Below are 57,671 nucleotides of genomic sequence, written 5' to 3'. Positions count from 1 at the left end.
CGTCGGACCGTCTGTACCATTTCCCAAGGCGGTCATAGAATCCCCGTCGTTATTGTTGTGGCGAACGAATAAGTCCGGCGCCGAAAAGGCGAAGAATACACTGGCAAGGATGTGACTGCCAGACACAAACCGTCCACACAACAAACCAGACTACAAAGGTCACCCGCAGTATTTTGGGCTTTGCGCAGAATGCCTCAAGTATTCACGCACTCATAACAAAGCCCCGGCGCCCGCTCAACTGGGCAACCGAGGCAAAGCATTTGGAGCATTCTTCCGGTCAGAAGCTGAATTTGTAACCCACACCAAGATTGAAAATCCAGGAGTCAAATTCCAGATTATCTTTGTAGCGCACGCTGTCCAGTATGATGCCATTACTGAGGATCACATCGTCGACACCAATTTCGATTTCCGGATCAGCATCTACATACATGGCTGAAGCGTTGAACAACCAGTTGGCGCCCCGACCGAATTCGATATCCACGCCGACCTGCGCCGTCCATCCAAAGGAGCTACCAAAATTGATCAGGCCGTAGCGACCGGTGTTATCGGTAAATACCGGACGCAGGAAATCCTGATCAATGTCGGTGTAGTTCACACCGATACCGATGTACGGCTGAATCCACGACTCGATACACACCGGATACCAGTCGACATAGAGGCTGGTGACATAGGTTTCAAAGTCACCCAAGCCATCAGAACTGCGCACGTCAATATCTTCACCAATCACGTAGGTGTTATAACTGGCATCCAGGTCTGCGCTGTTCAAATGATAGAGTTCAATGGCCCAGTGGTCTGCCACAAAGTAGGTACCATTGATAAACCAAGTCGTGTCGTCGTCCAGGTCCAGGGAATCACCCACTTCCACCCGAATCGTTTCGTTCGGGTCATTTGGGTCTTCCACGTCTACCCGCGTCGCGTCTGAAAATACAGAGTCGTCGCTCTCCATATAGCCCGCGCCCACGCGCAGGATAAAGTCGCCGCCTTTGAAATCAGCGAATGCCGGCGATGTCGCACTCGCGGCCGCGATCGCAAGGGGCAGAAGAATAGACTTGGTTCGCATCGTTAACTCCTTTTAACTCTGAAATGCTCCATGGCCGCCCCGAGCCAATGAATAAAAAATGACCCGTGCGTGCGGTTAGTTTCAGTATAGGTTGAGATCAAGAAACAACAGCAAATAATGCCTGGGCTTTAGCCGACAAATGGGAAGAAATTTCTGCTAATTATTTTTTTCCAAAAAAAATGCCCGCCATGGAGGCGGGCCAGTTTTTCGAACACACTTTCAGGAGGAGAGTTTGCGACGCCCTGTGAATGCAAGTGCACAGGTGTCTGTATTTAGGTATAGCAGAGCATCAGCCGCTGCCACTCATACTGACATCAAACACGTTACGTTGTGGACGTAAGCTACGCCGGAAAAACATTCGGCGGAAACTCACACTCTTTGTAGATAGCTCTGGTACTCGACGTCGGTTACCCGGGCGGCGATCTCTGCCTGCTCCTGCCGTTTCAACAATACGAACAGCTCGACAAATGCGGGGTCGAAATATTCCTGCCACAACGGGCTTTCGGCGAAGCGATTGAGCGCATCAGCCCAACTGTTGATCAGCTGCTCGCTTTCCACCTGGTAAGCATCCCCTTCCACCGGCGCCGGTGGCTGCAGGCGATTTTCGAGACCGTGACACACTCCCGTCAAAATGGCAGCCAACACCAGATAGGCGTTTACGTCGGCACCGGCAATACGGTGTTCGATACGCCGCGCCTTGGGCTCACTGGCGGGAATGCGGAACGTCACGGTGCGGTTGTCGTAGCCCCAGCAGAGGTTCAGTGGCGCGTGACTGCTCTCCTGAAAGCGGCGATAGGAATTGGCGTGTGGCGCAAAAATCGCCATCGCGTCATTGGCACTCGCCATCATACCCGCGACGGCGTGGCGCAGCAGGTCACTCCCTTCATCGGTGCCGTTATCAAAGACGTTGTTGCCCTCGCCATCCACCAGACTCAGATGCACATGCATTCCATTCCCGGCGCGATCCCCGAAGGGTTTGGCCATGGCGCTCACCCGCAAGCCGTGGCTGCGGGCAACCCCTTTCAGCAGACGCTTGAACAGCAGGGTCTGGTCGGCAACTTTTACCGGATCATCACAGTGCAGCAGGTTGATCTCAAACTGCCCCGGTGCGCACTCGGAGAGAATGGAATCTGCCGGGACCCCCTGGGCCTCACAGGCAGCACGCACATCCGCAAAAAAGTGGCGCTGGGCGTCCAGCTCGGAAAGATCATATACGTCGGTGGAAGGCACCAGTTCAGAGTCATTGTCACTGACAGGCCGGGGGTGACCTAAATCGTCAGCTTCTTCCTGCAACAGATAAAATTCCAGTTCGGTAGCACACACAGCCTTGTAGCCGAGCTGCCCAAGTCGTCGAACCACTTTCTGTAGCTGCGCCCGCGGGTCCGCATACAACACTGAGCCATCCGCCTCAAACAATTGCATGTGCAGTTGGGCAGTCTGTTCGCGATGCCAGGGCGCCATACAAATCGGCGATACCGGCTGGCAGACGCCGTCGCTATCACCACTGGCGAATACCAGCGGACTGTTTTCTATATCCCTGCCCCAGATATCCAGGCTCACCGCGCTGCGCGGCATCTGCAATCCGCCGCCGAGTAATTTGTGAGCGGAGTCGGCCGGCAGCCACTTACCCCGCGGCACCCCATTGATGTCAAAGGCAAAGCCTTCAATCCACTTGAGGTCGGGGTGGTCCTGAAGGAAGCTTTCCGAAACCCGCAGAAGTTCCGGGGACGGCTGATATTCTTGTTCTACTGCCATAAATCCGATTCACATTAAATTAGGTGGGTACGCCCCGACAACAATAATGACGGCCGCGGGGCGTAACACCGAGTTTACGCCAAGGCTCTGGCGGTATCATCCAGAGCGCGATGCGCTTTTTCCACCAGCTCATCAACCTGCGCCGTGGTGATAATCAGCGGCGGTGCGATGATCATGGTGTCGCCGGTAGCGCGCATCACCAGACCATTCTTGATACTGAGGTCCCGACATACGCCGCCAGCGGTGCACTTATCGTCGAAACGGGCACGGCTACCCTTGTCCTTCACCAGTTCCAGAGCCCCCACCAATCCGAGACTGCGCGCCTCGCCGACGATCGGGTGGTCGGCCAGCTCTGCCCAGCGCTTGGCCAGATATGGCGCGGTGACTTCACGTACGTTATCGATGATTTTTTCATCGCGCAGGATATTCAGCGTGGCGAGGCCCGCAGCGCAGGCCGCCGGGTGCGCGGAATAGGTATATCCGTGAGTGAACTCTCCACCCTTGGATTTGATCACTTCCGCCACGCGATCGCTGACCATGGTTCCCCCAAGTGGGAAATAACCATTGGTGACCGCTTTGGCGAAGGTCATCAGGTCCGGCTTCACCCCATAGTAATCCGCACCAAACCACTGTCCGGTGCGACCGAAACCAAAAATCACCTCGTCCATCACAAACAGAATGTCGTAGTGATCCAGTATTTTCTTCACTTCCGGCCAGTAGGTTTCCGGAGGGATGATCACACCGCCGGCGCCCTGAATGGGCTCGGCGATAAAGGCAGCGACATTTTCCGGGCCCAGCTGCAGGATTTTTTCCTCCAGACAGCGGGCGGCGTAGACACCGAACTCCTCCGGCGACATATCGCCGCCCTCACCAAACCAGTAGGGCTGCTGAATATGCTCAATGTAATCCAGTTTCTGGAACTGCTTGTGCATACCGCTCATTCCACCCAGGCTGGCGCCACCGATGGTGGAACCGTGATAGCCGTTCAGGCGGGAGATCACGATGCGTTTTTCCGGCTGCTCCTTGAGATCCCAGTAGCGGCGGATAATACGCAGATTGGTATCGTTGGCTTCACTGCCAGAACCGGTAAAGAACACATTGTTCATGTGTGCAGGCGTCACTTCCGAGAGAAGATCGGCCAGTTCGATGGCAGGCACCGTGGTGCATTGGAAAAAGCTGTTGTAGAACGGCAGTTTGTTCAGCTGCTCGTAGATGGCTTCAGTGATTTCCCGGCGGCTGTACCCCAGGTTGCAACACCACAGACCAGACATACCATCGAGCATTTGATGGCCGTCGATATCGGTGATGTAGGCGCCTTCGGCACTGGTAATCACCCGCGTACCCTGCTGCCCCAGGTCGTGAAAATCGGTAAACGGGTGTAGCAGGTGCTCGCGGTCATGTTGTTGTAGCTGATTCTTGTTCATGAACTGACTCCTGATTCTGAATTCGCCTGCTGAAGCGCCAATGGAGCGGCACCCCAAAATGTGATCACATTCTAGAGTGATCCCCAGCAATAACGCAACTGCCTTCCTCGATACGATCAACGTCTTCCAGGCAATCATCCAGCGGGAGACGATAGCCCTATGGGGAACCTCGAGCCCTAGAACATGGAGTAAGGCGCGATAACACTATGAACAATGACGAACAATATAGTCACGAACGGACTGCCACCCTGCTAGCAACCTGAGGTAAAGCAGACGACATTCAAAAATTGGGAAAAGCCAGCGATGGCAAAAAAGCGGATTTGAGATGGGGGACGCGCCCCCGGGTGAACGCATTCACCCCGGAGAAGCTTATCCACAAAGCGCGGGCCCACCGTCAGGCCCGGGATAACAGCGGTCAAAAACCGCAATCGATCGCGTCCAGCAGCATATGACTGACCAGACCAATACCGAGCCAGCGTACCGGCTTCCAGGGCAGGAACATCATGGCGCCGTAAAAAGAAATGGGAAACATGGTGTGCAGCGGGTGGAAATTGATGCTGCAGCGGTTGGGGTCGTATACCGGCGAAGCCAGCAGGTGGTCCAGGTCCACCAGATTGGCGGCCAGCATAAACAACGCGGCCTTTTTCCACTCGCTGCGAAAGAAAAACCAGGCAATCGCCAGCGGAACCAGCAGATGCAAAACAATATGGATATAACTGAACATCAGGTCGGCAACAACTCTTCTGCGGAAATGGACCCCAGGCCCTCTTCGATATCCTGGCGGATAGCAGCGCGCACCCCCAGCTCATCCTTGCTGGCGATGGCCTCGATAAGATCGCGATGGCGATCCGGCAGTTCCTGCACCCCGAAGCGCTGGAACACCAAATGCTGTAATGGCGCTGTCTGCAGCCACAGGCTCTCGATCAGTGACAGGATGATATGGGGACGGCCGAGGCGGTAGAGGGTGAAATGAAACTCCAGGTTAGCGGCGACATATTCCTGGATATCCTTGCGTTCCAGTGCAACGGTGACTCGATCATCCAGCCCCTGCAGGGCCGCCAATTCGTCATCCCCGACAAACGGTAACGCCTGCACAGCCGCCTGACACTCCAGAGCCACCCGCGCCGCGCAGATTTCGTCCAGTTTTTCCCGGGTCATACTGGGCACGGTTACCCGCCGTGTATCCGAGAGTTCCAGCGCGCGTTCCGACGTCAGCCGGCGCAGAGCCTCGCGCACAGGCATCGGACTGCAATCCAGCTCTGCCGCCAGGCCGCGGATCGTGATGGCTCGCCCCGGCAAAAACTGGCCCCGCAGGATGGCGTCGCGCACCTGGTAGTACACCCGCTCCTGGGTAGTGCGGAACTCCTCCTGCGGCTCGATAAACTCGGCGTCTTTCATAAGCTTGTATGGCCGGATGCTACGTATAATTCTGTCCGCTCGGGGCTCTCTTGGGGCTCGCTAAAGGACCCTCCCCCCATCAGGCAGACATCGCCAGGGCCAATTTATGTGGCGCCTGATTGCCATTGACGGTAATTAGTTCGTCGGCAATTGCGCCAGTTTGCCACATTTCGAAGAAATCCTCCGCTACCTGTTTACCCGCTTCGGTCACCCCGTTCCAGTAGCGCAACCGCTCTTCTGCAGAAAGCTTGATAAAGTCGTCGCGGTCCGGGATCTTGCCGTAGGGCAGCCTGGCAACCCAGGCAGGCGACGGCGCGACCAGAATCACATTCTCCATGGCGCCACCGCGTACCCAGCGCCAGCGGAAGCTCTTGTCGAACCAGCCAGGCACCATATAAGGGAAGAAATGGGGATACAGGACCAGTCCCTCCGGGTGTTCAAAGCCCAGATCAAAGTGGTAGTCGGTGATGCCCCCGTCCCGGTAATTCCCCTGCGGCGCCCCGGCGGGGGTCGGCACCCCGGCCATCACCAGCGGGATGGAACCGCTGGCCAGCACCGCCGGGCAGACATTGTCAGCGCACAGCGGCGTGTTGACGGTTGAGAGATTGCGAAAAGACACGGATGGCGCATTGCCAGCGTGGAACACCACCCGATCCCAGAATGCCCGTAGGCTGCGGCGGCTGACCGCGTTGGCCAGTGCCGATGCCAACAGCGCCGGCGCCAACAGCGCCTTTTTCTCACTGGCAAGCGGACCGCGCCCGCGCACCGTGACGAAGTGACTGCGCCACACCGGATTTTCGGCAACCTCCTCCGCCCCACGCTCTCCCAAAACTTGCAGCAGAATCTGCTCGCCTTTGGCAGTTATTTCCGCAGGTGTGGGCTTATCCGTCGCGTAGGTCTGATTGATATAGCCGTATTCCAGGGTTTCCAGCGCCGCCATGGGATTGGCTGTGGCATAACACATATTACGGAAGCTGCCGATAGACGATCCCAGGGTTGCGATGGGACTGGTTCGACCGCGGAAGAACTCACCAATCAACACCCGGTCCAGCTGGCTGATGGCCAGCCATTTCGGCCCACCGGACGCGCCGACCAGAGTGGAAATCATCTCCTGACGGAGGCCTTCCTCCCTCACCCGGCGCGCGGCATTGGCGCCGGCGAGAATCACACAACTTCTGTTTTTTTTCACAGCCACAGCTTCACTCACCCGTCTTTTACCACTCGCCCGTGTTTTCCATTGACGCCCAGGGTTCCTGCGGCGCGAGTGCATCACCCTTCTGCAACAATTCGATGGAGATATTATCCGGAGAGCGTACAAACGCCATATGTCCGTCCCGCGGCGGGCGGTTGATGATTACCCCCATGTCCATCAGGCGCTGACAGGTTTCATAGATATTGTCCACCCGATACGCGAGATGGCCGAAGTTACGGCCGCCGGTGTAGGCCTCGGGATCCCAGTTATAGGTCAATTCCAGGCACGGCCGCGCGTCGCTGTCGGCACTACCGGAATCGCCCGGAGCGGCGAGGAAGACCAGCGTGAAACGACCTTTCTCATAGTCGTTGCGACGGACCTCGTACAGGCCCAGCTTGTCACAATAAAACGCCAGAGATTCCTCAAGATCGGTGACTCGCACCATCGTGTGCAAATATTCCACTGCAACGCCTCCTTAGCGGGATTACAATCCCGGTACACCAATAATTCGATGACCACTTTAGTCATCTCAGAAAAAGTTACCAGAGCGAAATGTATCAAAAATACTATCGACAATTTTTACAGGCTGCTCAAAAAGCGGCCTCTGTGGGCTGCGACCTGCCGGTTCTGCACATGGCCTGCCACTCCCATCACTACTGGGCTGACGTAACCCGGGATGCAATAAACGAATACTGGCTGGACGCCGCGCAACTCGCAGACAACAAATGGGACAAAATTTTCGCGGAAAAGATACCCGCCTTCCAGCGCTCTATCGCCCGAGCCCTCAGTTTACCCGCACCAGAACAAATCGCCCTCGCCCCCAATACCCATGAGCTGGTATATCGACTGATCAGCAGCTTCGACCTGTGCCAGCCCCTGCGCATTCTGACCACGGATGGCGAATTTTACAGTGCTGCCCGCCAACTGCTGCGACTGGAAGAGCTTGAGACCGTTGAAGTAACCCGCATCCCTACCCAACCTTTCGACACCCTGGCGCAACGATTCGAGCAGCAGCTGCAAACCGGGCACTATCAGCTGGCCTACGCCAGCCAGGTCTTCTTCGACTCCGGTGTCGCCTTCCCGGGACTACTCGAGCTGGCCGCTCGCAAACCAGAGCATACCCAGATGGTGATCGACGGCTATCACGCCTTCTTCGCCCGCCCCACCGACCTGAGCGCCATCGCCGACAAGGTGTTTTACACGGCGGGCAGCTACAAGTATCTGGGTGCTGGCGAGGGCATGTGCTTTATGTCCATTCCCCGAGGCTGCAAGCTGCGCCCTCTGAACACCGGCTGGTTTGCGGAGATGGCAGAGCTGGAAAACCGCGCGGAAGGTGTGGGTTTTGGCAACGACTGGCTGCGCTTCGCCGGCGCTACCATGGACTTCTCCCCCCTGTATAAAGCGCTGGCGGTCTTGTCACTGTATGAGCGTGAAGGCATTACCGTGGAGACAATTCACGAATACGTGCAGGACAACCAGCAGCGCTTCCTCGCCGCCATGGATTCCGCTCAGCATCCACTGCTGAACAGAGACAACCTGATTTACCACGATCTCCGCGATGGTCACGGCCACTTTTTCACCTTCCGTTGTGGTAGCGCTGAAAACGCAGAAAAACTGCAGGTCGAACTGCGCAACAAAAATGTCCTGTGCGATCGCCGTCAGCAACTACTGCGTCTGGGCTTTTCCCTGTACCACCCACAACAGCAAACCTTCAGCCGCCTGTTCACCTGAAGTTCATGTTCAACCGTCAACAATGACTACAGATGTACCACTGGCAATATAAGGATTCGCCATGCATAAATCACTGAAACTATTTTCTGCCAGCCTGCTCGCAGGTCTGCTTGCCTTTACCAGCGGCTGCGGAAACGACGCAGATACGCATTCATCCGGCACACTGATTTCCATCTCGGCCCAGGGCGAGGCCAGTCAGGCACCGGATATTGCCAATATATCCGCAGGTGTAGTCACCGAAGCCAGCGAGAGCAATGCCGCCATGCAAGCCAATGCGGTACAGATGGAAAAATTGATGAAGGCCATCAAGCGCGCCGGAATCGATGATAAGGATGTACAGACCAGCGGCATCAACCTGATGCCCCGCTATGAGTACCAGCCAAATCGAGCTCGAGAGATCACTGGCTATCAAGCGCATAACACCGTGAATATCACTGTGCGCAAGCTGGATGAACTGAGCAACGTCATCGATGCTCTCGCGGCAGAAGGCGCAAACCAGATACACGGCCCCAGTTTTTCCATTGGTGAGCCAGAACCGCTATTGGCAGAAGCCCGTCAGAAAGCGCTGAAAATGGCGCAGGCACGTGCAGAATCCTATGCGGATGCCCTCGGCACAAAGGTGCTCAGAATCGTCAGTATTTCCGAAGGTAGTCACGGCGGCATGCCGCGACCGATGATGCGCGCAGAAATGTCTGCGGCCAAAGACAGTGCCAGTACCCCGGTCGCGCCCGGTGAAACATCGGTTTCGGTCAATCTCGAGCTGGTTTTCGAGCTGGCAAAATAAACCCCAAAGGCGTATCACCGCAGAACCCGCGCACTGCGCCGACTCTGCGGTGATACAACAATCACAACCCTCACTAATCCCCATCCGATACGATGTGCCACAGGATCGAATCTAGTTCGGTTGCTTGTACACCTTGCCGCCCTTCATCACAAACCGCACCCTTTCCAACGCGGTAATATCCTCCAGTGGATTGCCTATCACCGCCACCAGGTCCGCCCATTTACCCGGTGAGACACTACCCAGCTCATCCTGGGCATTTAGCAGTTGTGCCGCATTCCAGGTTGCGGAGCGGATAGCATCAGCCGGCGTCATACCACCCTGCACCATCAGCGAAAACTCTTTCCCGTTATCACCGTGGCGACTGACTCCGGTATCGGTACCGAAAGCAATCTTTACCCCCTTGCGATGCGCCCGACTAAAGGTGTCCTGAATCAACGGCCCAATTTTGGCTGCTTTGGTGCGCACCATGTCCGGGAAAAAACCATCCACCGTGGCCTTCTGGGTAACCCAGTCCCCGGCCATCAGGGTCGGGACATACCAGGTACCATGCTCCAGCATCAGCGCCATGGTTTTCTCATCCATATAGGTACCGTGCTCAATGGAATTTACTCCCGCACGAATCGCCCGCTCCATACCCTCCTTGCCGTGGGCGTGAACCGCCACGGTAAAACCGTAGTCTTTTGCGGTGGCCACGATAGCCTCCAGCTCGTCCGCCATAAACTGAGGATTCTCGCCACTTTTTGCCACACTCAATACACCGCCAGTCGCCGTGATTTTGATGAGGTCAACGCCGTCCTTATAGCGCTGCCGCACCGCCTCGCGCGCACTGGCCGCACCGTTGACCACACCCTCTGCCGGACCCGGGCTGCCCATCAGTGCATGGCGGTAGCCGTTAGTAGGGTCTGCGTGGCCGCCAGTGGTGGCAATGGACTTACCCGCGGTAAATACGCGCGGTCCGACAATGTCCCCACGGTTGATGGCATTGCGCAGACTCACGGTCACATTCGCGTTATCGCCGAGATCACGCACAGTGGTAAACCCGGCCAGTAGGGTACGCTCGGCAGTATTGACTGCGCGCAGCGTGTAATCCGCCGGGTTCCAGGTAAAGGTTTCGGTGTAGGTACGCGGACCGTATTCGTACGCCAGGTGGGTATGCATATCCATCAGCCCCGGCAACACCGAAAAAGCACTTAGATCAATAACCCGCTCGCCAGCACGCCGGGTAAACCCGCGCTCCACGGATTCCACCTTGCCATCAACGATATGTACAGTGCGCTTTTCCAGCAGTCGACCGTTTTCGCTATCGAACAACCAGCCGGCGTGTACGGCGATATCCTCTGCCGCAACCCTGGCAGAGGTCACAAGCAGAAAAATTGTCAGTAAGGCGTGGGCGAGAACCACGCTTCGTGAAGTGAGCTTCGGTAATGCAAACATGACAGATCCAGCGTATTGGCCCGGCGAAAGCGCGCAGCCCTTGTTATTGATAGTTTTTTGACCACGTCAATTTACCCTAATCCCGGCCCATAAAAAAAGCCCGGTTACAGAACCAGGCTTTTTCAGGTTGAGCTAGCGCGGTTTATTGCTTGCTGGGCAAGACCTCCACCGGACCAATATCCAGTGCTTCTATTTCTTTCTGTATCTGCTCGAGATCACCGACCACCAACCAGGTAAATTGGTCGGGAGCGAGATATTCCTTCGCTGCCGCCTCCACGGCATCTCGGGTCAGGGCACTTACCCGTTGCGGATAATCGGCAATGTATTCCGCTGGCAACCCCTTCTCCACTTGCCAGCTGATACTTGAAAGCAACTGTCCTTTGGTCTGAAAACGTGCACTTTGCTTCAGTATTTCGTCGTCCTTGTAGTCTGCAAGCTCCACCTCCTCGATGGGGCGGCTGCCGAGATATGCCCGGTACTCTTTTAACAATTCGGCCATAGAAGCGGCGGTTTTGTCGGTCTGTACCGGTGCAAACACGATATACGGGCGTTGTGCTTCAGTATCCATCGAGACTGCGCGGGCACCATAGGACCAGTGTTTTTCTTCCCGCAAATTCATATTGATGCGGGAAGTGAATTTGCCGGCGATGGCCGAAGCCATCGCATCGAAGGCCTCCGCCCCTTCTGGCTTCCAGGGCGGCATAACCAGTCCCGCCATGATATAGCTCTGCTCGGCACCGGGACGATCCAGCAGATAGATCCGCGCTTTTTGCGGACGCTCTACCGTGGGTATCGCCAATTCGGGCAAAGACTCTTTCGGTGCATGCCAGTGACCCAGAGTTTGATTCAACAGCGGCTGGATTTCCTCTTTGGTCACATCCCCAACCACGACGAGCTCGGCATTGTCCGGGCGCAGCCAGGTCTTGTGAAAATTCACCAGGTGATCGCGGGTGATCGATTCAATGGCCTCTGGTGTACCTGAGCCGGTGAGTGGCGCACCGTAAGGGTGATCCTTGCCAAACAGCAGTGGCGGCAATTCTCGAAGAGCCAGCCCCTGGGGCTGGGCCTCTTCCTGCTTGATTGAGTCAAGCCAGTTGGACTTGACCCGTTTCAGATCTTCTTCGGAAAACAGCGGGTCGGAAATGACATCGCGGAAAAGTTCCAGGGAGGGTTCCAATTGTGTTTTCAGCGCGGAGAAACTGAGGGAATTGAAATCAAGTCCACTGCCGGCACTAATGCTCGCACCCAGCTCCTCCTCGCGGGCACTGAACGCCAGGCTGTCATATCGCCCCGCCCCCTCGCTCAGCATACGTGCTACCACCGAAGCCAAACCGGGCAGGTCGCCGTCCGCAGAAGCCCCGCTTCGGTATTGCAGAGTCATAAATACTGCCGGTGTATCGTGCCGTTCCGCCAGTACCACTTTGAGTCCATTTCCCAGTGTAAATGTCTGCTGCTTCGGCAACTCCAGTTCTACTGTTTTATCCACTGCCGGTAGCTTGTTGCGATCAACGGGTTTCCCGCTCACCTCAAACTTTTCTTTGGGGCGGATGACCAGGGTAAAATGCTCAGGCTTCAGCCACTTGCCCGCCACTTCCTGCACATCCCTTTCCGACACATCGGCATATTCGTCGAGCGACTTGAGTAATGCCCCTGGATCACCGTAATAGAATTCGGAACGCGCCAGGAGATCGGTTTTCCCACCAAAGCCACCGATTTTCTCCAACCCTTTTACCAAACTGGCAAACTCGCTTTGCTTGATCCTGCGCAGTTCATCGGCACTGACACCGGTGTGGGCAAACTCGCGCAACTCTTCATCCAGCAGTTTTTCGACCTTTTCAACGGAATGTCCCGGTTTGACATCCACCATCACAAATAACTGCCCGGCAAGCTGGCGACCGTAGTAGAAAGCGCTCACGCTGGTAGCGACCTGTTCATCACGTACCAACCGCCGGTATAGCAGTGAATTTTTGCGATTGGCCAGCAGTGAAGTCATTAAATCCAGGGCATTTTCTTCCTCACCGCCAACCGCCGGTACATTCCACACCTTGTAGATCCGGGTTTGCGGCACCTGGTCGGTCATTTCCACACGCTTGTTGACTTGCGTGGGCAGCTCCCAGTTTTTCAGTTCTTCAGGTACTGAGGTACTGGGTATATCACCGAAATACTGCCGCGCCTTGGCCATAGCCTTTTTTACGGAAATATCACCGGCGATGACCAGAATTGCATTGGCGGGTTGGTAATAATCGGTGAACCACTGTTTTACATCCTCCAGACTGGCCTGATCCAGATCGTCCATGGAGCCGATAGTGGTCCAGGAATAGGGATGGTCTGAAGGAAAGGTACTGGTGGCGATCACATCAAAGGCTTTACCGTACGGCGCATTCTCCCCCTGGCGCTTTTCGTTTTTTACCACATCGCGCTGCTCATCCAGTTTTTCCTGGCTGATGGCGCCCTTGAAATGCCCCATCCGGTCAGACTCCATCCACAGCGCCATATCCAGCGCTCCGACAGGGACTGTCTCAAAATAATTGGTGCGGTCATTATTCGTAGTGCCGTTCATGTCCGTGGCACCGGAACGCTGGAACGGTTCGAAATATTCTCCCGGGAAGTTTTCCGACCCATTGAACATCAGGTGTTCAAACAAATGCGCAAACCCGGTCTTGCCTCGACTCTCATCCTTGGAGCCCACCTTGTACCAGATATTAATCGCCACCACCGGCGCTTTGTGGTCTTCATGAACGATTACGGTAAGGCCATTTTTGAGTGTTTCTTTGTGAAATGGCAGCCCAATTTTTGGCGCCTCTACATAGGCCTCGTTGCCGTGTGCCGCCTCTTTACTACTGGCGGCAGCTTCTTTGTCAACCATGAGTGCTTTGTGGTGCTCTTCGTGCCCCACCTGGTTGTCATTTTTTTCACAGCCCGCTAAAAATCCGGAAAATATCAGGGCCGCCAGGGCCAAGCGTCCCGACGCCAGTTTCAAATCCATTTTCACTAATCCTGATCTTTTGTTTGTTCACCCGCCTGCCTGGCGGATTGCGCGTACATATCTGCTTCGCGGAGAAAATTTGTTCACAATTTTCACGGCCGTAATGAGCGATGAAATACCCAGATAAAATACACTGCAGCTCCTGCCGGCTTAGTTTAGGCAAAAAAAACGGGCGCCGTAGCGCCCGAGGTAATTGGCTTGCTCTCCACTGTATTAGGCAGCGGCAGAGTTCGTCGAATTCAGCGTATCTTTGTGGCCAAAACGCTCTTCGGCAATACGGTCCGCCACGAGAGCGGTGGTTTCGCCAGATTGGTCCGCGCGCTCAAAAACTTCCTGCAGCGTAGTGCCGATGGTTTCAATATGGGCCTTCACCTGATCCGCGTTGTATTCGCCCAGCTGCTGATAATACACATCGATGATACCGCCGGCATTGATCACATAGTCAGGCGCATAAAGAATGCCCTTGTCTTTCAACATCTGCGCGTGGCGCGCCTCCGCCAGCTGGTTGTTGGCGGCACCGGCAATCGCACCCACTTTCAGGCGGCTGATCGTGTCATCGTTGAGGATGGCGCCCATAGCACAGGGCGCAAAGAGGTCAACGTCCAGGTCAAAGATCTCGTCCGCAGAAACCGCGGTAGCGCCCAGCTCGTTGACTACGCGATCCACGTTGTCCTGAAAAATATCGGTTACAAACAGTTCTGCACCGGCGTGTTTGAGCAGTTTTGCCAGGCGGAAACCGACGTTGCCCACCCCCTGTATGGAAACTTTGAGGCCATTCAGGTCAGTGCGTCCCCAGCGGTGCGCTACCGCGGCCTTCAGCCCCACAAATACACCATATGCGGTGGAGGGAGACGGATCACCGCCATGCTCCTGGCCGGCAATGACGCCGGAAACATATTCACTGCGCTCGCCGATGATTTTCATATCGGCAACGCTGGTACCCGAATCCTCCGCAGTGATATAGCGTCCTCCCAACGTATTGAGAAAGTCGCCCATGGCGCGCAGCAGCTCCGGAGTCTTCTGCTTGCGGGGATCGCCGATTATGACCGACTTGCCGCCACCCAGCTTCAGACCGGCCATAGCTGACTTGTAAGTCATACCTCGCGATAAACGCAGCACGTCATTTAGAGCCTCGGCATCATCCGCGTAGGGCCACATGCGGCAACCGCCGAGGGATGGCCCCAGATTGGTATTGTGTACCGCGATAATCGCTTTCAAGCCGCTTTTGGCGTCGTGATAGAAAGCAACTTCTTCGTGATTATCGTAAGCGGGATGGGAAAAAACACTCATAAACATTCCTCTCCGGAGGCCGGTTGTTCCTCGGTGCCAGACGCGGCCGATTTTGTCGGCTCTATCCGCGACCGTGCTTTATTCTAGATCCCGTAGCATATAGCCACTCGTGACATATGAACATTGCGTTCTTTGCGCAGACCCGCAACACAACAACCATTTTATCCCATCTAAAATAAAATATTAGGATAAAACAACCAACGAACCCCGCTTCCCTTCCTGATCCCCCATAGCCGCCCTCTTTGCCCATCCCAATTTCTGGCGCCTGCCAGCCCCGCAGGCAGTTTCAAACTGGTCTGTAATCTGACGTCTGGTAGAATCCGCGCCCAAATCGATCTCCACCCGTGTTTCTCAGAGAACCCTTCATGCTTAATGCCGATGCCCTCAAACAGCTTTCCCAGCTGAAATCCGATATCCGCTCCACCAAAGAATTTGCCGAAGGCCGCGTGCGCGGCAGCAGCGGAAAATTCGGATTCGTGGTGCTGGATGACGGCCGCGAGGCATTCCTGCCACCGGCAGAGATGGATCGGGTATTCCCCGGCGACCGGGTGCGCGCAAGCCTGACGGAAGAGGAAAACGGCAAGCTGTCCGCGGAGCTGGATTCGCTGATTGAATCAGACCTCAAGTACCTGGTAGGTCAGTACATTCAGCGCGGCCAGGGTCACTTTATCCAGCCCAGTGACAACGCCCTGTCTCGCTGGATTTTTTTGCCACCCAAAGCCCGTAGCTCCGCTCAACCCGGCGATTTCATCGCCTGCAGTGTGACCCGCCACCCGTTCAAGGACGGCAAATCCCAGGCAAAGGTCGAGAGCGTTATCGGCAAACCGGACCTGGCGGGCATCGAGCACGCCTTTGTGGTCGCCCAGTACCGTTTGCCCAACCAGTTCAGCAAGGCCGCCCTGGAACAGGCGCAACAGATTCCCGAACAACTGGAAAGCCTGTGTGGCGACCGCAAAGACCTGTCCTCCCTGGGCTTTGTGACCATTGATGCGGAATCCACCCGGGATATGGACGATGCGCTGGCAGTTAGCGAGTCCGAAAATGGCTGGACCCTGCATATTGCGGTCGCCGACCCTTCGAGCCTGATCGCCACCGGCACTGCCCTCGATAAAGACGCCTACCAGCGAGCCAACAGCGTTTACCTGGCCGGCGAAACCCTGCCCATGTTGCCTGCGAATCTGTGCGAAAACAGCTTTTCCCTGCTGCCCGGAGAACTGCGCCCGGCACTGGTGATGCATGTTGCGGTGGGCAAAGACGGCGCCCTGAATGGTTTCGAGTACGAGTTCGCCGCGATCCGCTCGCAACATAAACTGAGCTACCAGCAGGTAGCCGCATTTATCGAAGGTAACGACAGCGCCGTGCCAGCAGAGCAGCAGGAACAGCTCCGCAGCCTGGGTGCACTCAGCAAAGCGCGCGCCGAGTACCGCGCCGGTCACTCCCTGATCATGGAGGACCGACCGGATTACGAGCTGATCCTCAACACACAGCGCAAAATCGAGCGCATTGAAAAGCAACCCCGCACCGCGGCCCAGCGGATGGTGGAAGAAGCCATGCTGGCGGCCAATTTCAGTGCCGGCGAAAAACTCGCGCAACTCGGCGCTGGCTGCTTTTCCGTACACCTGGGGTTCCGCGACGAGCGTATGGCCGAGATCCGCGCGCTGCTGAAAGAGGTGCTGCCAGAGTTCGCCGAGCAGGATCTGCACCAACTTGATGTTTACCTGAAACTGGTAAAACAGCTGGAGTCCCACAGCGATACTGCCATGCACAATGTGCTCGCTGTACTTAAGCGCATGTTGCGCCCGGGAGAGTTGAGTCACAGTGCCGCGGCCCACCTGGGACTGGGCATTGCACATTACGCTACCGTCACCTCCCCGATCCGCAAATTCAACGATCTGCACAACCATCGCGTTTTGCGCGCAGCACTGGAAGGTAATGATCTCCCGGCGCTGAATGAATCTGCCAGCGGCGAACTGCAACAGAGTGTCAGCACTGGTCGCCAGGCGGACAGAGCACTACAGCAATGGCTGTATTGCCAGTACCTGGAAAGCAAGGTGGGTGAAATATTCAGCGGCCAGATCACCCTGGTGAACGGTGCCGGTATCGGCGTGCGCCTGGAAGACAATGGCATCAACGGTTTTGTGCGCTTCAACAGCAAAAAGCAGCCGTTCGAGTTCGACGGCAAACACCTGCGCATTACTCGCGGTGAAGAGTCCTTCCAGCTGGAGCAGCAGGTACAGGTAAAGCTCAGTGCCGTGGATACCGAAAAACGTCGCATTGCTTTTGAGCTGGTGACGGATGAACTGGCAACTGAAGCTGCACCTGCCACCAACGAATAAACGAATAAAAGCTCAGGCGCGGAACCTCCGCGCCGAACTATTTCCAGACTAAACTTCCAGCCGCAGCGCCAAAAGCCTGCGGCCGTTTCCGGCCCTGACCCTAGGCCCTGTTGCAAGGAAAAACCATGTCAAGTATTGCTGAACTGAACCCTGCCCCGCTGTGGAAACACTTCGCCAAACTGTGTGAAATCCCTCGCCCGTCCAAGCACGAAGACAAGGTGGTGGCTTACATTGTCGACTTCGCCCAAAAGCGCGGGCTCGACGCCAAGCTGGACCAGATCGGCAATATCATCATCAAAAAGCCCGCAACCCCGGGTATGGAAAATCGCAAAACCCTGGCCATGCAAAGTCATGTGGACATGGTGCCGCAGAAAAATGCCGACACCGAGCACGACTTCCTGACCGATTCCATCAAGCCCTACATCGACGGCGAATGGGTCACCGCTGAAGGCACCACCTTGGGGGCGGACAACGGCATCGGTGTTGCGGCCATCCTGGCGCTGCTGGAATCCACAGATATTCCCCACCCCGCCCTCGAAGCCCTGCTGACGATCGACGAAGAGGCCGGCATGACCGGCGCCAAACACCTGCAACCGGGCCACTTTGAAGCGGACCTGCTGCTAAACCTGGACACCGAGGACGAAGGTGAACTCTACGTGGGCTGTGCTGGCGGCGTGGACGTGAACGCCGCCCTGCCCTATGTCCCGGAACCGGTGCCCGCCGACCACCGAGCGTTCAAGCTGAGCGTGCGCGGCCTGCGTGGTGGCCACTCCGGTCTGGATATCGACAAGGGCCGCGGCAACGCCAACAAGATTGCCAACCGTATTATCGACACAGCCCTCGATGAAATTCCCGAATTGCGTATCGCAAGCCTCGACGGCGGCAGCCTGCGCAATGCCATTCCCCGCGAGTCATTCACCGTGATCACGGTACCCGCGGACACGACGACACACCTGCTGGAAATTGCCACTCAGGCCATCGGCGCGGTCAAAGCTGAACTGGATAACGAAGAGCGACTGGATATTGCCCTGGAAGAAACAGAGGCGCCGTCGACAGCTATCGACCGGGACAGCCAGCTGAAACTGATTCGGGTCATTCGCTGCTGCCCGAACGGCGTGGAACGTATGAGCAGCGCACTGGAAGGAATCGCCGATACGTCCAACAACCTGGCACGGGTGGTAACCGAAGAGGTAGATGGCAAACACCAGATTCGTATTCAGTGCCTGGTACGCAGCCTCTCCGACAGTGCCCGCGATCAGCACGGACGCAACGTGGCCGCTGCCTTCCAGCTGGCAGGCGCAGAAGCTTCGCTGGACAATGCCTACCCCGGCTGGACGCCCAATATGCAGTCGCCGCTGCTGGCACTGATGAAGGACGTATACCGCGAAATGGAGGGCGTTGAGCCCGAAGTCAAAGTGATCCATGCGGGCCTGGAGTGCGGCCTGCTGGCGAAACCCTACCCCAACTGGGATATGGTCTCCTTCGGCCCCACCATCCGCCGGGCGCATTCGCCGGAAGAGCGGGTGCACATACAGAGCGTGGCGAATTTCTGGGACTATTTCATCAGGGTGGTTGCGGCAATTCCCTGACGACTAACCGCTGTTACGCGTTTTCATATCGAAAAGGCCCGACAGTATTGTCAGGCCTTTTTTGTAATTCCGTCACAATCGGGGGAGAATATCTGAAACCTGACAGGAACATTGGGCATGACTCCCGCCATCAATTGCGCCAGCAAAGCGAAAATTACCTATCGCATCCACGAATACGCCCACGATCCGTCGGCGGAGTCCTACGGATTGGAAGCGGCAGAAAAACTTGGGCTGGATCCCCAAAAGGTATTCAAGACGTTGGTAGTCACACTGGATGGAAAATCCCTGGTGGTGGCCATCCTGCCAGTAGAAAGCCAGCTCAACATGAAACTTATCGCCCGGGCTGCAGGTGCAAAAAAAGCGGCCATGGCGGACAAAAATGAGGTCATGCGCTCGTCCGGCTATGTACTCGGGGGTGTAAGCCCTCTGGGGCAAAAAAAACTTCTGCCAACATTTCTGCACATTTCCGCAGAAGCGGAGCGGACAGTCTTTGTCAGCGCCGGTCGGCGTGGGCTGGAAATTGAACTGGCTCCCCGGGACCTGCTGCAACTGACCCGGGGCCAGTTTGCAGAGCTGGTGCTTTAACGCATTTTCATCAAGGATTTGCAGGCGAAATCGAGGAGAAAAATATTGGCCGACTACGAATGGCTGCTGTTTGACCTGGACGGCACACTGAGCGACCCCGCCGAGGGTTTCATCAACTCCATGAACCACGCCCTCGAGTTTCACGAATTTGCCCCTCGCCCCGCCCGTGAACTCACGCCTCACATTGGCCCACCATTGGAAGATTCCATGGCCCACCTGAGCGGCAGTAGTAACCAGGTGCTGATTCGCTCGATGGTGGACAAATACCGTGAACGCTACGGCGAGACCGGTTACGCAGAAAATGCGCTCTACCCCGGCATCACCGAAATGCTGGAGCACCTGAGCCGCAACGACAGTATTCGCCTCGGTGTCTGCACATCCAAGCGTGCGGATTTTGCCAGCAGAATTCTCAAGCAGTTCAATCTGCACCACTATTTCGAGTTTGTCAGTGGTGGCGACGTGGGCATCACCAAGGGGCAGCAGCTGGCACAGCTACTCGCGGAAAGTCGCATCAGCACCCAGGCCCTGATGGTTGGCGACCGCCACTTCGACCTGAGCGCTGCACACACAAATGGCCTCCACGCCGCGGGGGTGCTCTGGGGGTACGGCTCCCGGCAGGAACTGGAGGCACATAAGCCCGCCTACCTGTTTTCCGATCCCTCGGAGATCAGCGCACAGTTTTGAGGGGGCACCGGACAGAGCGGGAACAGCGAAGATGACTACCTGTTCCCATTCGACTGCTCCGTCACTGGCCCATCCCCGGCGGTTGCCGCATAATGCGCGCCCGCTTCAACGATCCCGATAAATCCGACAACAAACGGCCTGCTGTATGTGGTTTAAAAACCTGCGCGTCTATCGCCTCACTCGCGAATTCACTCTCTCTGCTGAAGAACTGAACGAACTGCTGGAACCCGATACCTTCGTCCCCTGCGGCAGCCAGGATATGGCCCGTTACGGCTGGGTAGCGCCACTGGGCCGACACGGCAGTGCGCTGGTGCACGCGGCCAATGGCTACCTGATGGTGTGCGCGAAAAAGCAGGAAAAGGTCATTCCCGCAGCGGTGGTGAACGAAAAGGTCGAGGAAATGGCCCTGGCCATCGCCGACAAAGAGGCTCGCAGTGTGGGTCGCAAGGAGCGGCAGAACCTGAAGGACGAAGTACTGCTGGAAATGCGCCCCAAAGCCTTCGCCCGCTCGCGCCTGCAGTACGCCTACATCGACCCCAAAGACGGCTGGATTGTGGTCAACGCCTCATCTGCGAAGGCTGCGGAGGAACTGCTGGAAAACCTGCGCGAAGCGATCAGCAGCCTGTCAGTGGTACCGCTCACCGCGAAAAATATTCCCCAGCAATCCATGACCCACTGGCTCACCGCACCGGAAGCGCCGGCCAATTTCGAGTTCGGCCACGAGTGTGAACTGAAAGACCCGCAGGAGTCCGGCAGTGTCATCCGTTGCAAGAACCAAGACCTGTGCGCGGAAGAAATTCACAATCACCTGGTCGCCGGCATGCAGGTGCACAAGTTGGGGCTGGTCTGGCGCGATGGCGTTGAACTGATGGTTGACGACCAGTTGTCGATCAAGCGCCTCAAGTTCAGCGATGCGGTGACAGAGAAAGCCGATAACGTGGACGCTGACAGTGCGGCGCAACGCTTTGATATCGAATTTTCGGTGATGACCCTGGAAATTGCCGCACTGCTGAAAGACCTGTTGCAGGCTTTCGGCGGGCTGAATACCGACACTGCCAGCGTCGACGAAATTGTCGCCCGCGCAACGCAGAGCGAGCGCGATCAACAGCTGGCAGCGGAAGTCGAGGAAATTTGATGGACATTGGGAGCCTGCTCCCCTGATCACAAAAAAGGCCGCGATTTCGCGGCCTTTTTATTTTTACATTTCTCAGACCTTCTTAATTGGTCGCGCGGCTTCGCCCCAGAGCACGTGGTACTTCTCCTGCTCCGGTCGATCCACCCGTGAGAAGGTGTGCGCGCCGAAGAAATCCCGCTGCGCCTGCAGTAGATTGGCCGGCAGTGATTCACGGCGGAAGGCGTCGTAGTAGCTGAGTGCCGAAGACAGCGCCGGTACCGGGATACCACCGATGCTGGCATCCGCTACCGCTCGGCGCCAGTTACCCTGATGGCTGGCAATCTGCTCCACAAAAAAATCATCCAGCAGCAGATTGGATAGTTTTGTATCACGCTCATAAGCGTCGCTAATGGACTGCAGGAACACCGCGCGGATAATACAGCCCGCACGCCAGATACGCGCGATTTCCGCAAATTTCAGTTCCCAACCCTGCTCGCGGGCGGCGAGCTTCATCAGGTCAAAGCCCTGCGCGTACACACAGATTTTTGCGCAGTAGAGCGCATCGTGCAGTTGCGCAATGACTTCGTCGCGTTTGTCTTTGGCCACTGGTACCACGTCAGGTCCCACCAGTTTTTGCGCCGCACGGGTACGCAACACCTTGCGCGTCGACAGAGCGCGGGCAAACACCGCCTCGGCAATACTCGGCGCCGGACAGCCCAGTTTCAGGGCGTCCACGGCGGTCCACAAACCAGTACCTTTCTGGCCGGCGCGATCGAGAATCATATCCACCAGCGGTTTGCCGGTGACAGAATCCGGGGTATCCAGCACTTCCGCACTGATGTCGATCAGGTAGCTGTTGAGAACCCCCTTGTTCCACTCGCGGAATACTGACGCAATTTCCGTTGGCGTCATTTCCAGGGCGCTGCGCATCACGTCGTACACTTCGCAGATCATCTGCATATCCGCGTATTCGATACCGTTGTGCACCATTTTCACGAAATGACCGGATCCTATCGGGCCGATATACGCGGCACAGGGCTCACCTTCGGTAACCGGATTGCCAGGTTCAAAACGCTCGATGGGCTGACCACTGACCGGGTCCACCTTGGCGGCAATGGCGTGCCACACAGGCTCGATTCGCGCCCACGCATAGCGGTCCCCGCTGGGCATGAGCGACGGTCCGAAACGGGCCCCCACTTCACCGCCAGATACCGCAGTGGTGAAGAAGATCAGCTTGCCTTCGTAGCGCTTGCAGCGCTCCACGGAATCGGTCCACAGACTGTTGCCGGTATCGATCACGATGTCGTCGGCCTGCAGGCCTGCGTCCAGCAGTTTGTTGCACACGTCATCCACCGGCGCGCCTGCGGGTACCGAGAGAATCACCAGATGCGGCGCCTTCACTCGCGACAGCAGCTCGGTGTATGAATTGCACACTTCCACCCGCGCCGGCTGCTCGCCCCGCTCTTTGGCGTCCTGCTCCAGCAGCGCGTCGAGGCGCGCGCAATCCAGGTCAAACGCGCATACGCGGTATCCGTTGTCCGCAAGGTTGAGGATCAGGTTTTTCCCCATGACACCCGCGCCGATAAACCCGATATCGCATAGTGAACTGGACATGTATTTCTCCGAAAGCTGGCACATCTGAAAGCGCGCGGAGTATAGCAACCTACGCCCTTTCCCGGGAGCAAAATGGACAAATTGGCTGGCACAAACCGCGCACATTACCATCCATACACTTACCTGTTTTGTGCCGGGGTGCGGACGCGATATGGCTTCGAAACAACGAAAAATAGCGGATATCACCGACGAACCCCACCGTGGAGCCATTGGAGACCTCAGGGTGCTGCAGCAGCCGGGGCTGGAGACCTTCAGAAAATTCACGCACCAGGAATTACCCGCACCCCCGGTGTGGCGCCTTACCGGTATCCAGGCCACCGAAGTCGGTCTCGGCTCAGCGACCTTTTCGATGCCAGTTACCCCCTGGCTCGAGGATTTTGTCGGTGTCTACTGGGGCGGGCTCTACGCACTGTTTGCGGATTCACCACTGGCGGCGGCCATCTGGACCACCCTTCCCCAGGGAAAAGCACTCTCCACCTCCGAACTTACCCTCTGCTATGTGCGGCCCATGAGCGCTGAAACACCAAACATCATCGGCCGTGCGAAAACCGTACATTCGGGCAGCCAGGTCGGACTGTCCAGCGTGGAAATTCTCGATCATCAGGGACGGATGCTGGCGTTTGGTAGCTCGCGCTGCCTGATCAGCGACTTTCCCGTCGACAAAGATGCGACGTTTCCAGAGCCTGACCTGGGGCCCACCAACGGTCCCGACCCCTATCAGCGCCCGCCGCCAGAGGCGCATGTGGAGGACCTGGCAGGGTTTGGTACCGTCACCCCGATCCAGTGTCAGCGGGACACCATTCAGGGAGGCGGCACGCACCCGGTGTGGCATTTCACTGGCTACCGGGTACGGGCCGTCGAAGATGGCTACTGTGAGGCCGCACTGCCCTCTTCACCCTGGTTTTCCAACGGTAATATCGTGATTTACGGAGGAATGCTGGCCTGGGCCGCGGATTTCACCATGGGCGCCGCGGTGTACTCGACGCTGCCTGCCGGTGATATTTTCGCCACCCTGGACCTGCATATCCGCTTTATGCGACCAGCGGCGTTAGACGATGGCGATATCATACTCATCGGTCGCGTACATCATCGCGGCAAACAGCTGCGAGTAGCCTCCTGCGATATTGTGAATGCACAGGGAAAACGCCTCGCCATGGCTACCGCCTCGGCCCTGTTGATCCCCGATGGTGCAAGGCAGATCAGTCAGGGGCTGCCAGCGGAACGCATCATTGCCCACGCCACGGAATCCATGGTGCGACAATACGGCCAGCGAACGAGCAGTCATTAATTCTGCCGTCTGGGTTACAATCTACGCAATCAATCCCTGCAAACAATGTCACCGAAAAATAACTCCAGAAACTCCGGTTACCCACTCAGAAACCATGCCGAACAATCCGTCCAAGCAACCGTCCAAGCCATCATCCCACGCACCGAATGTTGTTCCCGCCGTCAGGTTTTCCGCGCCCTGGGGCCGGCAGCTCAAACTAATCACGCTGCTGGTCAGTATGGTGCTGTTTGGGGTCAGCGCACTGCTGATTGCCAAGGCACCGGAGCACCCGCCAACCATGTATCAAATCGGGATTTTGATACCGCCGCTTACTTTTATTTTGTCCGCCCTGTTTACCGTGCGGGGGTATGAGCTGCAGAACGACCGACTGCGAATACGCCGGCTGGGTTGGAGCAACCGTATCTCACTTCAGGATTTTTCCAGCGCGACCTATGAACCAGAGGCCACAGCGGGATCCATCCGCCTGTTCGGAAATGGCGGCCTGTTCAGTGTTACCGGGCTGTTTCGAAACCAGAAGCTCGGGCGCTATCAGGCCTTCGTGACTGACCCGGCGCAGTCTGTTGTCATTCGCCTCAAAACCAGAACCCTGGTGGTAACGCCTGACCGGCCACAGCAATTTGTGAGCGCGCTCGCGCCTTACACCGATACTGACCGGTAACCAGCAGGCCACCTAAAGGAAATAAAAAGGAATTTGCCCCAATGGAAATTCATTCTGTGCGGATTCATCCCCGCAGCATCCGGAAGCTCGCTGCCGCCTTATTGTCCGCGGCCTTTTTGTCTGTATTCACCATTCCGACCATTGCCGCCGACTGCGTGATCCTGCTGCATGGGCTGGCGAAATCCGACGACTCCATGAAAAATCTGGCAAGGGCCATCGGCGATGCGAAGTTCACCACAGTCAATGTCGATTACCCCTCTACGGAGCTGCCCATCGAAAAGCTCGCGGGCCCTGCAATTGCACCGGCGCTGGATCGCTGCGCGACACTGCGAACAGAAGAAACGGACCAGGTGCATTTCGTCACCCATTCCATGGGTGGCATTCTGGTGCGCCAGTATCTGAGCAAGGTGAGCATCCCGAACCTCGGGAGAGTGGTGATGTTGGGTCCGCCCAATCAGGGTAGCGAAGTGGTGGACAAGTTGGGGCAATTCCCCGGCTTCCACTTTATTTTCGGCGATGCCGGGATGCAGCTGGGCACCGGTAACCTGAGCATCCCCAACCAACTGGGCGCCGCCACTTTTGACGTGGGGATCATCGCTGGCACCAGGAGTATTAACCCCCTGCTTTCAACCCTGCTACCGAGCACCGATGATGGCAAGGTCACGGTCGCTCGTACCCGCCTCGAAGGAATGAACGACCATTTGGAAATGCCGGTGACCCACGTATTCATGATGAAAAACCCGGGGGTCATTGAGCAGGCGATTCACTATCTGCACCACGGCTATTTCAAGCGAAAAGTGGACGAGACTGCCGAATGACGGATCTGGTGCACTCGAGCCTACACTGGAAAGCCGGTTCAATCAGGTTTCCAGAGAGTTTCCCGTGCAGACGCCCTATTGGCTGATATTCTCACTATTGTGGCTCCTCGCCATCGGCTGGCAGACAGCGGTTCACAGCGCTGAATTGGAGGCACAGGTACGCGTCCAAAACCCCGACAATCACCACGGCGTGCGGGTAACCGCTACCATTAGTGGCCAGCAGACCATCGAATATCTGATCGACGCAAAAACCGGGCAATCCCTGGCTCTGGACATACTTAGTAACAATGCCCGGGCGGCCTACCGGATTACCGCTCCAGCCGCGCCCCGCGCGCTCCACAAAGGCCACGGCCAACAATCCAGCTATTCCGTTACCCTGCCCCGGGACGGAACATATCGTGTGTTGATTTATTTGCAGGACAGTGCCGCGTCGGCAGGGGAAAGTGCGGAGTTTGCGTTGAGTTTTCAACTACGCAACCCAGGGTGAGAAAAAAACGCCTGGGTCGCGCCGCTTTAACAAGCAGGGGGTGATCAGCCGATCTTGCGAATGCCAACGGCCTCGCGCAGCTTGGCCAGGAAAGGCCTGGAATAAGTCCGCGCCTTCTCCGCACCTTTTTCCAGTTCTACCTCGATCTGGGCGGGATTCGCCAGCAGTTCGTTGTAGCGCTCGCGAGCCTCACCAATCTGGCCGTTGATCAATTCAAACAACTGCTTCTTGGCTTCGCCCCAGGCGATTCCCTGTTCAAAGGCGGTGCGCATTTCTGCGGTCTGCGCTGGAGTAGCAAAGGCCTGCCAGATCTGGAATACGGTTGAGGTATCCGGATCTTTCGGCTCACCGGGTTCCAGCAGGTTAGTCTTGATCTTGTTGATATGCTTTTTCAGCTGCTTTTCCGGCAGGAACAACGGAATGGTATTGCCGTAGCTCTTGCTCATCTTGCGGCCGTCCAGTCCCTGCAGCACCGACACATGCTCGTCAACCACGGCTTCCGGCAGTGCGAAATGCTCTCCGTAGTGATGGTTGAAACGCTGGGCGATATCCCTGGCCATTTCGATGTGCTGTACCTGGTCCCGTCCGACCGGCACCTTGTTGGCATTAAACATCAGGATGTCCGCCGCCATCAGGATAGGGTAACTGTACAAGCCCATGGTCACACCAAAGTCCGAATCCTCACCGTCGGCACGGTTGGCATCCACCGCCGCCTTGTAGGCGTGGGCGCGATTCATCAGCCCCTTGGCGGTTTGACAGGTCAACAGCCAGGTCAGCTCCGGAATTTCCACAATATCGGACTGACGATAGAACACGACATTGTCCGTGTTCAGCCCCAGAGCGAGCCAGGTCGCGGCAATTTCGAGCGTTGACTGGTGCACCAGAGCAGGGTCCTGACACTTGATCAGCGCGTGATAATCCGCCAGAAAATAAAAAGAAAGATTGTTCTCTTCCTGACTGGCCGCGATGGCCGGGCGGATAGCGCCCACATAGTTACCCAGGTGGGGAGTGCCGGTGGTGGTAATACCGGTAAGTACGCGCTGCTTGCTCATAAATCCTTGCTGTTCCGTTCTTGGCTAATTTGGCGATCTACTTGCAGTTGCTGAACAGGTTCGACCACCCGTTTCAGCACCCTGCCTGGACCCCGGAGATGTTCGGGGCGAATGATACCTTGTTCCCGCCAGAGGTTGTACGTTCAGGCCGGGGTGGCGCACTGTACCAGTGCATCGCGGTACTCCGTGCGCATCCGCGACCAGGTCATATGAGATACATCCGGTAGCGGACGTTCGCTACCCGCCTGTACCCGCTTCGCACACTGCACCATTGCCGCGCTCAGGTTGGCCGCACAGGACTCCACATCGTCGGAGTAGCGCCAGCCGGTGCGTCCGAACCATTCCGGATAGGCCAGGTTATCCGGCACCAGCGGCTGACACCCTGCGGCTACGGCCTCCAGCACTGCCAGTCCCTGAAAATCATGACGCGCGGTAGAAATCACCCCATGGCTCTGGCCCAAAAGACGTCGGTAGTCCGCCAGACTTTCCTGATATCCCCAGGCACCCATTGCCCCCAGTTTTCCGAGCAACTTGCGGATATGGGCGAATTCCGAAGGTTGACGGCGAAACTGCTGGCCCACCATGTGTACCGTAAAGGGAATACCCTGCTTGCCAAAACGCCGTAGCGCCGCCAGTAAAATGTCCGGCCCCTTGTCATATTCCCAGCGATGGTTCCAGATAAAGGTCGGATGGGAACTTCTTTCCTGGGACACATCGAACGCCGCATTTTCCAATGGCACCGGCAGTACCCGGGATTTGTGCGCAATCTCCGCACAAATCCCCTTCGGCACAAAGTCCGGCAGGCGATGCAGCAAATCCGCGGCCCCCTCCAACAAGCTGGTGCGGTTGTACTCGGAGTTGAACAGCAAAAGGTCACCACACAGTGCGGTATAGATGTTCAGCAACTGAGGTTCTACCGAATCCACCGCTTCTTCACTGCGCGGGTAATCAAACTGGTTTTCGTGAAAATAGACAACCGTCGGTACCCGTGCCAGCTCCGGTACCAGGCCGCGCAGGGATGACAGGTCCGTCATTGAGGTAGTAACGACCAGATCCCAGGACTGACGTAGTACCGAGGCCGATTCGCCCCGCCCCCAGCTGAGGCTATTGCCGCGCACCCGCCAGCTGAAATAGCGGGGCGGCAGCGTCAAGACGGTCCATTGCCATTCAGGAATAGCGGCCACCAGGCCGCGCCGCCAGCGCTTGTGGCTGTCGGCATCGTAAGCGGAAAGCAAAAGCACTTTCACGGAAATTTACCTGCAAAAGTTATTTGCCCGGCCCAAGCGGAAAGTTCGGGTGGGAAATAAAGCACATAAGTGACGGGTTGTTGGTGATGAGCTTACGGACCTACGCCGTAAACCCAAGTGACAAGAAAATTGCGAATTACGTGAAATCCCTGACGTTGGTAAGCCGGGCAAACAGACTGGAGGTATCCCAGCGCCCACCACCCAGCGCCTGTACTTCACTGTAAAACTGGTCTACCAGTGCAGTCACTGGCAGCAGTGCGCCATTGCGCTGGGCCTCATCGAGAACGATAGCCAGGTCCTTGCGCATCCAGTCCACCGCAAAACCGTGGTTGTATTCGCCGGCAAGCATGGTTTGGTAGCGGTTTTCCATCTGCCAGCTTTGCGCCGCTCCTTTGGAAACCACCTCAACGACCTGCTCCGGATCAAGCCCTGCGGCACGGGCAAAATGCAGGCCTTCTGCGAGCCCCTGCACCACCCCGGCAATACAAATCTGGTTGACCATTTTGCACAGCTGACCACTTCCCACTGGCCCCAGCAGGTTAACGGCGCGGGCGTAACACGCCAGCAATGGACGGGCACGGTCGTAAACCGCCTGCTCGCCGCCGACCATAACGGTCAGCATTCCTTTCTCGGCACCGGCTTGCCCGCCAGAAACCGGTGCATCCAGAAAACCGCAGCCGCGCTCCGCGGCGACACCTGCCAGTTCCCGGGCAACGTCCGCAGACGCGGTAGTGTGGTCCACGAACAGGCTGCCCGCCGCCATGCCTTCGAAGGCGCCGTCACTTCCCAGCGTCACCTGGCGCAGGTCGTCGTCGTTACCGACACAGGCAAACACGAAGTCCGCCCCGCTGGCGGCTTCTGCAGGAGTCCCAAACGCTTCTCCGGCGTATTGCTGCAGCCACTCGGTGGCGCGGCTGGCGGTGCGGTTATAGACCCGCACCTCATGGCCTGCACGGGAAAGGTATCCTGCCATCGGAAAGCCCATCACGCCAAGACCGATAAATGCCACTGTGCTCGCCATGATCAAACCTCATCAAACCGTTTCAAGTTTCGCCACTTCAGGCAGTTTTGGATATTACCTGGCAAATATCATCCAGATCAGGGCACCACCCAACAGCAGGCGGTAGATGGCGAACGGGGCCATGCCAATGCGGCTGATAAACTGCAGGAAAAAATGGATACACAAATAAGCGCTGATACCAGACAGAACAACGCCGAGAATAATATCGCCCCAAACAACCGAGTCAGTACCCAGCAATTCCAGGGTCAGCAGCAGAGCGCTGAGGGCAATGACCGGGATCGACATCAAAAACGAAAAACGGGCCGCCGCCTCACGCTTCATGCCCAGCATCAACGCGGCGGTCATGGTTATACCGGAACGCGAAGTGCCAGGAATCAGCGCCAACGCCTGAGCGCCACCAATCATCAGGGCCTTTTTCCAGTTGAGCTTGCCAAGTTCATCCCGGCGCTTCCCGCCGACATCCGCCCACCAGAGCAACACGCCGAAAACTATCGTGGTTGTTGCGATGACTGCCGATGATCGCAGGTGTGTCTCGACAAAATCCTTGAACACCAATCCCGCGAGCCCCGCCGGTATCGTTGCCAGCACAATCAGCCACGCCAGTCGGCCCTCGTCGCTGAACTGGCCGGTTTTGAAGCCGCCGAGACCATCTCGTATCAAGTGCCAGACATCCTTGCGGAAATACAGAATCACTGCGATCAGGGATCCAAAGTGGACGGCCACATCGAATGCCAGTCCCTGATCCGGCCATCCCAGTACCTGAGTAGGTAGAATCAGGTGGGCGGAGCTGGAGATCGGCAGGAACTCGGTGATTCCCTGAATCAGGGACAGAAAAACAATCTGAAGAATATCCATACTGCGTACTATCTAATGGTCAGGCGGCACTATCGGAGCTTGTCCGGACCGCCAATAGTTATCGTTTTTTATTAGCCCTGGCGAATGCGCTGGCGCTTCTTCCAGGTAATTTCGTTGCGCAGATAGGCCGGCTCGAGATCCTGAGCACTGACGCATTCACCCGCTTGCCACAAGTCTGCGGCCAGAACTGCGATATCCTGCGCGTGCACCGCCAGCTCAAGGTCCAAATCCAGGGGGTTCAGTCCCGCCAACTGCGGGTAGTGCCAGCCGGGGCCAGCCGCATATACTCCCGCTCCCACTCCTTTGGCGGGGGCACTCAGGCTGCTGACGTAGCCCGCATTCTCAAGCGCGGACACTACCTGCTCCGGCGCAGAAACCGCATCGTCGAGCAGCGCGCGTCCGGGCTGGTCAGCAGTATAAAGCCCCCAATAGACCTCCTGCATCCGCGCGTCCAGTGCCGCGAGCACCGGTGCCCCCCGCCACTGCGGGTGGATACGTACCGCGCCGGCCGCCATGGCAGCGAGACTGGAAACCGGTACCACGGGTTTGTCCGCCGCGAATGCCAACCCTTGCACACAGCTGATTGCAATACGCAGGCCAGTAAAGGAACCGGGGCCGGAACTGACCGCCAGCGTATCCAGTTGCGCCAATGTGCACTGCCCTTTCGCCAGCACCGCATCCACCATGGGGAGCAGGCGACGGGTGTGATCCCGTTCCGCGCGCACAAACTCCTCATGCACCCGCCCATGGTCATAGAGCGCGACAGAGCAGGCACCGGAAGTCGTATCAATAGCGAGAAGTTTCAACGATCAGGATCCTTGAAAAGAAAACGAGGCGGCCAAACTGGCCCCGGACCGGGTGGGATCTGGAGTGACCTGGAGAGACCTGGAGAAATCGGGGCGAATTGTCGCATGCCCAGCGGCAAACGCAACCGGACCAACCGGGAATACGCCCGAATTTCAGACAAACAAAAGCCCCGGCAAACTGCCGGGGCTCGGTCAAATCCGATCGGGAAGACGCCTGGAGCTTTCCGCTCAGGCCTTTTTCGGTGGCCGACCGCGGCGGGCGCTGGCCTTGCTGGTCACCGCCTTTGGCGGACGCCCTCGGCGTGCGGACTTCTTGGGCGCTGCTTTCTTGGCTGCTGCTTTCTTGGCTGTTGTTTTCTTCGGCGTTGCTTTCTCGGCCTTGGTGGCTGCTTTTTTGGCTGGGGCTTTTTTTACTACTGATTTCTTGACCGCGGCCTTCTTGGGGCGACCCGGGGACTTCTTCGTCGCGGCCTTCTTCACGGCTTTTTTCTTCGCCGCCTGTTTCGCAGCTTTTTTGGCTTCTGCCTTGGCCTTGGCTACGGCTTTCTTTTCCAGGGATTTGGCGTTGGCAGCGGCTTTCTTCGCCGCAGCCTTCACTTTCGCACTGGCCTTTTTCTCCGCGGCTTTTACTTTTTTGGTATCCACCTTGGCGCGAGCTTTTTTCCAGCGGCTTTCAAAAGCCTTCAGGGCGCTGGCAAGATCCTTGTCCGCTTTGTTAGACAGCTTGGCCGCCATATCCGCCACGGTTTTTTTGGCGACCTCTTCTGCATTGCGCACCGCGTCCATGGCACTGGCCTTGGCCAATCCCAATTTTGCTTCCGCTAATTTAACCCGTAGCTCCCTGAGCTTGGCATTCGCTCCGGTCAATGACTGTTTGGCGGCTGCGCTACCGGTTTTCTGAACCCTGGCGCGGGCTTTACCTACCCGATCCAGCTGCGCATCCAGGGCCTTCGCCGCCGAATCAACCGCTTTTTGGGCCTTGCCAACAATTGGCGAAGCTCCGCTTTCAACTTTGGCTGCAGGCGCAGTTTTCACAACGCGCTTGGCCTTTACCTTGGCCTTTACCTTGGCTTTTTTCTTTGCCACTCGTGCCATCCCTTGTCTCCTCTTTCTCTATAAAAGAAGTCACCCTGATACTGTACCCACCAACAATCCGGCAATACCGGTTTGAATGCTGCCGGGAATTGCGACAGTCCTGAATTCTCGCACTTCAGATTGCATGTCAGAAAGGGTCCGGGCCAGCATGATTCCGCGACCCGGACCCCCAACTCTATCTGCATATCCATCGAAAGCGATCGCTATCAAATTAGAGAATCAGGAACAGCCCAGCCATAAAAAATGACACGGCTGTATCAAAGTTAATAAAAAAAGGAGGGTTTGCAAGAAAAACGGGTAAAAAAACACAATTTTTTTAAAAAACATCCATATTTTTATACCCGCAGTAATTTTCCCGTGGAATTTAACCAGAAGCAGCAATCAATTCGGCGATTTTTCGCATCCCTGTTCTGTCCGCATATATGAGCGGGCAATAGCTTCAATCGCCGCGATATGATCTTCACGCGCATTCAACGCGGGGATATATCGATATTCCTTCCCCCCCGCCTCAATAAAATTAGCGCGATTCTCCACCGCGATTTCTTCCAGGGTTTCCAGGCAGTCGGCGGCAAAAGCCGGGCAAATCACATCGACACTGGAAACCCCACTCTGCCCCCACTCCACCAGAGTTTTATCTGTGTAGGGCTGTAGCCACTCCGCCTTGCCGAACCGGGACTGAAAGGTGAGCTCCCACTTGTCCCGCGACAACTTCAGAGCCTCAGCCAAACGTTCAGCCGTTCCAACACACTGCTGGTAATAGGGATCCCCTTTACGGATATTGGCCTTGGGAATACCGTGAAATGACATTAATAGCTTTTCCGCCGCACCGCTTTTCTGCCAGTGTTCCCGCACTGAGTTTGCCAGCGCTTCAATATATAGCGGGTGCTGCCAGTAATCATGCACCACATTGATCTCGGGCACATCGCGTTCTTTCAGGAAAACTTTTGCCACCTGGCTGTAGATAGCGCCGGTAGTTGTCGCTGAATATTGGGGATAAAGCGGCAACACCGTAAAGTGCATTGCACCCTCGGTACGCAAACGCGCCACAGTATCCTCAAGACTTGGAGCACCATAAGTCATGGCGTAAGTGACGACCACATTTTCGCCCACAGCGGGATCCCCTGCGCTTTGTAACCGCTGCCGGAGCCGTTCCACCTGACGCTGGGTATAGTAGGTGATAGGTGAACCGGTAACGGCTTCACCATCCAGCCCATGGTTCCAGATTTCGGCATATGCGGGCGCGATTCGCTTTGGCCGCATCGGCAGTACAAACAGGTTGAGAATCAGTTGCCACAGCGGCCGGGGAATTTCCACTACTCGAGGATCAGATAAAAACTCCCTGAGAAAGCTACGCACGGCGCGCGGCGTTGGCTCTGCAGGTGTTCCCAGATTCATCAGAATAACTGCATGAGACATAGTGCAACTGACTCCTACTGAACTAAAGAAAGGATCACATATGTTGGCATCGCTCGTGCCAATTTGAAAATCAGCCCATCCGGACACCGAACAGAGTATTTCAGATACTTCGCTAAAAGTATCTAAAGGCGTTTCTATACGGAGAGATAGACCAGATCAATGACAAAAATCGCAGTGTGCATCACGGCGCCCCGTTATTGATCCAACCGACATTCACTCAACGCTCAATCTACCTATATCCCGGCAAAAAAAATGGCTCCAACAGGAGCCATTTTTCAAAAGGTCTTTTGAGCGCTGCGATCAGCTCAGGGCTGCCAGCACCTTCGCCCGGATATCATCCATGGAACCCACGCCCTCTACCTTGCTGTAGCTAGGCGCTGTTTCCGGCGCACGCTGCCCCAGCTCGCGGTAAAAGCCAACCAGCGGCTCAGTCTGCTCGTGATAAACGGACAGGCGGTTGCGCACGGTTTCCTCGCTGTCATCCGTGCGCTGCACCAGCGCTTCGCCGGTAACATCGTCCACACCTTCGACCTTCGGGGGATTGTAAATCACATGGTACACACGGCCGGATCCCTCATGTACCCGGCGGCCAGACAGGCGCTTAACGATTTCTTCATCATCAACCGCAATTTCCAGCACGTGATCGATACCAACATCCGCATCCAGCAGTGCCTGGGCCTGTGGAATGGTACGGGGAAAGCCATCAAACAGGAAACCATTGGCGCAATCGGCCTGAGCAATACGCTCTTTTACCAGGGCGATAATCAGATCGTCGGATACCAGCTGGCCAGCGGCCATGACGTCTTTTGCCTGCAATCCCAGAGGAGTGCCGGCCTTGACCGCCGCACGCAGCATGTCACCGGTGGAAATCTGGGGAATTCCGAACTTTTCTGTGATGAACTGGGCCTGGGTGCCCTTACCGGCGCCAGGTGCGCCCAGAAGAATTATTCGCATAGACAGAAAGTCTCCAGATCATGCCGACGCGGCACCGGGGAATGGCCCGCCGCTAAAAAGAGCGCTACCTTACACTTTGCCCATGAACAGGACAAGTCCGAGGCCAACGGCCGGGGGTTTTCTCGTAATAAATCCGGAGAAAACAGCCGGGGTACGTATGCTTGGTCATCCAGAGGTTACAACTTTTGGTAATCCAAAGTGGTAATACCAAGCGGTCACCAAAATTAAATTCCGCTCGAAGCGATCTACACTTCCCCCAGCGATTCCCAATACAGCCAGCAATACCACATACAGCCAAATACCACCCGCTCAACCAAAGGATCTGCCAATCCAATACTGGCAGTGCGCCATCTATGCTTGCGCGCGAGCGGTATCAGTCCCGGATTTTCTCGTCTGCCTTGGCAGCATCCCATAACCGGTCCAACTCATCCAAAGAAGCATCTGCCAGCTTCTTGCCTGTGGCCTCAAGCCTGGATTCTACCGCCCCAAAACGACGCTCGAATTTGCGATTGCACTGCCGCAAAGCAACTTCGGGGTCCACTTGCAGGTGCCTGGCCCCGTTGACACAGGCAAAGAACAAATCGCCCAACTCTTCCCGAGCATGCTCCATATTGCCGGACGCTACCGCCTCCCGCAGCTCCTGCACTTCCTCTGCAATTTTATCCAGCACCCCTTCGATATCGGGCCAGTCGAACCCCACCTGGGCGGCCCTTTTTTGCAATTTCATTGCCCGCGTCAGCGCCGGAAGACCGACCGCTACACCACCGAGGGTCCCTACCTCGCCTTTCGCTGCGCGTTCGGAAGCTTTTATCGTTTCCCAATTCTGCTTGATTTGCGCTTCATCTATGCCGGTATTGACGTTTTCAGCATAGAGGTCCCCGGATGGGAATACGTGAGGATGCCGGCGCACCAGTTTGCGCACCAGGGCATCGACAATCTGGGAGAAGTCGAAATGACCCTCCTCCCGCCCCAGCTGCGCATAGAAGATTACTTGAAACAACAGGTCACCCAGCTCTTCACTCAAATGCCCGAAGTCTGCCCGCTCAATGGCTTCAGCCACTTCGTAAGCTTCTTCAATGGTAGACGGGACAATAGACGCAAAGCTCTGCTTCAAATCCCACGGGCAGCCCCCATCGGGGTTGCGTAGCTGCGACATCAAGTATTGCAGGTCATCTACGGTGTAGCGCTCTTTCATACTTTTTCCTTAATGCATTTGTTGAAAAACGGTTTCAACAAACGGCCACTGCACAGGGTGTCAATGCAGGACCCGACGTTTGGCCGAAGCCACGTTGGGCAACTGATTGATACGATGCAGCACCTGGCTCAACTCCTCGAAATTGTGGATTTCGGCGGTAATCACCATATCTACCGTATGTTTGTGCTTGTTGGAGCGAGTCTGCATGGCGGTAATGTTGATACGCTGGCTGTCGAGCATTGCTGTAATGTCCCGCAACAGCCCGTGGCGATCGTAGGCCTCTACCATGATCTCCACCGAATAGAGTTCCGCGGGTTTTTCAGACCACTCTACCTGCAGAATACGTTCCGGCTCATCCGACTGCATACGCAGCATATTTGCGCAGTCTTTGCGGTGAATGGAGACGCCACGTCCCAGGGTGATATATCCCATGATTTCGTCGCCGGGCACCGGGTTACAGCAGCGCGCAATGTGCGTGAGCAGGTTACCCACCCCGTCGATATACACATCTGCCTGACCTTCCCGGGCGACCGGCGCAGTGAGCGAAAGGACCGGCTCGCCCTGCTCCACTTTCACCATCCGCTGCGCGGCATTCAGCACCTGACCGACACCTATGTCTCCAGCACCAACCGCTGCGTAGAGGTCATCCAGGGAATGCATGTTCAGTTTTTTGGTCAGTTTCTCAAAGTCGAAATCCGCCAGTGCCAGCTGTTTGAATTCGCCGTCAAGAATGGTGCGGCCTTCCGCCATATTCTGGTCCCGCGCCTGCTGCTTGAACCAGTGGATGACCTTGGCGCGGGCGCGGGATGTGGTGATATAGCCCATATTGCGGGAAATCCAGTCGCGACTGGGGGCTTCCCGCTTGCCAGTGAGAATTTCCACCTGATTGGCGGTTTGCAATTCGTGGTTCAGGGGTACGATGCGGCCATCCACCTTCGCACCGCGACAGCGATGACCGATCTCGGTATGGATTTTATAGGCAAAGTCCAGCGGGGTAGCGCCCCGGGGCAGATCCACTACATGGCCGTCCGGGGTAAACACGTAAATGCGGGTATCAACATCACTTGCCTGCAGATCGTCCTCAAGGGGGTTGCCGCCCACCTCTTCGTGCCAGTCGAGCACCTGCCGCAGCCAGGAAATTTTCTGCTCGTAACCGTCCTGACCTTCCAGTTGCCCGGACTTTTTATCGGTACCCTTGTAACGCCAATGCGCACAGACACCATACTCTGCCTCCTCGTGCATGGCGAAGGTTCGAATCTGAACTTCAAGCACTTTGCGGTCCGGGCCAATGACCGCGGTATGCAGCGAGCGGTAGCCGTTGTCTTTGGGGGAGGCAATGTAATCGTCGAATTCGTTGGGTATATTGCGCCACAGGTTGTGCACAATCCCCAGCACCGCATAGCAGTCCCGCACCGTGGGCACCAGAATACGCACCGCGCGAATATCATAGACTTGGGAAAAGCCGATATTTTTCCGGCGCATTTTCCGCCAGATACTGTAAATGTGTTTTGCGCGTCCGAAGACTTCTCCCTCAATGTCCGCCTTGCCCAGCTCGTCCCGCAACAGGCTCAGGACATCATCGATATATTCCTGCCGAGCAAGACGTTTTTCGTCCAGCAGACCGGCAATCCGCATGTAGTCCTCAGGTTCGAGATAGCGGAACGAGAGATCTTCCAGTTCCCATTTGATATGCCCGATACCCAGACGGTGCGCCAGCGGCGCATAGACATCCGCCACTTCCCGCGCAACCCGCCGGCGCTTGGCCTCATCGGCTTTTTTTGCCGCGCGAATTGCGCAGGTACGTTCGGCCAGCTTGATCAGTGCGACCCGCACATCGTCTACCAGCGCCACCAGCATGCGGCGTATATTTTCCGAGTGCTCTTCGACCGCACTACTCTGGTTTTCTTCTCCCGTCGCCGCACTGCGACTGCGGATGACCGCCATTTGCAATACACCGCGGATCAGCTTGGCGATGGTTTCTCCCATCTCCGCTTCCACGGTCTTCAACGGCAGGCGCTTTTCCCGCACTGCCCGATACAACATGGCCGCGCAGAGTGCTTCGCCGTCGATCTGCAGGTCCGCAAGGATTTCCACCATTTCCAGGCCGGTGAGAAAACTGCTGGTGCCCTCGACCCAGATGTTTTCCGCCTCAATGGCTTTCTGTTCCGCCGCCTCGCTCATTTCGATGGCTTTTCGCAGGGTGACCAGACTGCCACCATCCAGCTTAGCCAGCGCCTGAATATGCCGTAGCCAGGCCTCCCGATCCAGGGTGCCATCGGCCAGTCGCGGATAATTTTTTCTGACTTGTACCACGGTATTAACTCACGGCCAGAATGAATGGAATGTTGTTATTGTGCAGGCTGCGGAATTTATCTTTACAGCCTGATAACCCGAATTGAAATAAGGTCGAGATCGAAAGCGCGAGGCTAAAGCGACCACAAAAACCGTTTTCAGTATTTTTTATCTTCGCCGCCCTAGATCGGGGTTGTGACATTGAATAGTCCAGAGGACAGATAGCGATCGCCCCGATCACAAACAATGGCCACGATGGTAGCATTCTCCACTTCTGCAGAGATTTTCAGCGCTCCCGCAACCGCGCCGCCGGATGAGACACCGCAAAAAATCCCCTCTTCCCGAGCCAGCCGCCGGGTCATGGCCTCGGCTTCCTGTTGACTGATATCCATGATTCTGTCCACTTCTTCCGGAACGAATATTTTGGGCAGGTATGCCTCGGGCCAGCGGCGAATTCCCGGAATCGCGGACCCCTCTGTCGGCTGCAGGCCAATGATCTGGACATCCGGATTCTGCTGTTTCAGGTAGCGGCCACAACCCATAATGGTCCCCGTCGTCCCCATGGAGGAGACAAAATGGGTGATCTGCCCACCGGTCTGCCGCCAGATCTCGGGACCGGTGGTTTCAATATGAGCCACCGGATTATCGAGATTGGAGAACTGGTCCAGCACCAACCCCTGACCTTCCGCTTGCATTTGCAATGCCAGATCGCGCGCCCCCTCCATCCCCTGGGCCGCGGATACCAGAATCAGCTCAGCCCCGTACGCCGTCATGGCCGCCTTGCGTTCATCAGTGGCGGACTCGGGCATGATCAGGATTAGCCGGTAGCCCTTGATCGCAGCGGCCATCGCCAGGGCAATGCCGGTATTGCCGCTGGTCGCTTCAATCAGGGTATCACCGGGGGTAATCTGGCCGCGGGCTTCTGCGTGGCTGATCATGGACAGGGCCGGGCGATCTTTTACCGAGCCCGCGGGATTGTTCCCTTCCAGTTTGAGCAAAATGGTATTGGAGGTCTGCCCCTGCAGGCGCTGCAAGCGCACCAGAGGTGTATTGCCCACGCAATCGGCAATCGTCGGGTATTCCATAGTCAAACTTCTGATCCATCCGGGTATACGGGCGCACATTCTACCCCCGACCCGGCTTGGCTGCGAATGCTTCACGTTCACGGGCCACGCTCTGGGCAGAATTTCTACACCTTTTTACCGGACGTTTGGGGTGCCTTCTACCGCTCAAGGGGGTAAAATCGGATAAAAATAACACAGTCCACGGTTGCCATGACCCACTCTGACAAACAGCCCCAGCAGGAGTCACCTACCGATGTACCACAAATGGAAGCCCCGGAATCACCTCCCGTGAAGCCCCCGGAGCGTCGCAAATCCTCATACCGCTCCCGCCGGCGGGTCAGCCTGCGTACAATCCTGTTTCGCTACACCCTGGCCCCAGCGCTGATCCTCGCTGTACTCCTGTGCCTCATTTTTACCCTGCAACAGATGAGCGATCGCCGTGACCTTCTGCTAAGTCATGGCCACGCGAGTGCTCAACAGCTGGTAGAACTCATCGAACTGAGTGATAACCATCCGTTTGAAGTCCGTATCGAGTGGCTGAATAAAAGCCTGATGGCATTGATGCTCGAACGGGACATGATCCGATCTGTGCAACTTTACCGGGCAGTGCGCAATAACACCGGCGCGGAAGAATTGACGCTGATATCCAGCGTTGGCCCTCGCCCCAGGGCCAACCTGAAAGCGTCCGACCTACAGGGCCGAGGCGGCCACGTGTACGAGGACCTCCACAGCCTGCAGGTAATACAACCCTTACTGGATGCGGAGGCCCACTGCTGGCTGGCTATTGAACTGCACCGCCCCTATTTCCTTGTGGGCACTTATCAGGTGGCGCTGGTCGGGCTGCTGGGATTGATCGTCTGCGCCCTGACTGCACTGGTGTGGGCCGTGATTCTTGCCGAGCGGGCCACCCGCAGCCTGGACCGTTTCAAAGAGACCCTGCGCGCTATCGGCCAGGGCAAGCTGACCGCGCGCGCAGCCAGCTCCCGCAATCTGGAACTTTCCCAGCTGGCGGAGGAGATCAATCTGATGGCCGCGAATCTGACGGATTACCAGCGGGATTATCAGGAAAGCCTGCACCAGACGATGGAAGATCTGCGCCAGTCAATGGATGCCATGGAAGAACAGAATATCGAGCTGGAGCTCTCGCGAAAAAAAGCGGTGGAGTACAGCCGTTTAAGATCCACCTTCCTCACCAACACCACTCACGAAATTCGTACACCACTCAACGGTATTATCGGTTTCACCAACCTGCTGTTGAAAACCGAGGTAGACCAGCTACAACGGGACTACCTCCAGACCATTCTGCGATCTTCCGAAAGCCTGCTGACGTCAATCAACGATATTCTGGATTTCTCCCGCATTGAGTCCGGCAATCTGGTGCTCGACCACAGCCCCATGAACATCGGACAGGTCGTCGAAGAAACCCTGCAGATTCTGGCTCCCTATGGCTATGAGCACGGGCTGGAACTGGTGCCGTTTATCGACCCACTATTGCCACCATCCCAGATTGGCGATCCCCTGCGCATCAAGCAGATTCTTACCAATCTGGTCAGCACTGCGATTCGCTCCTCAGAAAACGGCAATATTCCCGTAACGGTTACCGTACAGAGCGGTAAAGAGTCCGAGTTGATGGTGCGCGTCAATATCATCGACAACGGTGCGCGCTGTGATGAGCAAACCCACCGGGAACTCAAGCACATCATCAATAGCAGTTTGCCGCATCAGGAACTCAGCAATAACGGCCTGGGCCTCAGTATCGCGCGTAGCCTTATCGAAACCATGCAGGGCGAGATGGGCCTTGACGACAACGAGCAAGGTGGATGTACTTTCTGGATCAACCTCCCCCTCGCCATCGACCGCAACCGCGTACCTACGACTCGCGAACAATTCCCCGGCTGCCATCTATTGCTGGCAGACCCCAACCCGATGACCCGCCGGCAAATAGAGCAGCAATTGCGGCACTGGCAGGCCGAACCGCTGGAGCACGGCGATGGCCAAAGCCTGGTGCCGACCGTCGAACAGATGTGGCGCCACGATGCCATGCCCGACGCGCTCATCATCGACACCGCCAATGCCGCGGGGGACTTCGAGTCATTCATTGGAACCGTGCAGCAGCTGGTGGATACCTTCCAGTGCCGCGTCGTGGTTCAGGGGTCCCCCGCAGATCTGCGCCGTTGCTACGACGCTCTGCGCTCACGGGTGCTGGCATTCCTCGGTAAACCGGTCAGTCGCGAGGGCTTACTGCGTGCGCTGAAACGCGCCCTGCCGCACCACGCACAGTCACGCCCTGTGACCGGCAGCTTCCCCCCGCTGCCCTGGCCCAACAAGCCCCGGATACTGGTCGTGGACGACTATGAAGCCAATCGCCTGCTCATGAGTGAATTGCTGCGGGGGCAACATATCGAAGTTCAAGTGGCGGCCAGCGGTCGCGAAGCACTGGCGATGTGGCGAGAACAACAGTTCGACATGATATTCATGGATATCCAGATGCCGGAAATGGATGGCATTGCCACCACCGGCAAAATCCGTCAGGAGGAGTCAGGCCATAGGACACCGATCATCGCCCTCACCGCACACGCGGGTACCGAGGAGAAGTCGCGCCTGTTGAGCGCCGGCCTTGACGACTACCTGAGTAAACCTGTCAGCGAAACCCAGCTGTCACAGACCGTAAAACGCTGGCTGCAGGTCTACGCCAGCACTCACTTTGAACCGCCGGCCGCACTTGTGGAATCAAGATTAGTGGATATCACTGAAAGCCTGGACCTGGCGAACCAGGACCCAAGCCTCGCCCGCGACCTGCTGCGCATGCTACTGAAGAGTCTGCACGACGAGGAGCGGGAAATCTCCCGCTATTACGGAGCTGGCGATCACAAGGCGCTGTTCGAATGTGTCCACCGGTTACATGGCGGTTGTTGTTACTGCGGCGTTCCTCGCTTGCGAGCGGCCACCGAACAGTTGCAGGAGTACCTGCGACCACTACAGGAACAGGAGCAAGCGGATATCGATGCCAGTGCTTACGAGTTACTGACAAAAGAAATCCGCAGCCTGCGGGACTGGGCCGCAGAGCAGGATCTGGATGCCCTGTTCGGCCTAGAGCAGATCGGAAAAATCGGAATTTCAGGTATGGAAATTGCTGAAGAAGCAAGCACTAGTGATGGAAGCCCCCACTGACAAGCGCACTAGGGTGCCCCGTAGACCTGGCGAAATAACTCACGACTCTTGAGAGGACGATGACCAAGCAGGGGGGCCAGTAACTGTCGGGCGAGTCGCTTGGCTGCGCTCAATATCTCTGCCATCCCCACCGCCAGCTCGTCGTCCCCGGATTCCATCAAGGCTGCCAGCCCCAACAGCTGCGCCCCCGGGAAATCAGTGGCGCGGAGCGAGGAGCCTGGCGGCACCATTACCGGTGCGAAGCCCTCTTCCGGTGTCAGACGATAAATTGCATCCGCGCCAATCGGGGCATTCGCCAGCGGGCTGAAATTCAGCTCCGGGCAACTTCCCAAGGCCTGCAGCAAACCCAGTTCGAACCGCCGCAGGGGCAACTCCAATTCCCCACTCTGTTCACCACCAAGTGTCGCCAGCTGCGCCAGCAACTGTTGGTAGGCGGCGAACACCGCAACCTGACTCTCGCCCTCCGGCAACAGACGCACCAGCAGTTCGTTGGCGTAGAGACCACCATAGACCGCACGCCCCTTTAACCACAGGGGTTGGCCGGCGTTCTCGAGCGGGCCGAGCGTCTTCAGGTCATGGCGCCCCAGCAGGGTCACCAACAAGGGAGCAAAAGGTTGCAGGGCCCGCTGCCGACGCTGCTTGTCGCGGCGAGCCCCTTTGGCAATACAGGCGATACGCCCGTAGTCCGGCGTCAGCAGCTCCAGTATCAGACTGGAATCCCGAAATGGCCGAGAATGCAGAATATAGGCCGGTTGCGGGGGAAGCTGCTGCACGGTACGAAGTGATATTACTGTTTGTCGACGTAGCCGAGGCTGCGCAGGGCGCGCTCGTCGTCGGACCAGCCGGATTTCACTTTCACCCACAGGTTGAGCATCACCTTGCTGTCGAACAGGCGCTCCATATCCAGGCGCGCCTGCTGTCCGATCTGCTTGATACGCTCACCCTTGGTGCCGATCAGAATGCGTTTTTGCCCATTGCGCTCCACCAGAATCGCAGCGCTGATATGCAGTACCTTGCCTTCCTGGGCAAACTCTTCCACTTCCACAGTCACCGCATAGGGAATCTCTGCACCCAGTTGACGCATCACTTTCTCGCGCACGATTTCGGCGGCGAGAAAGCGGGAGCTGCGGTCGGTAATCTGGTCTTCTTCGAAAAAGTGCACACCTTCAGGGAGGCGCTCCACAATCACTTTTTCCAATGCGTCCAGATTGGAGTCGCGCAGAGCTGAGACCGGCACTATCTCGGCATCGGGGAAACGTTCGGAAAGCGCCTGCAGCTGCGGCAGCATTTCACCTTTCTCCTCCAGCTGATCCACTTTGTTGACGGCCACGATCAGCGGGCACTTTAGTCCCCGCAGTTTTTGCGCCACCAGCTCGTCACCCTCGGTCCAGCGCGCGCGCTCGATCACAAACACCACCACATCCACATCCCGGGTAGAGCTGATGGCCGCGCGATTCATATATCGGTTGATGGCTTTCTCTTCGCCCGCGTGCAGGCCAGGGGTATCCACAAAAATAATCTGGTTCGGCCCCTCGGTCTTGATACCGAGCATATTGTGCCGGGTGGTCTGGGGCTTTCGGGAAGTAATACAGATCTTCTGACCGAGAATATGGTTCAGCAATGTGGATTTGCCGACGTTCGGTCGGCCGACGATGGCCACATATCCGCAGCGGGTGGGTTGTTCGCTCAAGGGGGGTCTCCGAGCCTGAGGCTGCCCGCGAGGTCTACCGCGGACGCACCTGAGAAATTGGGCAATTGATAATGAAGCAGATTATAGGGTCATTTCGGGTGTCAGCCCTGCCCGGTCAGTCGCGCATAGGCGGTCGTTGCCGCGGCCTTTTCCGCCGCGCGCCGGTTACTGGCAGATCCACGCACCGGGTCTTTGAGTCCATCTACACGGCATTCCACCACGAACTCCTGGGAGTGTTCCTCACCACCGATCTCCACCACTTTGTACTCCGGCAGCGGCTTCTGACGGGCCTGCAGCCATTCCTGCAAGCGGGTTTTAGGGTCTTTGGCGGTTTCCAGCGAGAGGTTCTGCAAACGCGGGCCAAACCAGGTCAGTACCCGCTCCCGTGCCGCATCGAGTCCGGCATCCAGGTAGATGGCGCCGATGATCGCCTCCACGGCATCCGCCAGGATGGAGGCACGGCGGTGGCCGCCACTTTTCATTTCGCCCTCTCCAAGGCGCAGGCATTCGCCCAACTCCAGCTCCCGCGCCACCTTGGCCAGGGTCTCACCGCTGACCAGCTGGGCACGCAGCCGGCTCATCTGCCCTTCGCGGCCTTCGGGAAACTGTTCAAACAAAGCAGCACTGATGGTGAGCCCGAGGATGGAGTCGCCAAGAAATTCCAGCCGCTCGTTATTGCGACTGCCGTGTGATCTGTGAGTCAACGCCAGGGAAAGTAGCTCAACCTGCGTAAATTGATGGCCCAGGCGATTGCTGAGCCGCTGGAGTAAAAGGTCTGTCACCGTTTGTATTTCGTCTTTCGCTGTGCGCTCAATCTTCGCGTTGGAATTGCTTCAGGTCCACCAATGGGTCACAGCAGAGCTCTGGCTTCGCGGTATTGAGCTGTTTGTCGAACTTCATCACCACGTCCACATTCTTGAACAAGGGCTCTCGGAGTTCGTATTTGATACTGACCAGGGTGCTATCAGCCCCGCGAATAATTTTTACCGCTTTGGTAGGCACTCCGCTCACGCCATTTAGTGTAAAAAATTTGTCCAGATCACGTTTGATCTCGGTATTACTCATGTCCCGAATATTGTCATTTTGAGACAGAGAACGAAGCCCCAACTCAACGTAATGAGCTTCGTTATAGGGGCCAGCCATTTTGGATACAATCGTCACACCAAAGCCAAAAACGGCGATGATGAGTAACCAGCCCCAGTAACTCATGCCCCGCTGGGCAATCAGTGGTGACGGAAAATAATTTTGCAGAGCCATGGGTTTGTACCGAATTAATCTTGTTTTATCGTTGTTTCGAATACCGACCTTCCGTGGGTCACCTCAAAGCAGCCTCGTTCCGGTTCTGCTCGCTTCCAGCGTTACTCGATTCCACCTACCCGCTCAAAACTGGGCAGACTCAGTAGTTTGTCCCAATGCATCCAGATTGCAAAGGCTTTACCGACAATGTCTTTTTCCGGTACGAATCCCCATTCGCGACTGTCGAGACTGTTGTCCCGGTTGTCGCCCATCATGAAGTAGTGTCCCTCGGGCACCGTCAGTGTGCGGATAGTGCCATAGCGGGTGGGCGCTACCATTTTTGCCATCAGGTGGCGGTGGCCGTCAATTTCTTCCCACAGAAACTCTTTTTTCGGGTTACCTGGCGGCAGCGCCTGAATCAATTCCTGGGGCGCAGCCTTGCCATTGATGTACAGCTGATTGTTTTCCACACGAATCTCGTCGCCAGGCAGACCGATCACCCGCTTGATGTAGTAGGTGTCATTCATGTGCGGAGGAAAGAACACCATCACATCGCCGCGCTTGGGCTCGCCAATATCCAGTACCTTGGTGCGGGTCACCGGGAGGCGCAGGCCGTAGGCATACTTGTTCACCAGTATGAAATCCCCAACCCGCAGGGTGGGATCCATGGAGGCGGAAGGAATCTGGAAGGGCTCCACCAGAAAAGAGCGCAACACGAACACAATTGCCAGTACGGGAAAGAACGACTTGGCGTACTCCACCGCTACCGGCTCTTGAGGCTGCTGCCCTTTGGCCACCCGGGCCTTGCGGCCAGAAGCCAGAAACAGTGCGTCGAACAGCCAGATTGCCCCGGTTACCACCACCAGCAACAGCAAAATAAGGGGGAAATTGATATCCATTCCAAAGTCTCTTTCTGACTGATTCTTTCTACCGGTTCTAACTACCGGTTCTTATCTACTGCGCGCGCCTACACCCCAGCGTTGCCGATGAGCAGGCGGGCCCGAAAAAATGTTTAGCTGTCGACTTTCAACACAGCCAGGAACGCGTCCTGGGGCACTTCTACCCGACCCAGCTGCTTCATGCGGCGCTTACCGGCCTTCTGTTTCTCCAGCAGCTTTTTCTTACGGGTCACGTCACCACCATAACATTTGGCGGTTACGTTCTTGCGTAACGCCTTTACGGTGGTTCGGGCAATAACCTGCCCACCAATAGCGGCCTGAATGGCCACATCGAACATCTGCCGCGGAATCAGTTCTTTCATTTTTTCCGCCAGCGCACGTCCGCGCTGCTGGGCGTTGTCCCGGTGCAGGACCACCGCCAGAGCGTCTACCCGCTCGCCGTTGATGAGGATATCAAGGCGCACCAGTTTCGCCGGGTCAAAGCGCACAAAGTTGTAATCCAGCGAGGCAAAACCGCGACTGACGGACTTCAGGCGGTCGAAGAAATCCATCACTACTTCACTCATGGGCAGCTCGTAGCGCAAGGATACCTGACCACCCACGTATTGCATGTCTTTCTGGATACCGCGCTTTTCCACACACAGGGTGATTACATTGCCCAGGTAGTCCTGGGGCACCAGAATATTGGCCTCGACAATGGGCTCGCGCATTTCTTCGATCATACCCAGGTCCGGCATGCGCGAGGGGTTGTCCATGTTGACCACTTCGCCATTGGTCAGTTGCACCTCGTACACCACCGTCGGCGCCGTAGTAATCAGGTCGAGGTTGTACTCCCGCTCCAGGCGTTCCTGAATGATCTCCATGTGCAGCATTCCCAGGAAGCCACAGCGAAAACCGAAGCCCAGGGCGTCAGAGGTTTCCGGCTCATAGAACAGGGAGGCGTCGTTCAGGGAAAGCTTGTCCAGCGCATCGCGGAAGGCTTCATAATCGTCAGAGCTGACCGGGAACAGACCGGCATAAACCTGCGGTTTTACCTTCTGGAAACCCGGCAGCATGGCCACCTCTTCCGCGCCCTTGGCGTGCGTCAGGGTATCGCCCACCGGCGCGCCGTGAATATCTTTGACACCAGCAACCACAAAGCCCACTTCACCGGCTCTGAGCACGCCGGTTTCCTTGCGCTTGGGTGTAAACACGCCCACGCTGTCAACGACATGCGGGCGACCGATAGACTTGGTCACTATCTTGTCTTTGATGCGCAGGGTGCCCTGCACCACCCGCACCAGCGACACAACACCCAGATAGCTATCGAACCAGGAGTCGATAATCAGCGCTTGCAGCGGCGCATCAACATCGCCCTTGGGTGGCGGCACCAGGCGCACCAGATCTTCCAGCACATCTTCCACGCCGAGACCGGACTTGGCGCTGCAGCGAGTAGCCTCGGTCGCATCGATCCCGATGATGTCCTCAATTTCTTCCGCCACCTTTTCCGGTTCCGCCTGGGGCAGATCCATCTTGTTCAGCACCGGAATCACTTCCAGGCCCTGCTCGATAGCGGTGTAGCAGTTGGCCACAGATTGGGCCTCTACCCCCTGCGCCGCATCCACCACCAGCAGCGCGCCTTCACACGCCGCCAGAGAGCGAGACACCTCGTAGGAAAAATCCACATGTCCTGGGGTATCAATAAAGTTCAACTGGTAGGTTTTACCGTCGCGGGCGGTGTAGTCCAGAGTCACACTCTGGGCCTTGATGGTAATACCCCGCTCACGCTCAATGTCCATGCTGTCGAGCACCTGCTCGGCCATTTCACGATCGGACAGGCCACCACAGACCTGAATAAAGCGGTCGGCAAGGGTCGATTTTCCGTGGTCGATATGGGCAATGATGGAAAAGTTGCGGATATGGGAGAGATCAGTGGCCACTGCGAGGGTAAAACCTTTTAAAAATCAGTGAGTTAATGGGCGGACCGGGCCGCGCTGTGGGCGCAAGTCTAACAGGTTGCAGGAAAAGTGCATCCAGTCTGCGCGCAGCCCCGAAAAACCCGGGACTGCGCGCCTAGTTCAACACCACTGCAAGACAGCTTCGACATCGCGTCCATCTTGGTGCGCCTTGGTGCGGCCTCCGGCAATGCCGCCGGACGCCCAACCTCACTCAGTTCAATCCTCGTCGATCTGGATGGTGCGGAAGGTAGGCTGGCCACCGCGGAAGAAGCGGATCGGAAGCAACTCACCCTTGGGCAGTTTCTTCACGATCTTCGTGTAATCCTGCAAAGTGTCCACCGCGTCAAAGCCGAGCTGGGCAATGATATCGCCACCGCGCAAGCCGGCGTTGGCGCCAGCCTTGCCAGGAACGACCTGCTTCACCAGCACGCCACTCTCCACCCCCAAGCGCTGTTTCAGGTTGTCGGGGATGTCGTCTACCACCAGCCCCAGACGACCACCCACATCGGTAGATGCCGGCCCACTGGTCTGCTGCTGACCGCCATCTTCACCGGGCAATGAACCAACCCGGACCTTCAGTTTGCGCTCTTTGCCCTCGCGCATCAGCACTACCGGAACCTCGGTACCCGGGGCGATCTGACCAACCACGTGCGGTAAATCGCCGTGGGTCACGATTTTGTGGTCGCCAAAGCGGGTGATGATATCGCCCACCAGAATACCGGCGTCAGCCGCAGGGGATCCCGCCTCAATCTGCCCCACCAGCGCACCGGCGGGCTTACCCAGACCCATAGCCGTTGCCAGCTTGCGATCTACATCCTGGATACCCACGCCCAGCCACCCGCGGTCTACACGCCCCTTCTCTTTCAGTTGCGCCACCACATCCTGGGCAAGACTGGCCGGGATGGCGAAGGACAGACCGATAGAGCCGCCACTGCGGGTATAAATCTGGGAGTTGATACCAACAACTTCGCCATTCATATTGAACAGTGGGCCGCCAGAGTTACCCGGATTAATGGCCACATCCGTCTGGATAAAGGGCACATAGTTTTCCCGGCTTTCATTGGGAATACTGCGTCCCATGGCACTGACGATGCCAGCACTGGCGGAATAGTCCAGGCCGAAAGGGGAGCCGATCGCCACAACCCACTCACCGACCTTGATCTTCTCAGAGTCTCCCCAGCGCACCGTGGGCAGTCCCCGGGCCTCTACTTTGAGCAACGCCAGATCGGAGCGTGAGTCCGTACCGATCACTTTTGCCTCGTACTCGCGGCGATCGGTCAAGGTGACCGTCACTTCGTCTGCACCCTCGACCACATGGTTGTTGGTGACCACATAGCCGTCTTCCGACACGATAAATCCGGACCCCATACTGGCAACCGGCCGCCGCTGCCCCTGCGGGGGCTCCAACAGATGACGGAAGATATCCGGAATATCCTGCTGATACTGCGGCGGTATTGCGTTGCGGGAAGCCTGACTGCGCTCCACGGTATTGATCTTCACGACCGCAGGAGAATTCTGCTCGATCAGATCGGTCAATTCCGGCAGCCCGCGGGCGCAGACGGCCGTTGAAACAAAAATACAAAGCGCAAGCAAAAACTGCGTATAGCGTGCAACCATATTTGTCACCCCTGATAAGCCTTTCTACTAATATGCAAAAAATCTACAGTGAAATTCGGATTGCGCGGTGCCCACGATAACTTATCCATTATGGGCGCCTCGACAGCGCGCCGGTGACTGGAGATTCCTCGCCACCGGCAACACTCTGTTAGTCGGAATTTTCGTGAGAAAGTTCTCACCCCCAGTGTAAAACAGTGTTAAGAACTTCATGACCCATTCGTACGAGTCCATCCAGATGCGTCCTCGCCCACAACGCGGTTTGTTTCACCACCAGCGACAGCAATACGGGCAGACAGCGCTCGGCGCCCCCCTTCTGTACTTTCCTGCCGAGATTCGCGATGAGCACACCGGTATGGTGATGGCTGGCACCCACGGCGACGAAGCCGCTGCCGTGGTATCCCTCTCCTGCGCCCTGCGCACCCTGGCACCGGGGCAATTGCGTCACCATGTCATCCTGGCGGTGAATCCTGACGGCAGCCAGCTGGGTGTCAGGTCCAACGCTCGCGGCGTGGACCTCAACCGCAATTTCGCCACCAGTAACTGGCAGGCCGGCGGCACCGTGTATCGCTGGAATAGCGCGGCCGATGACCGGGACGTCTATCTTTCCAGTGGTGAAACTGCCGGGTCAGAGCCGGAAACCCAGGCACTGTGCCGCCTGATAGAAGACCTGAAACCCGCCTGGATGGTTTCCATTCACGAACCACTGGCCTGTGTTGAAGATCCCTCACAAAGCCCGCTGGGACACTGGCTGGCGGAGCGTATCGAACTGCCGCTGGTGACCGACGTGGGTTACCAGACTCCGGGCTCTTTCGGCACCTGGTGCGCCGAGCATCAATACCCCTGTATAACCCTTGAATACCCACCGATCTCCGCCGATGCCGCCAGCGAAGAATACCTGTCCGTACTGACGGAACTACTGTGTTACCGGCCTTAGCAGATCGCTCACAAGTCAGACCCAATAGACCCGTCCATCAGCAAATCGCAGCGGATTAATATCTTTCGCCAACCAGGTGGGTCCGTCGAGATCTACAAATTGCGCGTACTTGCCCAGCGGCCAGGCTGCCCGCACCGCGCGGGAGGTACAGAGCATGCATCCCAGCATTAACTGAAACCCCTGCGCCCTTGCCTCTTCCGCCAGTGCCAGCGCTTCACCAATACCGCCGGTCTTGTCCAGCTTGATGTTCAACATCTCATACCGCCCTTTCAGGCGCGGAAGGTCTGCTCGAGTGTGACAGCTCTCGTCGGCACAGATCGGCAACGGGTGCTGGAACTTCGCCAGCAGACTGTCCTCTCCCGCGGGCAACGGTTGCTCCAGCATGGCCACCCCGAGTGCCGCCAGCTCATCACATAGTGCCGGCAACCCGCTGACTGACCAGGCTTCATTCGCATCGATTATCAGCTGGCAATCTGGTGCCGCAGCACGCACCGCGCCCACCCGTTCGAGAACAAGCTGCTTATCCAGTTTGAGCTTGAGGACCCTCACCCCAAGAGCCGCGGCGTTTTGCGCCGCCACTCCCATGGCCTCCGGTTCGTCAATGCCAAGGGTCTGCACGGTTGGTAGCCACTGGGGTTCGACGACCTGATTTCCGGCCCGCTTGTGCTCCCAGTCCGCCAGTGCGCAGTCCACCGCATTGCGGGCGGCACCTGCAGGCATTACCTCCTGCAACTGCAACCGGGTCACCCCCTGTTGCAGCGAAGGCAGCACAGAAGATATTTCAGCCAGCACCGACTGCACACTTTCCCCATAGCGCGGGTAAGGCGTGCATTCCCCAATTCCACAGATACCCTCGGCCACCACCTCTACCACTACGACCCGCGCTTCGGTGCGGGCACCGCGGGAAATGACAAAAGCAGTTCGCAGCGGCCAGCTTTCGGCATAGCAACGGCCTTCAAACATCCCGACTCTCCTTTTGTCCTTTTGATGCCCGCCCGCGCTGTACTGCACCGAAAAACACAGCGCCAATACAGATCAGCATTCAGTGTAGGAAGGAATTCAGGAAAAGAAATTCAGGAAGGCAGTAACCAGACACCGGCACCACCCGACAAGTCGATAGCGATCGGGATGGAACGGCAATGTCGGAGGGGATACAAAAGAAAAGTTTCTGAAAATTCAGGGTATTCAACGAGGAGATGTCAAGAAAGCGTAACGGTCTCAACCACGCACGGACGCCCCCTTTCCAGCCGCAAGAATTGCGGCACCATCGCAGGATTGTGGCGATTGGCATGACTGAACAGACGAACGCACAGTGCACCCACAGACAAACCAACCACTGCACCAATAATGGCCCAGTGCTCCGCACCCAGCGCCTGCCCCGCAAGGGCTCCCAAAACCAGAGCCACCAGGGGCAACAGGTAAACGATCAACGCGCTGGTGGCCAGGGTATTTTCTGCTATGCCAATGACAACCGTGTCATACAAGTGGATGGCGTTGAGGTCCGCGGGTGGCACAGGAACCTTTACTCTGGAAGCACTGGCCCAGAAATCGCCCAGTAGCCCGGTGCCACATCCGGATTTCGCCGCACAACTGTGGCAACCACTGCGCTGCACCGTTTCCACCCAAACTGCAGAGTCCCGAACAGCCGCCGCCACGACCCTGCCACGCTCTTCGATCACGATTGCCTCCGCAGTGAAATGGATGCCGAATTTGAAACTGCGTCACTGGCAGCTGGGCTCACTCGCATCATTCCTACACTCAGTGTCCAGTTTGTACCGATTTGGCCACCAGCTCGGCGGTACCGTCGGGGATCTCTCCCACCACTGTGACTGTATAACGCGTGTCATTTACCTGAATATGGTCCATATAGGCTACAGTGGCGCCACGCACAGCGCGCCCCCTGTAACTCATATTCGGACCCAGAGATTGCACAAATACGGTGAACGCGTTGAGGCCATCGCTATACACCAGCATCTCGCCGTCAGCAAGCTCGCGAGTGGCAACGGCCTTGAAGCCATTGGGAACCCATCCCAGTCGCCAGCGGCTGACCAGACTGCCACAGTGACCTGCGCCCTCAGCTTCGCGGGCATCGGCGGATTGTGGCTGCAAATCTTCGTCTTTTACCGGTGACAGATCGAGCTCAACGAACTGGAAGCGCTCCAACGCCCGCCCGTGCGGCGTGATCAGTACGGATTTAAGCGGTAGACCGGTTTCTTTATCGATGCTGATGACCAGCCCGAACCGGTGCTGGTCCCGCGGGCGCACATCCACTACCACCGCGTCCCGGTCGGCGACACGCTCTTCACCACGCAGAAGAAAGTGATAATTTTCCTGTACATTCTGCAGCCCTGTAGCGCTCCAAAGACCAGCGCGGGAGAGCGGACTGCCCTCACGCCGACACTGCGCATCCAACCCCCGGCTCACCAGTTCTCGTGGCGCACCGGTAAGGTAGCGCACCCGCTCCACCTGCTCGCCATTGCGAATCCCGTGTACCACTTCCAGGGTTTCCATCGCCCCCACATGCTCGAAGGTCACCAGCCCGCGGTATTCGCGATTGGCAACGGCATCCGCCAGCTTGGTCAGCCAAGCCTGCGCCTCGACGCTGGCAGCCGACGGTGCGGTCTGAGCAGTTTCGTCCTGGGCCGTTAATTGCGAGGAAACCGTTTGTTGCGGTACGGGCGCGCTGTCACCCGCCACCATGCCTTGAACGGCTGTATTAGCCTCTTCGGGCGCAGCTGTCTCTGCGCAGAGACTGGCAGAAAACGGAACTGCCAACAGCAAAAAAGCCAACAGCGGACTGTTGGCTTTTGCGGCAGAAAATTGAAAAAAACTCACCATGATCTTTCTTTATTGGGAATTGATCTGCCAACGGTGCCTGTAGTGGCACCGCACTTATTCCGCCGGGCGCTCACCGTATGTAGCGCGCGCAAAGGGTACCATACCCTGGCTGCCGACTCGGGCCGCCTGCTCGGAATGCTCAAGCATAACCCGATTCAGGTGACGCATCAGCTCCGGGGACGGCACCACCTGCCCCTGATAGGCAGGGCTGACGCCTACGCGGGGCTCCGGTACCAACTGGGGCGCGGTACTTACCGCACGGGTGTTCAGAGCGGGCGTTACAAAACCACTGGACTGAGGCATCGGCTGCACCGGCTGCTGTACCGGACGCTCGACTTCCGCCACCAGCTCGGTACCCGGTTGTGGTGCCTGCATCTGCTGCACACCAAGAATCGCCGCAAAGGCCACGGTTGCCGCCACCGCACCGCGCGACAGCGACTTGAGCCAGCGGTTGCCTCCGCTACTGTCGCCACCATCATTCGCAGACTGAGGCTCAGCAGGCTGAGACAGCGGTGGCTCATCGGCGATCGCAGCGGAAATACTCGCCGCAAGCCCGAGATCTACCGGAGCAACCTTCTCACCCCGCATGACACTGGCAGCCAGCTGATAGCGCGACCATCGCTGATTGAGATCCTCCGCGGAAACACCGCCGTTGACCTCACTCTCTTTCAGCAGACGCTGGAGCTCCAGTTCATTGGCCTCGCCATCCATTAACGCGGATAGCGACTCGTGCAGACGTTGCTGATGATTCCCGTGTGACATACGGGTCAACCCTCTTTCAATGCAATCCTGTAGGTGCTGAATCGGCACCCTGTTTTGTTGCTTGTTATGACCGGAGTTCGCCAGAAAAGTTTTACCTGGCAGACAAAATTTGTGTGAAATCTTCAGATTTTTAACTGTCGTTCCGGTCAACATTGCGCCTTAGCGCAAAAATCCTCTAAAACTGATTTGAATAAAACAAAATCAGCTATCGCACTGACCAAAGAATAGCCACTCATCCGCGACCTCCCACCGGTTCCGGCTCCCCCGCCATCGCCGCCTGAACGGCGCGATCAATGGCTTCACGGGCACGAAAAATCCGCGAGCGCACGGTACCCACGGGGCAGCCCATCACCTCGGCGATTTCCTCGTAACTCAACCCTTCCATCTCTCGCAGAGTGACCGCCGAACGGAGATCTTCCGGCAACTCGCGGATGGAGCGGTGCACCACCGCCTCCAACTCGTCGCGGAACAGTTGATTTTCCGGGGTTTCATTGTCCCGCAGCAGGTCTGCACCGGAGTAGTATTCAGCGTCTTCAAGGTCAACATCGAAAGACGGCGGCCGGCGACTGCGGGACACCAAGTGATTCTTGGCTGTGTTGATGGCGATGCGATACATCCAGGTATAGAAAGCGCTTTCGCCACGGAAATTACCCAGCGCCCGGTAGGCTTTGATAAAAGCCTCCTGCACCACATCGTGTACTTCCGCGTGATCATTGATATAGCGGCTGACCACGGCCATGATCTTGTGCTGATACTTCAGCACCAACAGATCGAAGGCGCGCTTGTCTCCCTTCTGGACCCGCTCTACCAGTTGGCGGTCACTTGGTGACGCCTGTTGCCCTGTCATCCCCTACTCCCAACGGCGGCGCCGGGACGAAACCGCCCAGCACCTAGGATTATTCTGCTGTGTCCAAGACACCCAAACCTGGTCATAAGTTCCTGACAAATCGGTAAATTTTGAAGATAGCGTATACTACGCGCCACTCAGCACTATTAAAACTCCATAAGAGAGAAGGCAAACGGACTTTGAACAACTACGATGTTCTCGTTATCGGCAGTGGCGCCGCAGGTCTCACTCTGGCGCTTCATTTGGCCGCCCGCCACCGGGTAGCCCTATTATCCAAACAGCGCCTGCAGGACGGCTCCACCTGGTTTGCCCAGGGCGGCATTGCCGGTGTACTGGATGAGGCTGACTCGGTAGACGCCCATATAGCCGATACCTTAGATGCGGGAGCCGGACTCTGCCACCCCGACGCAGTGCGCTTTACCGTGGAAAACAGTCGCGATGCCATTGAATGGCTGATCCAGCAGGGGGTCGCATTCACCCGCGAGGAGGACGGGGAATATCACCTGACCAAAGAAGGCGGCCACAGTCACCGTCGTATTATTCACAGCGCTGACGCCACTGGGCGCGCCGTGCACAGCACCCTGATCGAGCAGGTGCGCAACAGTCCCAACATTGACTGTTTCGAACACCATATCGCACTGGACCTGATCCGCCAGCCGGACACCGCAACCAGCCGCTTTCGCTGCGCCGGCTGCTACGTCTACAACAAGCAAACGGAAGAAGTGGAAGTATTCCAGGGGCGTGCGGTAGTACTGGCGACCGGCGGCGCCGCCAAGGCCTACCTCTATACCAGTAATCCGGACGGCGCCAGCGGCGACGGTATCGCCATGGCCTGGCGCGCCGGCTGCCGGGTGGCAAACATGGAGTTCAACCAGTTTCACCCGACCTGTCTGTACCATCCGAAGGCCAAGTCGATGCTGATCACCGAAGCCCTGCGGGGCGAAGGTGCCGTGCTCAAACTGCCCAATGGCGAACGCTTCATGCAGCGCTTTGACAAACGCGGTGAACTCGCCCCCCGGGACATCGTCGCCCGCGCCATCGACCACGAAATGAAACGCCTCGGAGCCGACTGTGTCTATCTGGACATTTCCCACAAAGACCCGGAGTTCGTACGCGACCACTTCCCAACCGTGTACAAAAGCTGCCTGCAATACGGTATCGACATCACCAAGGAAGCCATCCCGGTAGTACCTGCTGCCCACTATACCTGTGGCGGCGTCATGGTCGACCAGCACGGGCGCACGGATCTGGATCAGCTATACGCCATTGGAGAAACCACGTTTACCGGCCTGCACGGTGCCAACCGCCTCGCCAGTAATTCCCTGCTGGAGTGTGTTGTCTACGCCCGCTCCGCCGCCATGCACATCGACCAAACTCTCGACCGGGTACTGCCACCGCGTCCGGCACTGGCATGGGATGCCTCCAGGGTAACCGACTCTGATGAGGACGTAGTGATATCCCACAACTGGGACGAGCTGCGGCGCTTTATGTGGGACTTTGTCGGCATCGTGCGCACCCGCAAGCGCCTGCTGAGGGCCGAGCACCGCGTGGCACTGCTGCAGCAGGAGATCCGGGAGTTCTACGCCAACTACAAGATCACCAGCGACCTGATTGAGTTGCGCAACCTGGCGGTCGTCTCGGAACTGATCATCCGCTCGGCACTGGATCGACGGGAAAGCCGTGGCCTGCACTACTCCCTCGACTATCCCGGTCTGCGGGAACTGGCCATGGACACCATTCTTGTGCCGGAAAACTATGCAGCTCAGCAACCCTTTATCTGCGCTGCAGACCAGGGCAATTAGCCAGGGGCTCGCCAGCACACTCAACGGGAATAGCGCAACGCCACCTGTAACCGCCGCCAGTCGTCGGCGTGGGCGCTGTCGCGAGCCAGCACCAGGCGCAATCTGCGACCTTCCAGGTCGCGGCCATTGATCACAATCAGCCAGCGCCACAGGGTGAGCTCACCACTGAACTGGAACTCTTTTCTGGAACCACCTTTTACCTGCCAAAACCAGCGCCGCTCTGCGGTGGACAGGCGCCCGACAAAAAGGGACAACCTGGTCCATTCGTACCAGCTACAGACCACCACGGCGGCGGCCATGAATACCACCGCAACCCAGGGTAATCGGGAAAAAACCAGCATCAGCAGGGTCTGCAGCACAGCGGCCAGCAGCAAGAATTTCAACAGGCGGGATGGCGCCAGATCACAGACCAATCTGGCGCTACGCTCGGCACCAGCACTAGTGACTGACGCTGTCCGAGCGGAGACCTCAGTCCTGAAGGCCGGTATTGTCACGGATGATCTGTACTATGTGCTTCAGATCCGGGTCCTCTGGATCTTCCCTACGCAGGAACCAGGCGAACAGATCCTGATCCTGTTCATCCAGCAACCTGATATAACGCTGCTTGTCTTCCTCAGACAATGTCTCGTAAACATTGTCCAGAAACGGCAGCAGTACCAGGTCCAGCTCCAACATGCCTCGACGGCTGGCCCAAAACAGGCGGTTGCGATCCAT

Annotated in this window: 51 protein-coding genes (1 of these 51 running past the window's edge); 14 read left to right on the top strand and 37 right to left on the bottom strand. The window is 57.1% G+C overall.

What is annotated here, in order from left to right; genetic code table 11:
• From PVT68_RS00255 to PVT68_RS00220, 8 genes are all read right to left on the bottom strand, one after another.
• Nucleotides 1-36, bottom strand: the start of a protein-coding gene (locus PVT68_RS00255) for a glycosyltransferase family 4 protein (protein ID WP_280320575.1). It extends 1,371 nt beyond the left edge of the window; the window shows 36 of its 1,407 coding nt (coding positions 1-36); its start codon is at nucleotides 34-36; the stop codon falls past the left edge of the window.
• A gap of 241 nt (nucleotides 37-277) precedes the next feature.
• Nucleotides 278-1,060 carry an OmpW/AlkL family protein gene (locus PVT68_RS00250; protein ID WP_280320574.1) on the bottom strand — a complete coding sequence of 261 codons (783 nt, stop codon included), beginning with the start codon at nucleotides 1,058-1,060 and terminating at the stop codon, nucleotides 278-280.
• 369 nt (nucleotides 1,061-1,429) lie between these two features.
• Nucleotides 1,430-2,815 carry a glutamine synthetase family protein gene (locus tag PVT68_RS00245; RefSeq protein WP_280320573.1) on the bottom strand — a complete coding sequence of 462 codons (1,386 nt, stop codon included), beginning with the start codon at nucleotides 2,813-2,815 and terminating at the stop codon, nucleotides 1,430-1,432.
• 74 nt (nucleotides 2,816-2,889) lie between these two features.
• Nucleotides 2,890-4,239 (bottom strand): aspartate aminotransferase family protein, encoded by a 1,350-nt coding sequence (locus PVT68_RS00240; protein WP_280320572.1) that lies wholly within the window; start codon nucleotides 4,237-4,239, stop codon nucleotides 2,890-2,892.
• A gap of 415 nt (nucleotides 4,240-4,654) precedes the next feature.
• Nucleotides 4,655-4,963 (bottom strand): DUF6122 family protein, encoded by a 309-nt coding sequence (locus PVT68_RS00235; protein ID WP_280320571.1) that lies wholly within the window; start codon nucleotides 4,961-4,963, stop codon nucleotides 4,655-4,657.
• The gene (locus PVT68_RS00230; RefSeq protein WP_280320570.1) at nucleotides 4,963-5,637 is read right to left on the bottom strand and encodes a GntR family transcriptional regulator; all 675 of its coding nucleotides are present in this window, start codon (nucleotides 5,635-5,637) and stop codon (nucleotides 4,963-4,965) included. The genes PVT68_RS00235 and PVT68_RS00230 overlap by 1 nt, the downstream gene beginning before the upstream one ends.
• Before the next feature lie 79 nt (nucleotides 5,638-5,716).
• Nucleotides 5,717-6,826, bottom strand: a complete 1,110-nt coding sequence (locus PVT68_RS00225; protein ID WP_280320569.1) for a hypothetical protein — start codon at nucleotides 6,824-6,826, stop codon at nucleotides 5,717-5,719.
• Nucleotides 6,827-6,851: 25 nt separating this feature from the next.
• A complete protein-coding gene (locus PVT68_RS00220; protein ID WP_280320568.1) occupies nucleotides 6,852-7,292 on the bottom strand; it encodes a VOC family protein in 441 nt (146 codons plus the stop codon).
• 89 nt (nucleotides 7,293-7,381) lie between these two features.
• Here PVT68_RS00220 and PVT68_RS00215 point away from each other — a divergent pair, with 89 nt between their 5' ends.
• A complete protein-coding gene (locus PVT68_RS00215) occupies nucleotides 7,382-8,560 on the top strand; it encodes a hypothetical protein (protein WP_280320567.1) in 1,179 nt (392 codons plus the stop codon).
• A 61-nt stretch (nucleotides 8,561-8,621) separates the two neighbouring features.
• The gene (locus PVT68_RS00210; protein WP_280320566.1) at nucleotides 8,622-9,344 is read left to right on the top strand and encodes an SIMPL domain-containing protein; all 723 of its coding nucleotides are present in this window, start codon (nucleotides 8,622-8,624) and stop codon (nucleotides 9,342-9,344) included.
• Between the two features lie 111 nt (nucleotides 9,345-9,455).
• Here the strand turns inward: PVT68_RS00210 and PVT68_RS00205 are convergent, their stop codons facing one another.
• From PVT68_RS00205 to PVT68_RS00195, 3 genes are all read right to left on the bottom strand, one after another.
• The gene (locus tag PVT68_RS00205; protein WP_280320565.1) at nucleotides 9,456-10,778 is read right to left on the bottom strand and encodes a metal-dependent hydrolase family protein; all 1,323 of its coding nucleotides are present in this window, start codon (nucleotides 10,776-10,778) and stop codon (nucleotides 9,456-9,458) included.
• Nucleotides 10,779-10,920: 142 nt separating this feature from the next.
• On the bottom strand, nucleotides 10,921-13,764 hold the full coding sequence (locus PVT68_RS00200) for a M16 family metallopeptidase (RefSeq protein WP_280320564.1): 2,844 nt from the start codon (nucleotides 13,762-13,764) through the stop codon (nucleotides 10,921-10,923).
• Nucleotides 13,765-13,977: 213 nt separating this feature from the next.
• Nucleotides 13,978-15,054: a Glu/Leu/Phe/Val dehydrogenase dimerization domain-containing protein gene (locus tag PVT68_RS00195; protein WP_280320563.1), complete on the bottom strand. Its 1,077-nt coding sequence runs from the start codon at nucleotides 15,052-15,054 to the stop codon at nucleotides 13,978-13,980.
• A gap of 365 nt (nucleotides 15,055-15,419) precedes the next feature.
• Here PVT68_RS00195 and PVT68_RS00190 point away from each other — a divergent pair, with 365 nt between their 5' ends.
• The 5 genes from PVT68_RS00190 (at nucleotide 15,420) to rdgC (ending at nucleotide 21,383) form a co-directional block, all read left to right on the top strand.
• A complete protein-coding gene (locus PVT68_RS00190) occupies nucleotides 15,420-17,390 on the top strand; it encodes a VacB/RNase II family 3'-5' exoribonuclease (protein ID WP_280320562.1) in 1,971 nt (656 codons plus the stop codon).
• A 125-nt stretch (nucleotides 17,391-17,515) separates the two neighbouring features.
• Nucleotides 17,516-18,979, top strand: a complete 1,464-nt coding sequence (locus tag PVT68_RS00185; protein ID WP_280320561.1) for an aminoacyl-histidine dipeptidase — start codon at nucleotides 17,516-17,518, stop codon at nucleotides 18,977-18,979.
• 117 nt (nucleotides 18,980-19,096) lie between these two features.
• Nucleotides 19,097-19,564: a Cys-tRNA(Pro) deacylase gene (gene ybaK / locus PVT68_RS00180; RefSeq protein ID WP_280320560.1), complete on the top strand. Its 468-nt coding sequence runs from the start codon at nucleotides 19,097-19,099 to the stop codon at nucleotides 19,562-19,564.
• Between the two features lie 45 nt (nucleotides 19,565-19,609).
• A complete protein-coding gene (locus PVT68_RS00175; protein ID WP_280320559.1) occupies nucleotides 19,610-20,248 on the top strand; it encodes an HAD-IA family hydrolase in 639 nt (212 codons plus the stop codon).
• Between the two features lie 145 nt (nucleotides 20,249-20,393).
• Nucleotides 20,394-21,383, top strand: a complete 990-nt coding sequence (gene rdgC / locus PVT68_RS00170) for a recombination-associated protein RdgC (protein ID WP_280320558.1) — start codon at nucleotides 20,394-20,396, stop codon at nucleotides 21,381-21,383.
• Between the two features lie 72 nt (nucleotides 21,384-21,455).
• On the opposite strand, the gene gndA is transcribed toward rdgC, so the two are convergent.
• Nucleotides 21,456-22,976 carry an NADP-dependent phosphogluconate dehydrogenase gene (gene gndA / locus PVT68_RS00165; protein ID WP_280320557.1) on the bottom strand — a complete coding sequence of 507 codons (1,521 nt, stop codon included), beginning with the start codon at nucleotides 22,974-22,976 and terminating at the stop codon, nucleotides 21,456-21,458.
• A gap of 151 nt (nucleotides 22,977-23,127) precedes the next feature.
• Here gndA and PVT68_RS00160 point away from each other — a divergent pair, with 151 nt between their 5' ends.
• From PVT68_RS00160 to PVT68_RS00145, 4 genes are all read left to right on the top strand, one after another.
• Complete coding sequence (locus PVT68_RS00160) at nucleotides 23,128-24,264, top strand: PaaI family thioesterase (protein ID WP_280320556.1); 1,137 nt, start codon at nucleotides 23,128-23,130, stop codon at nucleotides 24,262-24,264.
• A gap of 94 nt (nucleotides 24,265-24,358) precedes the next feature.
• Nucleotides 24,359-24,922, top strand: coding sequence for a PH domain-containing protein (locus tag PVT68_RS00155; RefSeq protein WP_280320555.1), 564 nt, complete (start codon nucleotides 24,359-24,361; stop codon nucleotides 24,920-24,922).
• 41 nt (nucleotides 24,923-24,963) lie between these two features.
• Entirely contained in the window at nucleotides 24,964-25,740 is a 777-nt protein-coding gene (locus tag PVT68_RS00150; protein WP_280320554.1) for an esterase/lipase family protein, read from the top strand.
• A gap of 64 nt (nucleotides 25,741-25,804) precedes the next feature.
• Nucleotides 25,805-26,227, top strand: a complete 423-nt coding sequence (locus PVT68_RS00145) for a hypothetical protein (protein ID WP_280320553.1) — start codon at nucleotides 25,805-25,807, stop codon at nucleotides 26,225-26,227.
• A 44-nt stretch (nucleotides 26,228-26,271) separates the two neighbouring features.
• On the opposite strand, the gene PVT68_RS00140 is transcribed toward PVT68_RS00145, so the two are convergent.
• The 11 genes from PVT68_RS00140 to cysM all read right to left on the bottom strand — a co-directional run bounded on the left by PVT68_RS00140 (nucleotide 26,272) and on the right by cysM (nucleotide 39,245).
• The gene (locus tag PVT68_RS00140) at nucleotides 26,272-27,279 is read right to left on the bottom strand and encodes a tryptophan--tRNA ligase (RefSeq protein WP_280320552.1); all 1,008 of its coding nucleotides are present in this window, start codon (nucleotides 27,277-27,279) and stop codon (nucleotides 26,272-26,274) included.
• Between the two features lie 143 nt (nucleotides 27,280-27,422).
• Nucleotides 27,423-28,526 carry a tRNA-queuosine alpha-mannosyltransferase domain-containing protein gene (locus PVT68_RS00135; RefSeq protein ID WP_280320551.1) on the bottom strand — a complete coding sequence of 368 codons (1,104 nt, stop codon included), beginning with the start codon at nucleotides 28,524-28,526 and terminating at the stop codon, nucleotides 27,423-27,425.
• A gap of 136 nt (nucleotides 28,527-28,662) precedes the next feature.
• Entirely contained in the window at nucleotides 28,663-29,547 is an 885-nt protein-coding gene (locus PVT68_RS00130; RefSeq protein WP_280320550.1) for an NAD(P)-dependent oxidoreductase, read from the bottom strand.
• Between the two features lie 54 nt (nucleotides 29,548-29,601).
• Entirely contained in the window at nucleotides 29,602-30,402 is an 801-nt protein-coding gene (locus PVT68_RS00125) for an undecaprenyl-diphosphate phosphatase (protein ID WP_280320549.1), read from the bottom strand.
• 71 nt (nucleotides 30,403-30,473) lie between these two features.
• A complete protein-coding gene (tsaB, locus tag PVT68_RS00120; RefSeq protein ID WP_280320548.1) occupies nucleotides 30,474-31,208 on the bottom strand; it encodes a tRNA (adenosine(37)-N6)-threonylcarbamoyltransferase complex dimerization subunit type 1 TsaB in 735 nt (244 codons plus the stop codon).
• Nucleotides 31,209-31,436: 228 nt separating this feature from the next.
• Nucleotides 31,437-32,303: a hypothetical protein gene (locus PVT68_RS00115; protein WP_280320547.1), complete on the bottom strand. Its 867-nt coding sequence runs from the start codon at nucleotides 32,301-32,303 to the stop codon at nucleotides 31,437-31,439.
• A gap of 381 nt (nucleotides 32,304-32,684) precedes the next feature.
• A complete protein-coding gene (hemH, locus tag PVT68_RS00110) occupies nucleotides 32,685-33,719 on the bottom strand; it encodes a ferrochelatase (protein WP_280320546.1) in 1,035 nt (344 codons plus the stop codon).
• Between the two features lie 300 nt (nucleotides 33,720-34,019).
• Complete coding sequence (adk, locus tag PVT68_RS00105) at nucleotides 34,020-34,673, bottom strand: adenylate kinase (RefSeq protein WP_280320545.1); 654 nt, start codon at nucleotides 34,671-34,673, stop codon at nucleotides 34,020-34,022.
• Between the two features lie 373 nt (nucleotides 34,674-35,046).
• Nucleotides 35,047-35,868: a nucleoside triphosphate pyrophosphohydrolase gene (mazG, locus tag PVT68_RS00100; RefSeq protein WP_280320544.1), complete on the bottom strand. Its 822-nt coding sequence runs from the start codon at nucleotides 35,866-35,868 to the stop codon at nucleotides 35,047-35,049.
• Nucleotides 35,869-35,928: 60 nt separating this feature from the next.
• Complete coding sequence (relA, locus tag PVT68_RS00095) at nucleotides 35,929-38,181, bottom strand: GTP diphosphokinase (RefSeq protein WP_280320543.1); 2,253 nt, start codon at nucleotides 38,179-38,181, stop codon at nucleotides 35,929-35,931.
• Nucleotides 38,182-38,342: 161 nt separating this feature from the next.
• Nucleotides 38,343-39,245: a cysteine synthase CysM gene (cysM, locus tag PVT68_RS00090; RefSeq protein ID WP_280320542.1), complete on the bottom strand. Its 903-nt coding sequence runs from the start codon at nucleotides 39,243-39,245 to the stop codon at nucleotides 38,343-38,345.
• 189 nt (nucleotides 39,246-39,434) lie between these two features.
• Between cysM and PVT68_RS00085 the strand changes: the two genes are divergently transcribed.
• A complete protein-coding gene (locus PVT68_RS00085) occupies nucleotides 39,435-42,395 on the top strand; it encodes a response regulator (protein WP_280320541.1) in 2,961 nt (986 codons plus the stop codon).
• A gap of 8 nt (nucleotides 42,396-42,403) precedes the next feature.
• Here the strand turns inward: PVT68_RS00085 and recO are convergent, their stop codons facing one another.
• The 7 genes from recO to PVT68_RS00050 form a co-directional block, all read right to left on the bottom strand.
• Nucleotides 42,404-43,168, bottom strand: a complete 765-nt coding sequence (recO, locus tag PVT68_RS00080) for a DNA repair protein RecO (protein ID WP_280320540.1) — start codon at nucleotides 43,166-43,168, stop codon at nucleotides 42,404-42,406.
• Nucleotides 43,169-43,182: 14 nt separating this feature from the next.
• A complete protein-coding gene (era, locus tag PVT68_RS00075) occupies nucleotides 43,183-44,085 on the bottom strand; it encodes a GTPase Era (RefSeq protein ID WP_280320539.1) in 903 nt (300 codons plus the stop codon).
• Nucleotides 44,086-44,186: 101 nt separating this feature from the next.
• Nucleotides 44,187-44,867, bottom strand: a complete 681-nt coding sequence (gene rnc / locus PVT68_RS00070; RefSeq protein WP_280320538.1) for a ribonuclease III — start codon at nucleotides 44,865-44,867, stop codon at nucleotides 44,187-44,189.
• A gap of 28 nt (nucleotides 44,868-44,895) precedes the next feature.
• On the bottom strand, nucleotides 44,896-45,342 hold the full coding sequence (locus PVT68_RS00065) for a DUF4845 domain-containing protein (protein WP_280320537.1): 447 nt from the start codon (nucleotides 45,340-45,342) through the stop codon (nucleotides 44,896-44,898).
• A gap of 101 nt (nucleotides 45,343-45,443) precedes the next feature.
• A complete protein-coding gene (gene lepB / locus PVT68_RS00060) occupies nucleotides 45,444-46,220 on the bottom strand; it encodes a signal peptidase I (RefSeq protein ID WP_280320536.1) in 777 nt (258 codons plus the stop codon).
• A gap of 113 nt (nucleotides 46,221-46,333) precedes the next feature.
• Nucleotides 46,334-48,139 carry a translation elongation factor 4 gene (gene lepA / locus PVT68_RS00055; RefSeq protein ID WP_280320535.1) on the bottom strand — a complete coding sequence of 602 codons (1,806 nt, stop codon included), beginning with the start codon at nucleotides 48,137-48,139 and terminating at the stop codon, nucleotides 46,334-46,336.
• 234 nt (nucleotides 48,140-48,373) lie between these two features.
• A complete protein-coding gene (locus PVT68_RS00050; RefSeq protein WP_280320534.1) occupies nucleotides 48,374-49,774 on the bottom strand; it encodes a Do family serine endopeptidase in 1,401 nt (466 codons plus the stop codon).
• 208 nt (nucleotides 49,775-49,982) lie between these two features.
• Here PVT68_RS00050 and mpaA point away from each other — a divergent pair, with 208 nt between their 5' ends.
• Nucleotides 49,983-50,708 (top strand): murein tripeptide amidase MpaA, encoded by a 726-nt coding sequence (gene mpaA / locus PVT68_RS00045; RefSeq protein ID WP_280320533.1) that lies wholly within the window; start codon nucleotides 49,983-49,985, stop codon nucleotides 50,706-50,708.
• A gap of 15 nt (nucleotides 50,709-50,723) precedes the next feature.
• Here the strand turns inward: mpaA and ycjG are convergent, their stop codons facing one another.
• The 5 genes from ycjG to rpoE all read right to left on the bottom strand — a co-directional run bounded on the left by ycjG (nucleotide 50,724) and on the right by rpoE (nucleotide 55,155).
• Entirely contained in the window at nucleotides 50,724-51,671 is a 948-nt protein-coding gene (gene ycjG / locus PVT68_RS00040; RefSeq protein WP_280320532.1) for an L-Ala-D/L-Glu epimerase, read from the bottom strand.
• Nucleotides 51,672-51,907: 236 nt separating this feature from the next.
• Complete coding sequence (locus tag PVT68_RS00035) at nucleotides 51,908-52,387, bottom strand: SoxR reducing system RseC family protein (protein ID WP_280320531.1); 480 nt, start codon at nucleotides 52,385-52,387, stop codon at nucleotides 51,908-51,910.
• 79 nt (nucleotides 52,388-52,466) lie between these two features.
• Nucleotides 52,467-53,546, bottom strand: coding sequence for a MucB/RseB C-terminal domain-containing protein (locus PVT68_RS00030; RefSeq protein WP_280320530.1), 1,080 nt, complete (start codon nucleotides 53,544-53,546; stop codon nucleotides 52,467-52,469).
• Nucleotides 53,547-53,600: 54 nt separating this feature from the next.
• Nucleotides 53,601-54,308 (bottom strand): sigma-E factor negative regulatory protein, encoded by a 708-nt coding sequence (locus PVT68_RS00025; RefSeq protein ID WP_280320529.1) that lies wholly within the window; start codon nucleotides 54,306-54,308, stop codon nucleotides 53,601-53,603.
• 232 nt (nucleotides 54,309-54,540) lie between these two features.
• A complete protein-coding gene (gene rpoE, locus PVT68_RS00020; RefSeq protein ID WP_280320528.1) occupies nucleotides 54,541-55,155 on the bottom strand; it encodes an RNA polymerase sigma factor RpoE in 615 nt (204 codons plus the stop codon).
• A 179-nt stretch (nucleotides 55,156-55,334) separates the two neighbouring features.
• Here rpoE and nadB point away from each other — a divergent pair, with 179 nt between their 5' ends.
• Entirely contained in the window at nucleotides 55,335-56,957 is a 1,623-nt protein-coding gene (gene nadB / locus PVT68_RS00015; protein WP_280320527.1) for an L-aspartate oxidase, read from the top strand.
• A gap of 20 nt (nucleotides 56,958-56,977) precedes the next feature.
• Here nadB and PVT68_RS00010 read toward each other — a convergent pair whose 3' ends face one another.
• Nucleotides 56,978-57,451, bottom strand: a complete 474-nt coding sequence (locus PVT68_RS00010) for a protein YgfX (protein ID WP_407666113.1) — start codon at nucleotides 57,449-57,451, stop codon at nucleotides 56,978-56,980.
• Nucleotides 57,426-57,671, bottom strand: coding sequence for an FAD assembly factor SdhE (locus PVT68_RS00005; RefSeq protein WP_280320525.1), 246 nt, complete (start codon nucleotides 57,669-57,671; stop codon nucleotides 57,426-57,428). Before PVT68_RS00005 ends, PVT68_RS00010 begins: the two co-directional genes overlap by 26 nt.

This window comes from Microbulbifer bruguierae (assembly GCF_029869925.1).
Taxonomy (GTDB): domain Bacteria; phylum Pseudomonadota; class Gammaproteobacteria; order Pseudomonadales; family Cellvibrionaceae; genus Microbulbifer; species Microbulbifer bruguierae.
Note: the sequence above shows the minus strand (reverse complement) of the source record. Positions and strands in the feature narration are given on the sequence as shown.

Coding starts and splice junctions, on each gene's coding strand:
- PVT68_RS00250 (WP_280320574.1), bottom strand. CDS start 1,060: ATGCGAACCAAGTCTATTCTTCTGCCCCTTGCGATCGCGGCCGCGAGT.
- PVT68_RS00245 (WP_280320573.1), bottom strand. CDS start 2,815: ATGGCAGTAGAACAAGAATATCAGCCGTCCCCGGAACTTCTGCGGGTT.
- PVT68_RS00240 (WP_280320572.1), bottom strand. CDS start 4,239: ATGAACAAGAATCAGCTACAACAACATGACCGCGAGCACCTGCTACAC.
- PVT68_RS00235 (WP_280320571.1), bottom strand. CDS start 4,963: ATGTTCAGTTATATCCATATTGTTTTGCATCTGCTGGTTCCGCTGGCG.
- PVT68_RS00230 (WP_280320570.1), bottom strand. CDS start 5,637: ATGAAAGACGCCGAGTTTATCGAGCCGCAGGAGGAGTTCCGCACTACC.
- PVT68_RS00215 (WP_280320567.1), top strand. CDS start 7,382: ATGTATCAAAAATACTATCGACAATTTTTACAGGCTGCTCAAAAAGCG.
- PVT68_RS00210 (WP_280320566.1), top strand. CDS start 8,622: ATGCATAAATCACTGAAACTATTTTCTGCCAGCCTGCTCGCAGGTCTG.
- PVT68_RS00205 (WP_280320565.1), bottom strand. CDS start 10,778: ATGTTTGCATTACCGAAGCTCACTTCACGAAGCGTGGTTCTCGCCCAC.
- PVT68_RS00200 (WP_280320564.1), bottom strand. CDS start 13,764: ATGGATTTGAAACTGGCGTCGGGACGCTTGGCCCTGGCGGCCCTGATA.
- PVT68_RS00195 (WP_280320563.1), bottom strand. CDS start 15,054: ATGAGTGTTTTTTCCCATCCCGCTTACGATAATCACGAAGAAGTTGCT.
- PVT68_RS00190 (WP_280320562.1), top strand. CDS start 15,420: ATGCTTAATGCCGATGCCCTCAAACAGCTTTCCCAGCTGAAATCCGAT.
- PVT68_RS00185 (WP_280320561.1), top strand. CDS start 17,516: ATGTCAAGTATTGCTGAACTGAACCCTGCCCCGCTGTGGAAACACTTC.
- ybaK (WP_280320560.1), top strand. CDS start 19,097: ATGACTCCCGCCATCAATTGCGCCAGCAAAGCGAAAATTACCTATCGC.
- rdgC (WP_280320558.1), top strand. CDS start 20,394: ATGTGGTTTAAAAACCTGCGCGTCTATCGCCTCACTCGCGAATTCACT.
- gndA (WP_280320557.1), bottom strand. CDS start 22,976: ATGTCCAGTTCACTATGCGATATCGGGTTTATCGGCGCGGGTGTCATG.
- PVT68_RS00160 (WP_280320556.1), top strand. CDS start 23,128: ATGGCTTCGAAACAACGAAAAATAGCGGATATCACCGACGAACCCCAC.
- PVT68_RS00155 (WP_280320555.1), top strand. CDS start 24,359: ATGCCGAACAATCCGTCCAAGCAACCGTCCAAGCCATCATCCCACGCA.
- PVT68_RS00150 (WP_280320554.1), top strand. CDS start 24,964: ATGGAAATTCATTCTGTGCGGATTCATCCCCGCAGCATCCGGAAGCTC.
- PVT68_RS00140 (WP_280320552.1), bottom strand. CDS start 27,279: ATGAGCAAGCAGCGCGTACTTACCGGTATTACCACCACCGGCACTCCC.
- PVT68_RS00130 (WP_280320550.1), bottom strand. CDS start 29,547: ATGGCGAGCACAGTGGCATTTATCGGTCTTGGCGTGATGGGCTTTCCG.
- PVT68_RS00125 (WP_280320549.1), bottom strand. CDS start 30,402: ATGGATATTCTTCAGATTGTTTTTCTGTCCCTGATTCAGGGAATCACC.
- PVT68_RS00115 (WP_280320547.1), bottom strand. CDS start 32,303: ATGGCACGAGTGGCAAAGAAAAAAGCCAAGGTAAAGGCCAAGGTAAAG.
- hemH (WP_280320546.1), bottom strand. CDS start 33,719: ATGTCTCATGCAGTTATTCTGATGAATCTGGGAACACCTGCAGAGCCA.
- adk (WP_280320545.1), bottom strand. CDS start 34,673: ATGCGAATAATTCTTCTGGGCGCACCTGGCGCCGGTAAGGGCACCCAG.
- mazG (WP_280320544.1), bottom strand. CDS start 35,868: ATGAAAGAGCGCTACACCGTAGATGACCTGCAATACTTGATGTCGCAG.
- cysM (WP_280320542.1), bottom strand. CDS start 39,245: ATGGAATACCCGACGATTGCCGATTGCGTGGGCAATACACCTCTGGTG.
- PVT68_RS00085 (WP_280320541.1), top strand. CDS start 39,435: ATGACCCACTCTGACAAACAGCCCCAGCAGGAGTCACCTACCGATGTA.
- PVT68_RS00065 (WP_280320537.1), bottom strand. CDS start 45,342: ATGGCTCTGCAAAATTATTTTCCGTCACCACTGATTGCCCAGCGGGGC.
- lepB (WP_280320536.1), bottom strand. CDS start 46,220: ATGGATATCAATTTCCCCCTTATTTTGCTGTTGCTGGTGGTGGTAACC.
- PVT68_RS00050 (WP_280320534.1), bottom strand. CDS start 49,774: ATGGTTGCACGCTATACGCAGTTTTTGCTTGCGCTTTGTATTTTTGTT.
- mpaA (WP_280320533.1), top strand. CDS start 49,983: ATGACCCATTCGTACGAGTCCATCCAGATGCGTCCTCGCCCACAACGC.
- ycjG (WP_280320532.1), bottom strand. CDS start 51,671: ATGTTTGAAGGCCGTTGCTATGCCGAAAGCTGGCCGCTGCGAACTGCT.
- PVT68_RS00030 (WP_280320530.1), bottom strand. CDS start 53,546: ATGGTGAGTTTTTTTCAATTTTCTGCCGCAAAAGCCAACAGTCCGCTG.
- PVT68_RS00025 (WP_280320529.1), bottom strand. CDS start 54,308: ATGTCACACGGGAATCATCAGCAACGTCTGCACGAGTCGCTATCCGCG.
- rpoE (WP_280320528.1), bottom strand. CDS start 55,155: ATGACAGGGCAACAGGCGTCACCAAGTGACCGCCAACTGGTAGAGCGG.
- PVT68_RS00005 (WP_280320525.1), bottom strand. CDS start 57,671: ATGGATCGCAACCGCCTGTTTTGGGCCAGCCGTCGAGGCATGTTGGAG.